Below are 40531 nucleotides of genomic sequence, written 5' to 3' on the forward strand. Positions count from 1 at the left end.
CTTCTTTTGTTACTTTGCCATTTGGCTTGTAGTCTATATCATAGTATTTTTCTATAGTCATTTTGTTATCTTTTATTGTGAAAGAATGACCAGGTAATATTTTTTTAATATCATTTATCATAGTGCTTTCATTGTTAGTTGACTGGAATGATAAGTATTGTTGTAAGCTTTCTTTATCTACTTTTCTTTCATCCAGTAATCCTACTAAAGACTTGTATTCTGATGCAAATGCTATGAATTCTTCAGTCTCAGTGTAGTATAAAGGCTTTATACCAAATATATCTCTAGCTCCGAATACACATTGCTTTTCTTCATCCCACACTAAAAATGCATACATTCCTCTTAACTTATTAACACATTTTTCTTTCATCTCTATGTAAGATGTTAAAAGAACTTCTGTATCAGAGTTAGTAGTAAACGTATGTCCTAGTTCTTCTAATTCTTTTCTTATTTCTTCGTGGTTGTATATTTCTCCATTGAATATCATTACTTTGTCTTGCTTTTCAAATGGTTGGTGACCACTTTCTATGTCAATTATGCTTAGTCTTCTAAAACCAAAACTTACTCTTTCATTGTGATAGTATCCCACATCATCTGGCCCTCTGTGGTATATTTCTTTGTTTGCGTTTTCTATCGCTCTTTCTCTGTCTAATTGAGATTTTGCCGTCTTATAGTATATCGATACGTGTCCGCACATAATATATTCCCTCCTACTTTAAAGCTTAATTATTAAAAATACCACTAAATTTCTTTATGGTATTTAAATATTCAAAACATATTTAAATCTTTAACTATTTTATTATAGCATGAAATTTAGATTTTCTACACCTTGTTATAAAATTGTAATCTTTTCGATATTTTTTGCAATTTCTTGTCGATATTAACAAAAATACCAACCCGTATTAGAGTTGGTATTTTTGTATTATTTACTTACTATACTTATTCTATTTTCTTCTTTAGCTTTTACTGCACCTGTTTTAATATTAACAGCTTCATGTTCACCTAAGTTAGTGAATATTACCGGACTTATTGTTGATGTAGCATTTTTTTCAATATAATTTATATCCATATCAACTAACTTATCTCCAGCTTTAACTTTTTGTCCAACTTCTACAAACATATCAAATCCATTACCATCTAACTTAACAGTTTCTATACCTAAATGTATAAGTACCTCTCTACCGTCTGTAGATTCTATTATTATAGCATGCTTAGTTGGGAATATTACTCCTATAGTACCATCTACTGGAGAATATATTCTCCCATCATGAGATTTTATCGCAAATCCATCTCCCATTAATTTACTTGAAAAAACTTCATCCGGCACTTGGGATAAGTCTAATATCTCACCATTAGTTAATGAAATTATCTTGTCATCAGTAAATGTAGATGTTTCTTGTTTTGAATCAGCCTTTATTTCAGATTTAATTTCTTCTTTAATTACTTTTTTAGCTACAACTTTACCTGCTATAATTTCATTTATTTCAGATTTCAGAGTATCAGATTTAGGTCCAAATATAGCTTGTATATTATTTCCTACAACCATCACACCTGCTGCTCCTAATGCTTTTAATTCATTTTTATCTACCTTATCTATGTCTTCAACTTGTACTCTAAGTCTAGTTATACAAGCATCCAGACTCTTTAAGTTTTCTTTATTTCCTAAGGCCTCAAGTATTCCAAATGCTAGCTCACTATTTCCTAATACTGAGTTAGTAATTTCACTACCCTCTTCTTCATCTTCTCTACCAGGAGTCTTTAGGTTGAACTTTCTTATCATAAATCTAAATCCGAAGTAGTAGATTGCTGCAAATACAAGTCCAACAACTATTGCTAGATACCATGGTGTTCTATTTGGTATTACTCCAAATAGTATGAAATCTATCAGTCCTCCAGAGAATGTAAGACCTATTTTAACATTTAATATCTGCATCATCATAAATGATAAACCTGCAAATACACAGTGTACAGCAAATAATACTGGTGCCACAAATAAAAATGCAAATTCTATTGGCTCAGTTATACCTGTTAAGAATGATGTTAATGCTGCTGATGCCATTATACCTGCAACATACTTTTTCTTCTCAGGCTTTGATTCGTGTACCATAGCAAGTGCCGCTGCCGGAAGACCAAACATCATGAATGGGAATTTACCAGTCATAAATGTACCAGCTGTAAATGCTACACCATCTTTAAGTTGTGCAAACCATATACTTTGATCACCCATTACAAGGTCTCCAGCATTATTTACATATTCACCAAATTGATACCAGAATGGATTATAAAATGCATGATGTAAACCAAATGGTATTAGCGCTCTTTCTATTAATCCAAACAAGAATGCTGCAACTGTTAAGTTAGCATCTATAACTACTTTAGAGAAATCAAATAAAGCCTGTTGTATAGGAGGCCATATAAACGTTAATAAAATACCTAGTAATAATGCCACGGTTGCTGTTGCTATTGGCACAAATCTCTTACCTGCAAAGAATCCTAAGTACTGAGGTAGCTCAATTTTATAGAATTTCTTATAAAGATTTGCTGCTATTATACCTATGATAATCCCACCAAATACTCCAGTTTGAATCGATGGTATCCCAACTACACTTGCATACATTGGGCTGTTTGTCATCTCAGGTGTTACTCCACCCATAATCCCCATAGCCTTATTCATTACAAGGAAACCAACTATAGCTGCAAGACCTGCAACACCTTCACCTTCAGTTAAACCAACTGCTACACCAACTGCAAATAATAACGGTAAGTTATCAAATATAATTTGACCACAACCTTCCATTATACTAGCAATTAATGGCAGTATTCCACTTGCTAGACCTGGAAGTTGAGCTAGAAGTGCCTCACTTCCTAATGCATTACCTATCCCTAAAAGTAAACCCGCTGCTGGAAGTATAGCAACTGGTAACATTAGTGATTTTCCTATTTTTTGTAAAACACCAAATAGTTTTTTCATACCTTTTTCTCCTTTTAAATTTAATTTTATAATTTCTTTATATGAAAAAAGACTCAAATCTATAAAATAATATACTAAATAAAGGTTTTGCAAAAATTACAGATATTATTAATATAACTGCAATTATTATCAATCCTATTTAATATATTTTTATAGATCTAAGTCTCGCCTGCATAACCAGTAACAATCTTATCTCTAAAAACTTACTATGAGCATTTAGAATGCATATTCGTTTTAAATTGTTAATATGTAATTTTATTTAAAGTTTATAACCGATATTACCCTGTTAATATGCAATGTAAGATATAGTAATTCATCTTCTGTAACATGGTAATTATATGTTTTTTCTATAAATTGCTTAATCTTACATGAGCATTTATAGTGATCTTCATATTTTATTTTTACTATTTCTATTAAATCATTTTTCTTATCCTCTGCTTCTTCTTTTTTTACAAGTCTTTTAGCAAAGAACTTTAAATGAGTAATTAACCTATCGTAGTTGATATCATCTTGCTTAAAATTCACTGAAAAATAATATCTAATTATATCTAACACTTCTTTAACTATCTTTGTCATTAAAAATGAATCTTTAGTATCTTCTCGATAATTAGCATTTACTATATGCATAGCTATAAATCCAGCTTCATCTTCAGGAAAATCAATATCAAATTCATCATTTATATAATCCAGCGCCCATTTTCCAATCTCAAATTCTTTCTTGTGAATTCTTCTTATTTCATAAAGTAGATCATTTTTTATGCTTATATTTTCTTTTTGCCTTTTAAGTGCAAATGCTATATGGTCTGTTAAAGATACATATATATATTCATAAAGCTCAGTTCCTAATTTTTTTTCAGCATACTCTATAATATGAGAACTCGCATTAAATATACTTTCATCTATTTGACTTGCTAATTTTCCAATTTTATTTCTGAAACCTTCATCTTGAGTAACAAACTTCTTTTCTATCTTACTTTCATCTACTTGTTGACCTGGTTTTTTCTTAAATCCAATTCCACATCCAGTGAGTATTAATTCTTTCTGACTATCCTCATCTAAAGCTAGTACAACATTATTATTATAAATTCTTTCAATGATCATAGCTAATGCTCACCCCCCCATGATATACTTTAGCAAATAAAAAACACCTAAATCAAGATACAACGCTTCCGTCTATCTCAACTTAGGTATTGCCTGCATTATCAGTAACAATCCGATCTATTAAACTATATACTTAATTTTATTATAATCTTTTACGTGTGTCAAGGAGATTTTGAAAGCTTTTTCCCAGAAAATTCTTATTAATAAAAAACTAGGTAAAATAATAAAAATATTATCTTACCTAGACATTTTAGTTTATTATTTATTTTTTATCATATGCTCAAACTCCAAGCTATCTACAGGCCTTGCAAAAACAAATCCTTGTATAATATCACACTTCGTATGCTTTAATATTTGTACTTGTTCAAGATTCTCTACACCCTCACATACAACTTCTAATCCAAGTTTTTTTGATAGCTCAATTATAGTAGCTACCATTTCTTTACTCTTCAAATCATTTTCTATATCTGATACAAGAGTTCTATCTATTTTTAAAATATCAATGTCTACTAACTTTAAATTACTAAGAGTAGAATTACCCGTTCCAAAATCATCCATAGATATTGCTATGCCTAGGGATTTTATATCTTTAATCTTTCTATTTATAAAATCTACATCATTAAGTGCAGTAGTTTCCGTGATTTCAATTTCTATTAATTTAGAATCTACACCATACTTCTCAACTGTGTTTTGTAAAAACTGTCTTAAATCAGGTTGATATAGTTCTACTCTGGATAAGTTTATAGATATCGGAACTAAATCATAACTATTATGCTTCCACTCACTTAATTTCTTACAGACATGTTCAAATACCCATCTTCCAATTAAGTTAATATCTCCGCTCTTTTCAGCTATAGGTATAAACTTACATGGGCTTATCATTCCCATATCAGTGTGATTCCACCTAATTAGAGCTTCTGCTCCAACTATTTTACTTCCATCAATATTAAACTTTGCCTGATAATACACTGAGAACTCATTGTTTTTAATACCTGTAGCTATATCCTGTTCTATCTTTATTAGGCTATGATGACATTGCTTTAGCTCCGTATCAAAAACATAGTAATTTTGATTTTGAATTATTTTTGCTTTTGTCCTTGCTAAGTTTGCATTATCAATAAATCTTTTAATATCTATATTTTCATCTTCAATAAAATAAATACCTATAGATGCTTTTATATTAATTTTCTTATCCTCAAACTCAACATTAGCTATCTCATTATTAATAAGCTTTACTATCCTTAATATATCTTTTTCATCATTATCTAAGCATAGCATTATTCCAAATAAGTCATTTGAAAACTTTCCATAGACTGTATTTTCTCCCATATGATTCCTTATATTATCTGCTATTGCCTTTAATATTTCATCTCCAGTATGGTATCCATGTACATCATTGATTATTTTAAATCTATCTATATCAAAACTTATAATTGCATATTTAGATATATTACTTCTTATAATAAAATCTTTAGCTTCTATTAAAAATCGCTTATAGTTATTTATTCCCGTTAAATGGTCTTCAAATGCCAATTTTTCTAGCTTTCTTTGGTTAATTTTTTTTATCCTAGATATGTATAAATGTATAATTACTCCTATCGATATAACCAGTATTATTGATATTTTAATAATCTTATCTATATTATTTGCATTGTATAAAAAATCTTTAGCGGGAATAGATGTGACAACATACCATCCCTTGCTTGTTTTTATTCTACTGTAACCTACATATCTATACTCATTATCAATGTAGATTTTTTCTAATCCATGATCTGCATATCTTTTTATATCATCTTTTATTCTTTTATTGCTAGGATCACCTGATGATGTTACTTTTAATAAATTTTTATTCATAATGTCTTCGTCATAAGATAGAATTACATTACCCTCATTATCAATTATAACTAAATTTCCTCTATCACTATATATTTCTAAGTTAATTTTATTAGTTATATCTTCTATAGTGTTACTTCCAAATACCATACCTATAATATTTTCTTCTTGGTATAATGGTTTCGAGTATGTTATATAATGTAATCCATCTACATCACTTTTTACAGGTTTTGATACATATGTTTTTCCTAAGATAGCATTTTTAAAGTACTCTTCATTTGATACATTATTAGTACTATTTTTAGATAATACTTGCCCCTGCTTATTTACAAAATGTATATTCTTAACCAAACTATTTTTATTGTCTAACTGTTTTTCTATTATACTATGTATTTTTTCTTTATTTCTATTATTGTACACGCTTATATAGTTTGATAATATTTCTATTTCGCCTAAGCTATTTTCAATACTTTTATCTATGTTTTCAGATATATATGACGTTATTTGAGTAATATTTTGCATTGTTTGCTGAGATAAAGTCCCCTTTATCTCTATAAAAAATATTGCTCCTATTAAACTCAGAATAAAAACTATCACTGTTGCCTGTACTACTAGTTTATATTTAAATACATGTTTTGATGTCATTTAACTCTCCCCTACTAGTTTACTAATTATGTTCTAACATCTATATATAAAACCTTAATTTGATAACTTAGTATTACATTTCAGTTTAAATTATCTACCTATATCCTCAGATGTTATAGTTTATTACCTATTAATAATATATCACAATTTTTACCAAAATACTTTTCATTTATAAGCATTTGTTAAGATTCAATAAACATTTGTTAAGATTCAATAAACATTTGTTAAGTTTTTTAATTAAGTAACTTATCGTCAAATCATTCAAACTAGCCATTTCAAAACAATATTTACCTTATATCAAAAAAAGGGATGCTTATGCATCCCTTTTCATATATATCTATTTAATATTATTGTAATACTAAAGTATCTACTTCAGCTAATCTCTTATAGCTTAGGTATCTATCATTAGCATCTTCCTCAGCCTTAGTGAATAACTCTTCAGCTACGTCTGGGAATTGCTTAGCTATTGCAGAGTATCTTACTTGTTTAGTTAAGAATTCTCTGAAGCTTTGAGTTGGTGCTTTAGAATCTAATGTAAATGGATTCTTACCTTGAGCTTTTAACTCTGGGTTGTGTCTATATAAATGCCAGTATCCAGCTTTAACAGCTTGATCTTCATTAGCTACACTACGTCCCATACCTTCTTTTAATCCGTGAGATATACATGGAGAGTAAGCTATTATTAATGATGGTCCATCAAACTTTTCAGCTTCTACTACAGCCTTCATGAATTGGTTCTTATCAGCACCCATAGCAACTTGAGCTACGTATACATTTCCATAAGACATAGCCATCATACCTAAATCTTTCTTTCTAGTTCTCTTACCTGCAGCAGCGAACTTAGCCATTGCAGCAACTGGAGTAGATTTAGATGCTTGACCTCCTGTATTTGAGTAGATCTCAGTATCAAATACAAGTACGTTTACATTTTCTCCTGATCCTAAAACGTGGTCTAATCCACCGTAACCGATGTCATATGCCCAACCGTCTCCACCAAGGATCCATTGAGATCTATTAACTAGATAATCTTTTCTTTCATCTATTTCAGCTACTAATGTTTTTATAGCTTCATCTTCTATATTGTGAGCGTTAGCTAATACAACTTCAACTTTAGCACTTGCAACTTTAGAAGCATCTCCACCTTCTTTAGCATCTAACCAAGCAGTAAATGCTTCTCTAGATTCATCACAAATGTTCATAGTTAATAACTCTTCCATATTTTGAGCTATTTTTGCTCTTAATTGCTTAACAGCTATATACATACCATATCCGAATTCAGCATTGTCTTCGAATAATGAGTTTGCCCAAGCTGGACCTTTACCTTCATGGTTAGTTGTGTATGGAGCTGATGGATAAGAACCACCCCAGATTGAAGAACATCCAGTAGCATTCGCTATCATCATTCTATCTCCGAATAATTGAGTAATATTTTTGATATATGCAGTTTCACCACATCCAGCACAAGCACCTGAGAACTCATGTAATGGTTGTCTAAATTGACTTCCTTTAACTGTTGTAGGAGCCATAACATCTCCTTTAGGAGCAACCTTCTCTGTATCTGCTGCGAATGCCCAGTTATCAACTTCTACATCTTGAGTACCAAGAGGCTTCATAACTAAAGCTTTTTCTTTAGCTGGACATATGTCAGCACAGTTTCCACATCCTGTACAGTCAAGTGGACTTACTTGTATTCTATATTGTAATCCTTCTAATCCTTTACCCATAGCTTTCTTAGTGTTGAATGCTTCTGGTGCATTGTTTGCTTCTTCTTCACTAACAAGTACTGGTCTTATACAAGAATGAGGACATATGAATGAACATTGGTTACATTGGATACAGTTTTCTAATACCCATTCTGGAACATTTACTGCTATACCACGTTTTTCGTAAGCAGCTGTACCATGAGGCATAGTACCATCTTCTAATCCCATAAATGTACTTATTGGTAAGCTATTACCTTCTTGTGCAGTTATTGGTCTTAGTATGTTTTTGATGAAGTCTGGTTCATCAGTTTGGTGTTCATGTTCTGTAGTTGCTCCTGACCAAGATGCTGGAACTTCTACTGATACTAATGAGTCTATTCCCTTTTCAACAGCTTGATAGTTCATATTTACTATCTTTTCACCTTTTTTACCGTAAGCTTTGTTTATAGAATCTTTTAAGTATTCTACAGCTTGCTCTACTGGTATTATGTTAGCTAACTTAAAGAATGCAGATTGCATTATCATGTTTATTCTGTTTCCAAGTCCTATTTCAGAAGCTATCTTAGTAGCATTTACAGTGTAGAACTTAACATCATTGTTAGCTATAAATTGCTTTAACTTAGGAGGTAAGTTTTCCTCTAAACCTTGAGCATCCCATATAGTATTAAGTACGAATGTACCACCTTTCTTAAGTCCTTTTAATAAATCATATTGATGAACATAAGATTGGTTGTGACAAGCTATATAGTCAGCTTCATCTATTAAGTAAGTAGCTCTTATTGGCTCGTCTCCGAATCTTAAGTGAGACATAGTTACCCCACCAGATTTCTTAGAGTCATAGTCAAAGTAAGCTTGAACATATTTCTCTGTATGATCTCCTATGATTTTAACAGCTTGCTTGTTAGCTCCAACTGTACCGTCAGATCCTAATCCCCAGAACTTACATCTTACTGTTCCTGGTGCAGATACTTTTAATGTATCATTGTATTTTAATGAAGTATGAGTTACGTCATCTTCTATACCAACTGTAAATCTGTTTTTAGGATTTTCAGAAACTAAGTTGTCAAGTACAGCTTTTATTTCTGTTGGAGTAGTATCTTTTGATCCTAATCCGTATCTTCCACCTATTATCATTGGTGTTTTTTCTTCATCATAGAATGCAGAACGTACATCTAAGTATAATGGCTCACCATTAGCACCTGGTTCTTTTGTTCTATCAAGTACGCATATTCTTTCAGCTGTTGCTGGTATTGCTTTTAATAAATGTTCATTTGAGAATGGTCTGTATAAGTGAACTTTAACTAAACCATATTTCTCTCCTTTAGCATTTAAAGCATCTATTGTTTCTTCTATAGTCTCAGTTACAGATCCCATAGCTATTAATACATACTTAGCATCTTCTGCTCCGTAGTAATCAAATAATCCATGGTGTCTTCCTGTTAATTCTCCCATTTTGTTCATGTATTTTTCAACTATTCCTACGATATCATCATAGTATTTGTTTGAAGCTTCTCTAGTTTGGAAGTATACATCTGGGTTTTGTGCAGTACCTCTAGTTACTGGGTGGTTTGGAGATAATGCTCTATTTCTGAATTCTTTTACAGCATCCATGTTTAATAGACTTGCATAATCTTCATTTTCTAATAATTCAACTTTTTGTATTTCGTGAGATGTTCTAAATCCATCGAAGAAGTTTATAAATGGTAATCTACCTTCTATTGCAGCTAAATGCGCAACAGGAGATATATCAGCAACTTCTTGAACAGATCCTGATGCTAACATTACACATCCAGTTTGTCTAGCTGCCATAACGTCTTGGTGATCTCCGAATATTGATAAAGCTTGTGCAGCTAAAGCACGCGCACTTACGTGGAATACTCCTGGTAATAATTCACCTGCTGTTTTGTACATGTTTGGTATCATTAATAATAAACCTTGTGATGCAGTGAATGTAGTAGTTAAAGCTCCTGCTTGTAAAGAACCGTGGAATGTTCCTGCCGCTCCTGCTTCTGATTGCATTTCTACAACACTAACTTGTTGTCCAAATATGTTTTTTCTTCCTTGAGCAGCCCATTCATCCACTACTTCAGCCATTGTTGAAGATGGAGTTATTGGGAATATAGCAGCTACGTCTGTAAATGCATACGAAACGTGTGCAGCAGCTGTATTTCCGTCAAGTGTTTTCATAAATTTAGCCATAATTATGTATCCTCCTTATATATTGCTCCAATCATACTGATTATCTAAAGTGCAATAAATATTTGTGTGTACAAAAGACACACTATCTTTACAACACTTCTACAGTAATAGGAAAAAAACCTTCTTATATTTTGAAATTAATAATATATTTAAGTTTTTTGTTGAAAGAACTAAAATATATTAAATATTTTTTCTATCCTTAACATAATATATACCCATTAATTCTCATTCTAAACTGAAATGTCGAATTATACACTTTTATGAGTATGATTATTTCTTAATATCCGCTACCAGCTTCATCTGAACCATTAGCTATAGCTATTGATGCACTTGCACCTATTCTACTTGCTCCAGCTTCGATAACAGCTATTGCATCTTTTTCACATCTTACTCCACCAGAAGCTTTAACTCCTATTTCACTTCCTACAGTATCTCTCATAATCTTTATGTCAGCTGGAGTTGATCCACCTGTACCAAATCCTGTAGAAGTTTTTACATAATCAGTTCCCGCTTTTACTGCTACTTCACATGCTTTTATTTTTTCTTCATCAGTTAAATAACAAGTTTCTATTATTACTTTAACTAAAGCTTTTTTATCTGCTGCATCTACTACAGCTTTTATATCTTCAAATACTAAATCATAGTTTTTATCTTTTAAAGCACCTATATTTATTACCATATCTACTTCATCTGCACCTTTAGCTATAGCATCTTTAGTTTCAAATGCCTTCACTTCTGGCGTATTAGCTCCTAGAGGGAATCCTATAACTGTACAAACTTTTACATCTGATCCTTCTAATTCTTTTTTTGCTAATTGTATATGAGTTGGGTTTATACATACTGAAAAAAATCCGTGTTCTTTTGCTTCACTACATATCTTCACAACTTCTTCTTTAGTTGTAAATGCCTTTAATATAGTATGGTCGATCATGTTAGCTATCTTGTTGTTCATAATTGTTCTCCTTTAATTGTCATAGTTACATTTTATTCCATGAATATCTTATCACATAGAAGAAACTATTTAAATGCCTAATTAGAGCTAATTAAATAGTAATAATATTTATATTATTTCTAACATAATTTAATTATCCGGTTTATTTTTTCCTTGATAGCATTTAAAATTCATAGTTTGGGCATTTTTTATTTTCTTATTGTTGAATCTTGTATACACCCTTATAATATATAATGTCTTTTTTTTTAACAAGTAGGCACTTTTTATATATATAGTATCAAAAAAGATACTGTATATTTTTATATTTAAAGCAAATATTTATTATACTTAACTTTCTTAAGACAACGTATTCCTATATATATATATTTATCCAATAATTACTTTTATGGTATAATAAAAAAAGTCGATTTAAGTATATTTTTATAATTTAGTGGTCCTTTAATGTGAGGTGTGTACAATGGATAAAGTTATGATATCCCATAATAAATGTCATATGAACGAGCGATGTGTTAAGTATAGAACTTGCCCCATGGTTTTAGTACATAAATTAGTTTCTGGAAAGTGGAAGATATTAATACTATGGTATTTAAGTGGTGGTTGTTTAAGATTTAGTGAAATTAAAAGAAAGTTACCAGATGTTACTCAAAAAATGTTAACAAATCAATTAAGAAGTCTTGAAGAAGATGGCCTAATAAATAGAAAAGTATATCCTGTAGTTCCTCCTAAGGTGGAATATAGTCTAAGTGAAATGGGCGAAAAAATGTTACCTCTACTAGAGCAGATGTACAGCTACGGAATTGACTATTTAAGTCCAAAAGAAAAAAGATAAACATAAAATGCTTTATAATATAATTTTTTTAAAAATTATATTATAAAGCATTTTTTACTTACAAAAATACGAAAAAGGCATGTGCAATGCACATACCTTTTAATATATTAAGGTTTTGAAATTATAATTAATATTAAAATTAGATACACTAATTATTTTATTAATTCAACTTCTTCTCCATTTTTAACTCCTGCAGCGTTTCCTTCTTCAACATCAACGTGCATTTCTAAAGCGAAAGCTTCGTTAGCTCTTACTAATACGTTTTCGAACACAACAGCTCTTGGTCCAAAAGTTCTAACGCTTACTATTTGCTTATCTTCTACACCGAAGTTAGCAGCATCTTCTAAGCTCATATGTATGTGTCTAGAAGCAACTATAACACCTTCTGCTAATTCAACTTCACCAGCTGGTCCTACTAATTTAACGCCAGGACTTCCTGCTACGTCACCAGATTGTCTTACTGGAGCTTTTACTCCTAATGCAAATCCATCAGCTAAAGATATTTCTACTTGTGTAGATGGTCTTGCTGGTCCTAAAACTCTAACACCTTTTATAGTTCCTTTAGGTCCTACTAAGTCAATTTTTTCATCACATGCAAATTGACCAGGTTGAGATAATGGCTTAAAGTGAGTTAACTCATGTCCAGCACCGAATAAAGCTTCTATGTCTGCTTGGCTTAAGTGAACGTGTCTGTTAGATAACGCTATTGGTAATTTCATTAAAATTTCCTCCTATTATTAACTTTGTATACAAAATACAAAATTTAGTTACTTTTCAATACAATTATACATAATTTTCATGCTAAAATCAAATAGTATTGTTTATTTTAATAATTGTTTCAATAAATCAAAGTATCCTGGAAAAGAAATATCAATACATTTTGTATCATCTAATTTAACTTTATTCTCACAAATTAAATTAGCTATTGAGAATGCCATAGCTATTCTGTGATCTTTAAATGTTTCAATATAAGCACCATCTAACTTACTTTTACCAGTAATGACCATACCATCTTCTAGTTCTTCTATATTAGCTCCCATCTTCTTTAGATTGTCTACTACAGATTTAATTCGATTGCTTTCTTTTACTTTTAACTCTTTTGCATCTTTTATAATAGTAGTTCCTTCTGCTTGAGTAGCTAGTACAGCTATTATAGGTATCTCATCTATTAGTCTTGGTATTATTTCTTTGTCTATTGTAGTTGCAGTTAAATTTGCGCTATATTTTACTAATAAATCTCCTACTTTCTCTCCACTTACTAGTCTTTGATTTATTATTTCAATATTTCCATTCATGCTCTTTACTACATCTAGTATTCCTGTTCTCGTTTCATTTAATCCAACATTTTTTATAATTACTTCTGAACCTTTAGTAATAAGCGCTCCAACAATTATAAATGCTGCTGAAGATATATCTCCTGGAACATATATATCTTGACTAAATAACTCTTCTACAGGATTTATTTTTATTTTTAAATCATCAACTTGTATATCTGCTCCAAAAGACTTAAGCATTATCTCTGTGTGATTTCTACTTTTTACCTTTTCATTAATTATTGATTTTCCATCTGCATATAAGCTAGCTAGTATTAATGCTGATTTTACTTGAGCCGAAGCTACTTGCATCTTGTAATCTATATTGTGTAAATTCCCCCCATAGATTTTTATTGGAGTATAGTTTCCATCATCATTACCTTCTATTTTGCACCCCATAAGTCTAAGCGGATCTACTACTCTTTTCATAGGTCTTTTTCCTATTGATTCATCTCCTATCAATGTTGCATCAAAGTTGTTACCTGCAAGTATACCCATTATAAGCCTTATAGTTGTACCTGAGTTTCCAACATCAAGTATATCTGTCGGAGCTTTTAGCCCCCTAAGTCCATTACCTTTTACAAAAACATCTTTTCCTACTATATCTATATCTACACCCATTTTTCTAAAACAAGAAATCGTACTTAAGCAATCTTCTCCCATTAAAAAGTTACTTATTTTATTGTTTCCCTTTGCTATTGACGAAAACATAATGGATCTATGTGATATTGATTTATCCCCTATAAGTTCAAAGCTCCCTCTAAGCATATTTACACCTCTTTACTATATCTAATATTATTTCTTCATCTATATTATTTACTACTTCAACCTTACCTTGTCCTACAGGTAAAACTAAGTGTATCTTTCCAAAGCTATTTTTCTTATCACTCTTCATAATCTCTAGCACTTCTTTTTCATCTGCATCTTCAAATTCTATTGGAAGATTATATTTTTCACACACAGTTATAAATTTATCGTAATATCCCTGTTCAATTATATTTTGCTGTAGAGATAACCTAAACGCCATATTCATACCAATACTTACTGCATGACCATGACTTATTTTACATAACTTTTCTACTCCATGACCAAATGTATGTCCAAAGTTTAGTATCTTTCTAAGCCCACCTTCTTTTTCATCTTCATCTACAACATAAGCTTTTATGCTTGCGCACTTCTTAACTATATAGTATAAGCTTTCTGTTTTTCTTTCCATTATATCTTCACTATTTTCTATTAGATAGTCTAAAAATTCATAGTCATATATTAGGCTATACTTTATTACTTCACTCATACCTGTTTCAAATTCTTCTATAGGTAAACTCTCTAAAGCTCCTACATTTATATATACAAGCTTTGGCTGATAAAAACTTCCTACTATATTTTTAAAATTCCCTATGCTTATCCCTGTTTTTCCACCTATTGACGAATCTACTTGTGCTAAAAGAGTAGTTGGAACTTGCACTATATCAACACCTCTCATGTATGTAGACGCTACAAATCCTGCTAAATCTCCTACTACCCCTCCACCAAGAGCTATTATCACAGACTTTCTAGATAAATTTATTCTTATACAATAATTAATTATTTCTTCATATACTCCTAGAGATTTCGAATCTTCTCCTGCAGGAATAATGTATTCATATATGGTTTTTACTTTTAATTTATCAATAAATTTATTAAGTTGATGGTTATATACATTTTGATCTGTTATTACCAGAACCGAATCGTATATTGAGTTAACATCTTTATCTTGTGTAGTATTTTCATTAGATTTACAATTTGCTAATATCATTGCTTCTTCAAAAAATTTGTAACTTCGGTCTATAGCTATATTGCAAACTTTATTTTCTATCTTTTCCATCCACGATCACCTAGCCTTTTTAGATAAGATTCATAATTTGATTTTAAATCTTGTAAGTTATCTCCACCTATTTTTTCTAAGAAATATTTACAAATAACAAATGCTACTACATTTTCACAGACTACACTACATGCTGGTACAGCACAGCAGTCAGATCTTTCTATACTTGCTTGATAAGGCTTTAGTGTATTTACATCTATTGAATTTAAAGGTTTATAAAGTGTTGGTATCGGCTTCATAGCACACCTTATTATTATTTCTTCCCCAGTAGTCATTCCACCTTCTATACCACCTAAGCGATTTGTAACTCTACGTATTCCTTTCTCATCATCATAACTTATCTCATCCATTACAGATGATCCACTAGTTTTTGCTACATCAAATCCAATTCCAATCTCTACACCTTTTATGGCCTGAGTACCCATAAGGTGCATTGCAAGCTGTCCATCTATTTTTTTATCAAAGTGAGTGTATGAACCAAGCCCTGGTATAACATTTTTTACTCTTACTTCTACTACTCCACCTATAGTGTCTCCATTAGCCCTAGTCTTATCTATTGTAGCTATTATTTGTTCTTCTAGGGTTTTATCTACACACCTTACTTCACTGCTATCCACATTGCTTTTTATGTAGTCAAAGTCATAATAATTAGTTTCTTTATGTTCTCCTATTTGAACTACATGAGATGTTAAGTCAATTTCAAAGTTTTTTAAGATTTGCTTACATATAGCACCTACTGCAACTCTACTTGCAGTTTCTCTTGCACTAGATCTCTCAAGTACATTTCTAGCATCTTCGAAATCGTACTTTAAGCACCCAACTAAATCAGCATGTCCTGGTCTAACATTACTAACCTTTCTAGTTTCAAAGTCAGCATCTTCCATAGGGTTCATATATTTAGTCCAATTCTCATAATCTTTATTTACTATTTCAATAGAAATAGGTGCTCCTAAGGTCTTTTTACCTCTTACCCCTCCTAATATATTTATCTTATCTTGCTCTATTTTCATTCTTCCACCACGACCATATCCACTTTGGCGCTTTTTTAATTCCAAATTTATTTCCTCTATATTTAGTTCTATATTAGCTGGTACTCCGTCTAATATGGATATAAGACTTTTTCCATGCGATTCTCCACTTGTTAAATATCTAAGCATGATTACCTCCTAATTTGTTATCTATTTCTACTCAAAATCTATATACATGTTATTATAGCCAATTTTCTTTGTTTATGGGAAATTTAAACAAAAGAAACGTTATTAACAACTAAAATAAATTTTATCTAACTATCAATACCTAAATAAGTAAAAAAGGAACCACCAAGTATTATACTTTAGTAATTCCTTTTCATATCATTATATTAAATTGATTTTATATCTTTTATATAATTATCTATATTTTCATCAAGCATCTCTTTAAATTCATTATTTTCATTGTATGATAAACTATCCGTGCTATTTAGCCTTAGATTATACTTTAATTTACTATTTATACTCTTAAAAAAGAAGTCCATAACAATATCTCCACCCATGAACTGGCTTTCATATTGCGTACTACCACCAACAGCAATGTACATTCCGATTCGTTTCTTACTTCTATCTATAGATGATTTATTGAGAATATATTTACTCGCATAAATCGCTTGCGTTCTATCTACAACGGTCTTCATCTTTGCTGAGATACAATCAAAGTGAACAGGGCTTATAACTATGCACCCCTTTGACTTATCAAACATATCATACATAGGCTTCATATCATCATTATATTTACAGTATCCTGTTTTATCACAGAAGCCACATGCTATACAATACTCTATTTCCATATCATAAATGTTAAATACTTTATTGGATATATTGTTTAAATCCAATGCATCTGATATATTGTTAGCGATGTTAAAACAACTCTGTCCTTTTCTAGGGCTTGCATTTATTATTAAAACTTCCGGATTTTCTGATTTCATATATGCTCCTTACTTATCCTTTAACATAACCACAAGTATATCATCATCGTAACTATCTATATTTGCAAACTTCTTTAAGTTATCCTTTAGATTTTCTACTATCTTCTCTCTATCATATTCAAAGTTATTTTGTAAGAACTCTTGTAACCTTGAGATTCCATACTCTTCTTTTTGTACATTTTTTATTTCTAATACTCCATCAGTATACATACAAACCATAGGATAGTCAGCTATATCATGTATATTATTTACGTACTCTGCATCTTCTAGTATTCCTAAGGGTATTCCTTTTACACATTTTAGATCTTGAACTGCTGAGCCATCTTTTCTAATCATTATAGGACTATAGTGACCTGCATTTGATACTGTAATAGTGTTATTTTTAGTATTTACCACACTTATTAAACAAGTTGTAAACACTCCCATTTTATCAAACTCATCATAAAGCATCTTATTTAAGTTTGTCATTATTTCTTCAGATGTTTTATATTGATGAGCAAGCACCTTAAATGCACCTTTTATCATGGCAACAACATAATTTGAAACTATACCATGTCCCATTACGTCAGCTACTATATACACTATATTTTCTTCATCAACTCTCATAGCATAGTAGAAGTCCCCCCCTACTACTCTTGCTGGTCTATGGTAGAAGTACAATTCTTTTTGCTCATTACAATCCATCTTACTTTCATCCATAATAAGCTTTTGCTGTTTATTTAAAATATTTAATTCATTTGCTAGTAATCTATGTTTTACCTCAACAGAGTTATATTCATACAGTTGCATACCTACAGAAACTTGTTTGGCTAATATGCTTAATATATTCAAATCATCCTCTGTGTAGTTTTCTCCGTTAACACATACAATAATTCCTATTATCTTATTCTTATCTTTAAGCTTATAGTAAATATAGCTATCTATATTTACCCCTGCTTCTATGTGGGCATTTATATTATTTTCATATCCACCCATATCTTCCTTCTCTATGATTTTACTCATGGCAGTATATGTATTGATATAATTTTTTTCACCATGATTATAAGAACTAAACATTCTATTACTATTATCATTCTCATTTATCATTATTACAGCTTCTTTACTACTTGTAATACTGCAAGCTTGTTCACTTAGATGATCTAAGAATTCATTAATATTTTTATTCATATAAAGTTTTTTTGTTGCTTCATTTATAGAACTTATTGATCCTCTTAATTTGTGTACTAATAAATTCATATTGTTATTTTTGGTTGTTATATCTATCGATAAACTTATAAGAGATGCTACTGACGATATAAAATCTATGTCTGTTTCTGTTAGCTTATCCGTCTCCGTTAAAAAACAAGTCATAAATCCAACCACTGTATTGTTAGTTATTAGTGGATATACAATACGTCCAACATATCCTTCTTCTGCTGCTAATTCACGCTCATCATCAGCTCTTTCATCTTCAAATATATTATCTACATAAATTATTTTTTTTTCTTTAACCGCTTCATGTATATATTTGGGATATGTATTGAAGTCAATCTTAACCCCTCTAGGTTGCATTATAGGGAATAACTGTGGTATAGCTTCTAAAGTCTCAGAACATACTAAATAGGCATATTGATAATTATTCTTATAAAATAAATTTACGCATGCCTTAGTTGGGTGAACTACTTCAAGCATTTTTTCTATTATTTTATCTTTTATGCTGAAAAAGTCCGAGGACTCAGTTACCATGGTAGATATCTCTACTAAGTTACTCATTTTGTAGCTAGTATTGCCCATATGTCATCTTCTCCCCCCGTTAAAAATTATCTAGTTATTATTTTATATTACTATATATGTCTTTTATAGTAAATATAAAAACCACTATAAAGCTTACTATTATTATTACGTTAAATCGAGTTAAAATACCGATTATAAGCAATGATATTAGGGCATTTATTTTTGTTTTGTCACTTTCACTAACAAAATTATCCGTAGTTATTTCTATATTGTTCTTTATATCATCAATCTTTTCTTTAATTTCTGATTCTAAATTTTTCTTATAAATTAAATATGTGAATTCTACTAAAAAAGTGCCTATACCTAGTATTATATTTATATTAAAAGCTATAATAAGTAACGAAAATCCAATAAATAATTTTAATACTTTAAAAAATAAACTATCTATTTTTAATGTTATATTTCTGATTTCTTTTCCACCATTTCTTAAATCATAACCTCCAGATGACATTGATTTCATCTTAGTTTTTACCACTTCGCTATAGAACAATTTAATAATTCCATTTATCATTTCATCAACTCCAAATATATTTTACATTTATTTGTAATTTTTACAATTATAATATTTTTTATACTTGTCAATACTAAAAATGATGAAATTTTCTTATATTATCATAAAAGGAGTGTTTTACATTGCTAATTGAACAACTTGACCTAGAAACACGCAGTAAAATTTACAGCTACACTAAAAAGGTTCTAAGAAAATACCAAAAAGGAATCACTACAGGAAAGTTAACGGCAGATAAATTCGCAGATAACATCTTATCTGATGACTCTATTAGTGATATCTTAGATAATAAGCTTCTAGCTGATGAGGACTTTAAAGTGTCTTATATAAGTTATATAGATACCTTAATAGGAATTCAAAATGAAAGCCTGTCAAAATCAAAGAAAAAAAGAATTGATACTACTACTAATAATAAGCCAACAATACCACAAAAAATTCAGTTTAAAAATTTACTTGAGTCCAGTGGATATAATTTATTAATACCTTATCAATATCTTACAGCTATAGACGTAGATAATATTACTCAGTATATAACTACAGGTTCTATAGACCTTGGTAACGAAAGAGTATATAACTACGTACACAAAAATACATTACAGTAAAATTACATAACTATAAAATTTTTTACAAAAAAAAGAAGTCAATTGACTTCTTTTTTTATTATTTCTATCCAAGTGCCTTTTCTAACTTTGATAAATATTGTATAGGGTAATATTTTAATAGTTCTCTAAATTGTTCAACTGATAACCCTTCTGTACTTGTATAGATTCTTATTTTTTCATCTAAATCACTGTTTATAAATTTAGTTTTTATTTCTTCAAAATTTACTGTAGACATAATAGTCCTCCTTTTATGTACTTATCTTCATTGTCTATTTTGTCCATTAATAAAAATTTTATTATCACTAACTTATAAAATGTAAAAAGCCTATCTAATTAAAGATAGGCCTTTCACTGTATCTACTGTTATAAACATCTAATTATTATTTATTATTGTTGTTTTCCTGACATTTGTTGCTCAGCCATTTCAACTAGTTTCTTAGTCATGTATCCACCTACATAACCATTTTCTCTAGCTGTAAGATTACCTTTGTCAGCTTGTTGGTAATTGCTCATTCCAAGTTCATTAGCTATTTCTAATTTCATTTGGTTTAAAGCTTGTTTTGCTCCAGGTACTACTGTTTTGTTGTTATTGTTGTTTGCCATGTCGATTACCATCCTTTATAAGTAATTGTGTTGCTGATTATAGTATATGAACTTATATTTTTTTAATCCTAGGTAATTTATTCCACATGGTTCCTTTTAAATCAATATTCTATTTAACAGTTTTCACCAGCTAAATATGCAGTAGAAAATGCTATTTGAAGATTGAACCCTCCAGTATATGCATCTACATCTATTACTTCTCCAGCAAAAAATAATCCTTCTACTAACTTAGATTCCATTGTACTTGCATTTATTTCACTTACCTTAATTCCTCCAGAAGTAATTATCGCTTCTTCAATAGGTCTATATCTTTTCACTGTGAACGTAAAGTTCTTAAGCAAATTAACTAAATTCTTTCTTTGCTCTCTAGATATTTGATGAACTAAAGTCTCTCTTGGTATTTCGCTTAAATCTAAAATAACAGGTATAAGCTTTTGAGGTAATAAATCATCTAGTGCTTTTTCAAACTTCTTATTTGTATATTTTTGAAAATCTTTTTGAACTCTTTTATCTAGTTTTTCTTCATCTAAAGCAGGTTTTAAATCTACTACAATCTTATAATTCTCCTTTGTAGTATCCTTCATTCTACAACTTGCAGATTTAATTATTGGACCATCTAATCCATACTTAGTAAATTCCATTTCACCAAAATCATCATAGACTTTTTTGTTTTTACTGTTTAATACAGATATAGAAACATTTCTTAGTGATAGTTTTTCTAAGTCCCTAACAAAGTCTTCTTGCACTTCTATACCTATTAGAGATGGTTTTATATCTGTTACTGTATGTCCAAGCTCTTTTGCAAACTTGTATCCATCTCCTGTAGAACCCGTAAGAGGATAGCTAAGCCCTCCCGTTGCTACTATTACAGAGTCACATTTTATTTCCTTTTTATCTGATAAAATTACTTTTTCTATTTTATTATTTTTAGCCACTATTTTTTCTACTTTTGTGTTTAACATTATCTTTACTTTTTTATTCTTAATTTGTTTCTCTAATGCATTTGCAATATCATGCGCCTTATCACTTTCAGGGAAAACTCTCTTCCCTCTTTCTGTCTTGGTTTTTACACCTAATTTATTAAACATATCTATAACATCAGTATTTGTAAAAGTATAAAATGCGCTATATAAGAATTTACCATTCTTAGGTACATTTTCTATTAATTCCTCTATTTCACAGTCGCTAGTAATGTTACATCTACCTTTTCCAGTTATTAAGATTTTTCTTCCTACTCTGTGTTGCTTCTCAAGAAGAGTTACATCAAAACCTCTATCTGCTGCTACAGATGCAGCCATCATGCCTGCTGCTCCTGCTCCTATTATTACTACTTTTTTCAAATAATCACCCTTCCAAGTAAATCTATTTTTATTAATAATTAATTTAATCTAAGTATTTTAAATAATGCAGGTGCTCCTGCCACTCCATAAAATACTACTAATGCATATCTAATATAATCCATAATCATATTTACTAAATTCATATTATCAAGTACTATATATGGCATAATAGCCTCTTTTAAATATTTTAGTCCTATATATACTAATCCTAAGGTAATAATTCCAACTATAAATCTGTATATATTTATAGCCATTCTATTGCTTCTCTTAGTAGTCCTACTACCAAAGTTAATTCTACCTTTAGTCTTATCTTCTGTGGAAAAATCAACAAATTTATCTTCAACTATATATCCTAATACAAATCCTGTGAAAAGCCCAAACATTTTCATGTAATCAATACTATTTAAAAAGAATGCAATAACTCCAAATAGAATTAAAATAAACAGTAAAATCGAATAATTTTTTTCTTTATCTACGTAATCAAAAACCTTGCCAAGTAAAAGAGTAAATATTATCCCAAAGATCCATCCAAATAGTACATCTATTGGCCAGTGAACAACTAGGTATAGTCTAGATATTCCCACACCTAAAATCATTATTGTACCTAATATGTAAAGCCAATTAACCTTAAAAATACTCATTAAACTCACCCAGAAACTTGTCCCAGTCTGAGTGTGACCACTAGGGAATGAGTATCCAGTTGCAGTAGAAACCCTTAGAGACTCCAAATCTTTTGTACCAATAGGTCTAGGTGCTTTTACAAATTCTTTTATTCCTGTATTTAAAGTTATGTTTCCAACTAATGCAAACAAAATTCTCTGACCATATTTTTTATTTATACACCAATACATCATAACCGTAAATAAGACTACTACTGGTGTCTCTGTACTTATAGTAAAAACTAAAAACATTACATTTAGTAGCGGCGATCTCATACTTTGAAAAAACTGTAATATACTAAGTTGAATATCCATCATATACCCTCCTTTTTTAGCCTATATATAATAATCTCTTATGCAATTATACCTAAATTTTCTGTATAAATATATAGAATTATTCAATATATAGATATTTTGGTATTTCAGTATTTTCTTAACTTTTCTAAGTATTTTATTAAATACTACTATTTTTAAAATATAATTAGAAATCTAATGCATAAAAATAGATTATCAGTATTTATATGATAATCTATTTTATATTTTTATATATTTATCTCATAATCTCTTACTAATGTTTTTACTAATTCAATCTTTTTATCTAATTTAATCTTTTCAGACTCTTTAAGCTTTGCCTTTTGACAAATTAGTACACTGTCTTTGTACATTCCACCGCCATCTGGATAGTCATGTTCCTCCCATTCTGTGTATACTTCTAACACCTTTAATCCCGCAAATTTAGCAAGCGCTCTAAATCCATCTGGATAATAACGCCAGCAATCTACTGGATACCTATGCTCTGGTCCACTAGATGGAGCTATTATACAGCACAAACCATCTTCTTTTAATATCCTACTTATTTCCATAATTGTAACCCAGAAGTACTCAATATGTTCAAATGCCTGACCTGATATAACTACATCTGCAAAATTTGACTCTAGTTCCTTCCAATCGTAAACATCTTCTAAAACTACATCTACATTTTTGCCCGCTACCATGTCGCAACCGATATATTCCCACTTTGTATTTACCATCATAGGCTTATATGTTCCATAGTAATTTTGAACATCTTGACTTCCTATGTCTACAACCTTTAGCTCTTCATTCATTCTATTTATTAAGTAATCACTCATAAACTTATACATCTTTTGATACGAGCTTATATGCATAATAAAACCACCTTTAATTTTATTTGTTGATTAATAAACTTGATTATATCTCTAATATCTAATATATAATCCACTATCTTAAATGTGATATTTTTAAATTGTATATTTAAGCTTATTCATAAAATTAAATATAATTCCTATTGCTAAATTCTTATGGCTTATTACAAAAAAATAAAAGCTACCTTGAAAATTCAAAGTAGCTTTTAAAAATAATTACTCTCCAACTACACCTATATAAGGTAAGTTTCTATATTTTTCAGCCCAGTCTATACCGTATCCAACTATGAACTTATCTTCTATAACGAATCCTACATAGTCAACATGCATATCAGCTGTTCTTCTTTGTGGCTTATCTAGTAAAGTACATAATGTTAATGACTTAGGATTTCTAGTTTGTAACGCTGCAACTAGGTTGCTTAAAGTTAATCCTGAATCTATTATATCTTCAACTATTAAAACATTTTTACCTTCTATATCAACATCTAAATCTTTTATTATTCTTACAGTCCCTGAAGATTCAGTTGAGTTTCCATAACTTGAAACACTCATAAAGTCTATATTTACATCTAAGTCTATATTTCTTATTAAATCTGCAACAAATACACTAGCACCTTTTAGTATACCTACTACTAATAATTCTTCACCTTGAAAATCTTTTTCTATTTGCTTAGCTAATTCATATACCTTAGCTTTTATTTGCTCTTCTGATAACAATACTTCTGTAACTTTGAACATTTTAGCTCCTCCAATTTTCCCGTATATTATACTCATACATTATATCATATTCTGTATATAAATAGGAATATTTTTGTTGTTTTTTATTTTATAATTCGTAATTTGAATTATATATTTCTTTGTATTATAATTTACTTGTATGTATGATAATTATACTTTAATTTTTCGGAGGTGCTTTTATGAGTATTAATCATGGAGCTAATTTATACGGGTTATCTAGCAAATATGGATTTTCAAAAGATGAATTTATGGACTTTAGCTCTAATATAAACCCTTTTGGAACTTCTAACCTTGCAAAGGAATACGTTATAAACAATATTGACATGGTGTCTATGTATCCAGACCCAGATTACATAAATTTAAAGAAGTCTATATCTAACTATTGTAAGTGTTTGGCAGAAAATATAGTACTTGGAAGTGGTGCTACTGAGCTTATTTCATCATTTATCAAAACTATAAATCCCTCAAAAACATTACTTCTTTCTCCTGCTTATTCTGAGTATGAAAAAGAACTAAAAAAAATAAATTGTAGCATTACTAAGTATTTTGCACGAAGTGAAGATGATTTTATAATAGAGCCTAATGAACTTATATCTACAATAAATAAAGATAACTATGACTTAATAATTATTTGTAATCCTAGTAATCCAACTGGATTTACCTTTTCTAAGACTCAAATAGAAGATATCTTAAAAAACACTACAGGTTTTGTAATGATAGATGAAACCTATATAGAGTTTACAGATACGGATATTTATTCTTCTACTAATTTAGTCGATAGCCATAAAAACTTATTCGTGATTAGAGGAACTTCTAAGTTTTTCTCTACGCCAGGTATTAGGCTTGGATATGGTCTTATTGGAAATGAAGATATTAGGGAAAGTATAAATTCTAATTTAGACTTATGGAATATAAATACTATCGCAGCTTCTATGGGAGAAATCATGTTTAGTGATAAAAGCTTCATCTCTCACAGTGTAGATGTTATTCTATCTGAAAGAGATTTTTTAATCAATGAGCTTAGTACATTAAATGGTGTTAAAGTATATCAAAGTAATGGAAACTTCATACTTTGCGAAATAAAATCTAAAAAAATAACAGCTAAAGAACTTCGTGAAAATCTAATCCCTAATAAAATTATTATCAGGGATTGTGCTTCTTTTGATGGACTTGATGAATATTTCTTTAGAGTATGTATTTTAAAACCATCAGAAAATAGGCTACTGCTTAAGCACTTAAAAGAAATATTATAGTAATACATAAAAAATCCTATGAAACTTAGAATTATTTTCTAAGATTTCATAGGATTATTATATTTAAATCAACTTAAACCTAAGCTGCTTTTTTATTTTCTTTTTTACTCCATTTTTTGTTTAAATGATCTACAACTAAAGCTATTGCATTGTCACCAGATACGTTTGCAGCTGTACCGAAACTATCTTGAGTTAAGTATAGAGCTATCATTAAACTTGCAAGACCACCATCAGATGGTATACCTACCATTGGTAAGAATGGAAGTGCACTCATTATTGCTCCACCAGGTGCTCCTGGTGCTGCTACCATTGCTATTCCTAGCATTAATATGAATGGTAATATAGTTCCTATGCTATAATCCATACCGTTCATCATAAGTACTGCTACAGCAAAAGATGTAACTGATATTATACTTCCAGATAAGTGAATAGTCGCACATAAAGGTACACAGAATTCTCTTATTTGCTTACTTACACCATTGTTTTTAGCACATTCAACGTTAACTGGTATAGTAGCTGCTGAAGATTGAGTACCTACAGCTGTTAAGTAACCTGGTATTTGGTTCTTTAATAATTTAAGTGGATTTTTACCTGTAACTGCTCCTGCAGCTGTAAATTGAACTGCTATGAATATTAAGTGTAGAGGTATTACTACTAAGTAAACTCTCCAAAATACATTTAATATCTCCCATACTTGTCCCGCATACGTTATGTTAGCAAATGTTCCCGCTATGTAAACAGGTAGTAAAGGTATTATTATTGTTGACAACGTTTTCGTAACTATTTCTTGGAATTCTTGGAATATGCTGAATAATGTTTCCCCTTTTCCATTGTTTCTTAATGCTGATATACCAAGACCCATTGTAAATGCAAATACGATTGCAGCTGTTACGTCAACCATTGGACTTAATGGTATTGTAAATATTGCTGATAACATCCCCGCTTCTGGATCTCCTATGCTATTTGCAACACTTGGATCTATAAAAGATGGGAATATTGTTGATGCAACTGTAAACGCAATAAGTCCAGCTACAACTGTAGAACCGTAAGCTATTCCTGTTGTTACCCCTAATAATTTTCCAGCTCCTGTAGCTAAATCAGCTATACCTGCAGTTACAAATCCTATGATTATAAATGGTATAACGAATTTTAAGAAAGCTGAGAATAAAGTACTTGCTGTTACTAAAACTTCTACTAAAAGCTTTGGTGCGAAACTCCCGATTAATATACCGGCTATGATACCCATAATAAGTTTTGGAACTAATCCAATTTTCTTTTTCATAAATATTCTCCCTTTGCTGTAAGTTTTTGTGTCAGATTTTTAACACTCTCTAAGTGTAATAAATTTCCATTATTTTTGCAATGCTTTTCCTGTTTTTCATATTTTTCAATTAATTGACATAAAAATTAAAAAGAAGAGCATTTTTACATTACTCTTCTTTATCATCATTAATTTTAAAGTTTACATTTTCTATAATATTTGGGTCTTCATTTTCTCTTACCATCTTTTTATATTTTTCTATTTCTTCATTTACAATACCCAAACTCCACAGTATTATAAATATATCATCTATAAATCCAAATACTCCAGTTATCATTTCTGGTATAAAATCAATACCAGACATTGTGTAAATCAAAGCTACAGCTAGAGAAAATATTAACTTAAACTTACTAAGTATATTTACTCTTTTATCTGTTATAAAATCAGGTATTTTAAATATATTTATGATAAAAAGCAATCCAAACTTAGCATCTTTAAATCTTACCAAGACTCTCTTAAGTAAGTCCAAAAGTATATCTATTATCTTCATTAGATTCTTCATATTTATCCCCCTAATCATATTTATTTATAAGTGGTTAGCATATATTATAACTCATATGATTGATTTGATAAACATGTTTGAAGTTAATTTCTTATAATAAGTGTACTCCAGCTGTCTTACACTCATTTATCATTTCTTCAGGCCATATTCCTACTTGTACCTCTCCTATATGAGCTTTATTTAAGAAGTACATACATATTCTAGATTGACCAATTCCTCCACCTATAGTGTATGGTAACTCTCCATTTAATAAGGCTTTATGATATTCTAACTCTTTTCTATCTTCACAGTGAGCTAACTTTAATTGTCTCTCTAAACTTTCTTCATCTACTCTTATTCCCATTGAAGATAATTCTATAGCGCTATCTAGTACTGGATTATAGAATAATATATCTCCATTTAACTCCCAGTCATCATAATCAGGGCTTCTTCCATCATGCTTTTCTCCAGTACTTAAGTCTTTACCTATTTGCATTAAAAATACTGCACCTTTTTCTCTAGTTATCTCATCTTCTCTCTCTTTTGGAGTTAAACCTGGATATCTATCTAGCAATTCTTGAGAAGTTATAAAAGTTATTTCCTCCGGTAAAAAACATTTTATCTCTGGGTAAATTTCATGTACATGTTCTTCGGTTTCTTTGAACACTTTATATAAAGCTTTTACAGTTTTTTTCAATGTGTCGATAGTTCTATCTTCCTTATTTAATATAAGCTCCCAGTCCCATTGATCTACATATATTGAATGAATATTATCTAATTCTTCGTCTTTCCTTATGGCATTCATATCTGTGTATATACCTCTTCCTACTGAGAAATCATACTTCTTAAGTGCCATTCTCTTCCACTTAGCCAGAGAGTGAACTATTTCTGCATTTTTTCTCATATATGGTATTTCAAAACTTACAGGTGACTCAACACCATTTAGGTTATCATTCATTCCTGTCTCTGGTAGTACAAATAAAGGTGATGATACTCTAGTAAGTTTTAATATATCTCCTAATCTATTTTCAAAAAAGTCCTTTAAATCTTTTATCGCTTGTTGAGTTTCTATTATCCCTAGACTACTTTCATATTGTTTCGGTATTACTAAACACATTTAAACCACTCCTCTTTGTATTAATTTTCACTTAAATATTATCCTAAAATATAAAAAAGCCCTTCATCCCTACAATAGGGACGAAAGGCTATTCTTCCGCGGTACCACCCAAATTAGTTTGATTAACTCAAACTCAACTCTTAGTATACGTATATATACTTCCAATTTGATAACGGATTGGCTCCGACTAAGTCTACTCTCCTTAGGATTTCGGTTAGTAACTCTGGGATGTTTTTCAATATAGATCTCACACTGGACTTTCACCACCACCAGCTCGCTATAGCTACCTTCTATACTTACTCTTCCCTTCACAGTCTTTGTTTTCTGTAAATTCTTAATAGTAATAATAAACCATCAATTAAAATACGTCAACTAACATATATCATATTCATATTTAATCAAGTTTAATTTATTATTGCAGTTTATAGAAATTATATTCATCTAATTGTTTTTTTGTGACTATTACTTTAATTTTATTTGAGGAAAATATTTCCTTACTATTTTTATTAAAAACTTTTGTTTTTTATTCAAATATTATTCTATTTCGTTTAATCTATATTCATTAAAATCTAGTTAACCTTAATATTTATTATAATCTACTATTGCAAATGGACTTGTTGAGTGTAAATTTTCTCTTTCTTTTCGTTATGTATGTTTATCATTAACGAAAAAACTATTGTTGAGTAAGCAATAAAACTTCTAAAATACTCTCCTATAGCTGCATTTTCAAATAGAGCCTTTCCTGCCAAAGGAGATACTATAAATAATGTATGAAACAATACTACACCAACAAATACATTTTTCAGATTAGCCTTATTTAAAGTTGCTCCACCTGCTAAAAGAGCTGCACAGGCAAATACATCTACATTTAAGTGTCCTGTATAAACATTTAGACTACCTATATCAAATATAAACATCAAGTGACCTACTGATGCTATCATTGTAGAAATTATAATTGCTTGCTTTCTAGATTTATCTACATCTATTCCAAGTGAGTATGCATTTTGCATATTACTTCCTACTGCTTTTAGTTTAGAGCCTAACTTAGTTCCCACAATATACTTTATAATCAAAGTTACTAGTATAATAAATACTATAGGTATAAGTGGATACTCTAGTATAATAGCCTTCATAGGTTTTAAATCAATCATACTCTGAACTCCAATTCCAGAAGACAACATTATTTTATCATTATTTGGAGTTATTATAGTTCCATACCCTGCCATGAATATTAAATTATAAATACTAGTTCCAAGTAATCCAATCACTAAACTAGTTATCATTTCTCTTCCTTTTGATCTATTTAATATATAGCCTATTATATTTCCGCATATATATGCCATAATTAAACTAATGATTATAACAGCTATAAATCCAGTAATACCTTCAATCTTCCTATCAATTATTATAACTGTTGCAAACTGTGAGCAAAGCGCTCCTATAACTATAGAGAAATTTATCCCCATACCAGCCATAATTGGTACTAATAATGCTAACATCATAATTGTATTTCTCATTACCCTTTTATAAAGCTCTGCACCTAAAAAATTAACACTTACGTTTGATAACATTATTCCTAACAAGCATAATACTAAGAAGGTTATTGGTACAAAGTTCTTTACGATAAACTTTTTTGCTTTTTCCATAGTCCCATTTCTCCTCCTTCGCATACAAATGCATAAAGTATTATTCCATTAGTTATTATCATTCTTAGAGTTTCTGAAAGCTCTGGCATTAAAAGAGCATTGGCTATAGGTACAGATAGTAAGTATGTAGTTTGGAATAAATAAGTCCCTAGCACTGCATTTAATATACTAGTTTCCTTGCGAGTAGCTCCACCTATTAAAATTGCTGACACTGCTGGGAACGAAAATCCTAATGGTGAGTCATAAAGTTGAACAAATCCATAACTCTGACTATATACACAAATACCTACTGCTGCAATTACAGTAGAAAAAATAATAGCTATAGTTCTATATTTATTTATATTTACCCCAGACAAATAAGCAAATTTTTCATTCTCTGCAATTACCTTCATAGTAAAACCTGTTTTTGTATTAAAATATATCTTAATTAATATACAAATTATAGCTACAAACAATAATAATCCCATAGGTATTACTATATTACCTACTTTGATTTGCATCATATCATCTAGTATTTTTCCATAAGCCTCGTTAATACCTATCTTGGGTCTTAACCCTTGTCCTCCAATTGGGTATAGCATCTGTCTATTTTTGAAAGGTGCTATACTCCAAAATATATTCATTATAAACACAAACCCATAACCACAAAACATTCCTATTATTTCTTCTTTACCTTTTAACTTGTTTAGTATCAACGAATATAAATATCCAAATAAACAACCTACTACTATTGCTACTATTATTGCTACTACAAACCCACTTATTCCACTCATTTTATACTCTAAAGATACACACATACCAACTAATCCTGCACAGACTCCAATAGACATACCAAAGTTCATACCAACTCCGCATCTAAGCATAGGAATTAATGATAGTACTAGTACTGAATTCATACCGAATTTAATCAATGATTCATTTAATATAGAAGTCATAGATATATTTAGCTTAGTTATAAAAACTAGCATAATTGCTAGATATATCATGACTATAATTTGAGGTGCTTTAATTTTTCTCATTGTAATTCCTCCTTTTACCCGAAATTGCCAAACTGAATACTTCATTACTTTCATAAGGAGATAAAATATCAAATATCGAACCTTCGTACATTACAATTATCCTATCACAAACCCTTTTTAGTTCATCTATTTCACTAGATGCTAATATTATTGTTGTTTCATTTGCTTTGTTTATTTTAAGAAGCGAGTCTAAGATTATCTCTTTTGAGTAAATATCAATCCCTCTAGTAGGCTCATTTATAAATAGAATATCTGGATAAGTTAATACCGCTCTTGCTATACAAATCTTTTGTTGATTGCCTCCACTAAGTTCTCTTAGTTTTTGCTTAGGTGAACTACACTTTATGTTAAACTCTTTTATACTATAATTTACCTGATTCTTTATCTTCGCAAAGTCCAATAAAGATAACCCCTTAAGTCTTTTAATTTTTAAAAAGTTATTTTTACTATAGCAAGATGTAAATATAATATTTTCTCTAACACTACTATCTAATAGTATTCCCCTTTCTTTTCTCTCATCCGGGATCATAACTATCCCTTGTTCTATAGTCTTATCTGGTCTTTTTATATTTAATTTCTTATTTCTATAAATTATATCTCCATTAGTTTCTAATAACCCCATTATGGAGTAGGATAAAGATGTATGTCCATGACCAGCTAAACTTGTTATACCAAGTATCTCCCCTCTCTTTATAGACAGGTTAATATCTTTTATATTGTGATTTCCATCTAATATAGCGACGTTATCAAATCTTAATATATCTTCTTGATTAGTATTTTTATTATCTCTATGTATATTTAAAGCTTTATTTACTTTTTTACCTATCATATCAATAGCTATTTGCTCCACGTCAAATTCTTCTTTTGAATATTTTGCTACTATCTCACCATCTCTAAATACACTTACTCTATCACAAAGATGCGTTATTTCATCAAGTCTATGAGATATAAATATTATGGATACTCCATTCTTTTTTAGCTTCTCAATAATATTAATAAAAATATCAACATCTTCTTTGTTTAAAGAGGCTGTTGGCTCATCTAATAATAGTACCTTTAAGTTTTTATTACTTACTTCTCTAGCAATCTCTATAAATTGCTTAGTATTTACCATAAGTCCTTCCACATAAGTCTTTGCATCTATATTTAACCTAAACTCTGATATTATATCTTGAGCTTCTTTTTCATTTTCTTTTTTATTTATGTAAGAAAGATTATCCCCTAAAACTGAAGTAGTACTGATTATATTTGGACTATTTATCTTTATATTAGAGGCTATATCCATACTATTAATAAGCGCAAATTCTTGATATACCTTACCAATACCCAGTTCCATAGCTTCTCTTGTATTATTTATTTTTAACTTAGTCCCCTCATAAATAATATCGCCTTCATAACCACCAGTCTTATGTATATTTAAATCTTGAAATAAAATATTTAAAAAAGTACTTTTTCCAGAACCATTTGCTCCTACTATGCCATGAACCTCCCCTTTCCTAAGATGAAAATTTATATCTTTAAGTGCATATATGCCAGAAAACTTTTTGCTCAAGTTTATTGTCTTTATCATATCTATCTCCCCCATATATTTCAAAATAACCCCAGCTAAATAGACTGGGGTTACTTAATTATTTAATATACTTTTCTTAGTATACTATTTGTTCCATTATCATAAGTTGGTAGTTATCTGTTTCATCTTTTAACTTTTCAAATTCTACAGCTATACCATATTTATCTTGAGCAAATTTTTGTAAATACTCAGAAGTACATACATCCTCTTTATTTAAATCCTTGCTCACCATCTCCATTGCAAGTTCTACAGCAAACTCTGGTAAGAACACTGTCATAGGCATTGGCCATCCACCTAGTCTTCCTGACATATCAGCTTCCTTAGCTTTTTCGCTTATCATTTCATTTATTTTATCAAAGTTTTGAGAATCTTCTTCGTCTATTTCTAAATTCATCACTGTAGGATAAGCTTGAGTTGGAGTTGGGCAACATTGCTCTGCAACTGTATATTTTAATTCTAGCGCCTTACTTAATATTACCTCATACATTCCACAGTTTGATCCAAATATGTTAGTTTCTGGTCCATACTTTTCTATTTGTCTCGGAATATCTTCTGATAAGAATTGTTGCATAGCCGCTGGCCCCTGACCTGTTTGAGGATCTGGAGTTATTACTTCAACAAACTCTATCCCCTCTTTTTCACATGTTTCCTTCATCATATCTCTTCTTTTTGCAACACTTTCTTTAGATAAATGCGTTGGGAAAGAGTAATGAATGAAAGTCTTTGATCCCATTTTTTTTGCAAGCTTTACTATAGTTTCCCCTCTTTTTGCCCAGTTTGCATCTAAATTAACATCTATATACTCGCTCATCATATCTGGATCATCCCATATTGGAGCAGTCATAGTTATAATATCTGATCTTTTTTCTTTTACTTGTTGAAGTGCTGGTAAAAGTCCAGATTGACCTGATACTACTACTATAGCTTTCATATCTTCATCATCTGCTAAGCTTACTATTTGGCTTATTGCAGTTTCTATTTCTGTATTAAAGTTTTCTGGAAGAGTTACATGAACAACATTGTCTGGGTATTTATCTACCATATTTGTTGCTCCTCTAAACTCATCTTCACTAACTGACAGTGTAGGTGTTACTATACCTACCTTAAATTTTTCTGTGTTTTCCGAATCAGTTCCCCCTGATTCTGAATTTCCTGTTGATGAACACCCTACTGTTCCAACAAGTAAGCATAAAGCTAACATTAATGCTGTAATTTTTTTCATAATCCCTCTTAAGTCCCCTTCTTGTTACAATATTCGTTTTCCTTGATTATTTTACCATTAATTTACATATAATTAAAATTCAAAAAATATATATCTGATTGGTTGTATATAGATTTTATCTATAAATCTAAAATAAAATCAAAAAGCCTGATTCGATAGATTAATTTCTACCAAATCAGACTTTTTAAAATATATTACTATGCTAATACTAACTCTTCTTCTTTAACATTTTCTAAAACTAATTCTTCTCTAGCTACGGCTAAATCAGATATTTCTTTATTATTGTAAATGCTAAATTTAAATCCTAAATTAAACTCTTCAAACTTACATCTGTATTTATCTAACTGCCATTGTCCACAAGAGTTCGTTCCAACTCCATTTTGCTTGTAGTCTATATTAAATACTATATAATCTCTCTTAACTAAGTCTACAGTATGCTTTGCATATTCTAAATCTGTATCTTCATAATAAGATGCACTAAAGTCTAGTTTATCATTAGCTACTGCCATTATTGACATACCTCTATCATCACTAAGTCTAACCCATGAGCAATCACTTCTATTACCGTTTTCTTGAGGTTTTACATAGTTAGTAAATAATCCATCTATGTTGTTTTCAAATACTCCAAATAAATTAGCTTCTTTAGTATCTGCATAAGATTCTCCTGGACCTCTACCTTTATACTTTACATTCTCAAGATCTTTATTTACTTTAAGTGTTAGTCCTATTCTAGGTAACATTTCTGGTGCAGTATCTATTCTTCCTGATGGAATACCAGATACATTTACTAATATATCTCCTGAACCTAATACCTTATATTCATAAGTTGATTTGTAGTGCCATGCAGAGTTTGTAGTTCCATTTACTGTTTCTACCTTAAATGTAAGCATATTTTCAGCTACTTCATACGAAATATTTTGTACTACTTCATGCATTAAGTGCATAAAATACTTTTTCTTATAGTCTTCTACTACATACATATCATTGTCTATAGGAGCTCTCCAGAAGTTTAACCTCGGACCTTCTTCTACTAACTTATAGTCATCTCTAGTTATTTCTACTATATTTCCTCTTACTAAGTCAAATACTACATTGAAATTTTCACCTTTAGCAGTTAACTTACAGTGTTCTTTTATTACTTCTAAGTTTACTTTTGGAGTTACTTTTATTTTTTCAGTAACTACTGGTAACTCAAATTGTGCAGTAGCTAATTCATGTCCTGCCTCTGCCCAATCACAAGCTTCTTTTAATACATAAGAAATATTTAAATAGTAGTCAGCACCTGGAGTAGTTGTAAAGTCTAGAGAATATGGTAATTGTATCTCTGCCTCTCCTCTTCCTGGTATTGAAGGCATAGCAACTCTTCCACTTGCTACTATCTTTTCATCTTCTTTTATATTATAAACTAACTCTAATGTATTTAAGTTCTTAAAATCATATCTGTTTATTACTTTTATTATACCTTTATCTAAGTCAACAACACTAGTTTCAGCTGGTTCTATTACCTTTTTATATTCTAAAAGTCCTGGTGAAACACTTCTATCTGGCATTATAAGTCCATCTATACAGAAGTTGATATTACTTGGATCATCTCCAAAGTCTCCACCATATTTGTAGTATACTTCTTCATTTTCACCCTTTGCTTCTATACCGTGATCAAACCATTCCCATATAAATCCACCTTGTAATTTATCATAAGCATAGAATAAATCTTGATACTCTCTTAAATTTCCTGGTCCATTACCCATAGCATGACAGTATTCACATAATATATGAGGCTTCTTAATATCATTTATAACCGTATCCATTAATAACTTGCTATCATGCTCTAGCCAAGTGTACATAGTACTATATACTTCAGATACTGGCCCTTCAGATTCATCTACATTGAAGTCTCCTTCGTAATGAACTAGTCTTGTTGGATCCATTTCTTTAGATTTTTTTGCCATAGCCTTGAAGTTGCATCCAAATGCCGATTCATTTCCTAATGACCACATTAATATTGATGGATGATTTTTATCTCTTTGTATCATTCTTTCTAATCTATTTACATAAGCAGTTTCCCACGCTGGGTCATCACTTATCCACTTATAATCTCCTGTAAGCTCAAATCCATGACACTCAAGATCTGTTTCATCTATTACATACATACCATACTCATCACATAAGTCATAGATGTAGTGAGAGTTTGGATAGTGAGCAGTTCTTATTGCATTTATATTATGTTGTTTCATTAGAAGTATATCTTTTATCATTTCTTCTCTAGCAACAACTCTTCCGTTTTTCGGATTGTAATCATGTCTGTTTACTCCTTTAAACTTGATTGCAACTCCGTTAACTGTAAATACTTCTCCTTTAAGCTCTATTTTTCTAAATCCAACTCTTTGAGGTACTACTTGTACTAGTTCACCATCTTTATATACAGATATTAATAATGTATATAGATTTGGTTCTTCTGCACTCCACTTTAATGGACTATTAACTTCTTTAGCAAGTTTTAATTCTCCATCATTTACAGTAGCGCATTCTTCAAATACAACCTTTTTCTTTGAATCTAATAATTCAAATTTAACTTCTTGTGATTCATTAGCTCTGAATTTTAAATCAACATGTAAAGTTCCATCTTTGTAGTTTTCGTCTAAATCAGTAACTATTGTTATATCTTCTACTCCACAAACTGGTTCAGTATATAATTCTACATCTCTAAATATTCCACTTAACCACCACATATCTTGATCTTCTAAGTATGTACCATCAGACCATTGATAAACTCTTACTGTAACCTCATTTTGACCCACTCTAACTAAATCAGTTATGTCAAACTCAGCCTGTATTCTTGCTCCTTTGCTGTATCCTACTTCTACTCCATTTATCCATACATTGTAAGATGAATCAATACCATTAAATTTAAGTATTATTTTTTCACCTAACCAAGAATTATCTATAGTAAAGTTTCTCTTATATATTCCAGTTGGATTTTCTGTTGGAACATATGGCGGATTTATTGGGAAGTTGTACCATAGATCTGAGTAGTGCATCTTTCCATAACCTTGTAATTGCCAATTTCCAGGAACTACTATGTTATCCCATGATTCTGTATTAAACTCTTCTTTGAAGAAATCCTCTGGTGAGTATTCTGGAGCATCTAAAAATAAGAATTTCCAGCTACCATTTAAGTTTTTAAAATTATGAGTATATTTATTTTCCCCAAGCAAAGCTAATTCTCTAGATGGAAAACTCAAGAAATGAGTTCTCGCATCTAATCTATTTATTCCATCAACAGCTATATTTTCCCATAGTTTCATAATTCAATCTCTCCTTAAAAGTATTATTAATATATATTATTCAGTAACTAAGTTAGCTTTTATATTTGTTTCTTGGCTATTAGCTACTTCATTTGCTACATCTTTACCTACTTTTTTCTCATATCTCTTCCAGCATATTAATGCAAATCCTAAAAATATAACTAGTCCTAATACGTTATATACAAGTACAAATATCGGATTAGCTGAGCCTTCTGCTAAAGTTCCATTTAAGTATGCAGATATATCTGCTGGTGACGGTACTGAAGATATTATAAATACGAATGTAAATAGTGCAAGTAATAATACTCCTATACCTATCCCAAAACCTCTCGATCCTACCTTGAAACTTCTTTCTACTTGAGTATCTTTTTTAGCTCTTAGTACTATATATCCCACTAAGAAAAATAATACTGGTATTAAAGAAGTTGATGCAGTCATGTTTATTAGTATTTCTAATAGTGTATCTACTGAACCTATTCCTAAAGCTGGTATTATTAAAAGTACTGTTACTATCATAGCTTGAAGATATAATGCATTAACTGGATTTCCTTGAGAATCAGTCTTAGCAACCTTACCTCCAAATATTCCCTCTGGTATTTCAGAGAACAGAACCTTAACTGGTGCTGCAGTCCATAATACTAAAGAACCTAAACTTGCAAGTAACATTATGAATCCAACTATATTTGTGATTATATTTCCAATTCCATAATGAGACCCTAATATTAAGAATGAATCAAATAAACCATTTGAGAAGTTCCCTTGTAAAGTAGCTTCTGGAACAACTATACCAACAGCTGCTGCTCCTAGTGCATATAATGCTCCAACTAATATCGTTGAAAATAACATTGTTTTTATAAATGCCTTGTTTCCACCTTTAACATCTTTTATGTAAACCCCAATACTTTCAGCTCCACCAACTGCTTGTAATACCCAAGCTAAAACCATAAAATATTTCCAGTCAAACTTTGGTGACATTGTTTGTGCTGTAAATTCTTGAGCTGGTTCTTTACCTAAAGCAAATATTACTCCAAAAGATAAAATTATAAATCCTATACCTAATACCATTCTTGCTGCCCCTGATAAACTAGTTATTTTAGATATCCAGCTAACACCTTTAGTCGATATAATTGTTACACCCCAGAATAATATTATTGATATTATTGAAATTAAAACTGTCTTCCCATCAAATACATTACGTCCTACAAAAGCATACGATGCATATATTAATGTTTTTGGTAATAATGACGTAAAGAAAAATAAATTAACAAAGAAATAAGACCACGAACCTAAAAATGCCCATTTTGCTCCCAATGAAGTTTTTATCCAACTGTTAATCCCAGACTCTGAGTTTGAATTTGCAGATGCAAACTCCCCTATCATCAGTGCAAATGGGAAGAAATAAAATATTGTTCCAAATAAATATGATGGTACTGTAGCTAGACCAATATTTACACTACTATCGATTATGTTTCCAAATGAAAATACTGCTGTAAATGTCATTAACATCAATGCGCTCGAACTAAGACTTCCCCTTTTTTCGCTCATTTTTAATCTCCTCATTTTTTATTGTAGTTTTGTTACATATAATTCCCTAGCAATATATTTTTTTGCATAACATAAAGTAAATAACTTTAGTTATATAACTTTAATAAATTCCTTATTTTATATTGCATTTATAAAGTTAAACGTTTTCTTTATATTCATATAATATACTTTTATAATAAGTTAATCAATATAGTCATGTTGCAACTATTTGTACTATTGTTGCATTTATATTATTTGACTTCATAATTTTATTTGCTTATAATCTTTATTACAAAGGTTATTGGGGGTAATTTACATGGATAAGTTTGGCATATTTTCTACAGATTTAAAACCTAGCAGTGAACTATATATATATGAGTGCGGTTTTGAACATTGCGCTCCTCGTGATCCTTATCAATACGAGCAAATAGATTATTATTTACTTCATTATATTTTAGATGGAGAAGGACTTTTCTTTATGAATGATGAAGTCTATCATTTGAAAAAAGGAGACGGGTTTTTTATACCTCCTAACACAGATAATAACTACTATCCTTTAGAAGGTAATCCTTGGATTTATAGATGGGTAGGAATAAATGGCACACAAGCTAAAGAGTTGTTAAGTAGGTGTGGGCTCTCAGAAGATAATTATGTGTTTAATTATACAAAAGATAATAAAATAGATGATTATTTTAGAAATATTTATGAGAGTTGTTCTTCTAATCGTTTATTAGAAGGATTAGGATATTTGTATCAATTTCTATCAGCATTGATGAATGATCATTCTAGTGAATTTACTAGCTCTTCTCCACCTTCTAAGGTTTATATTTCTAAGTCAATAGAATTTATAAAAGAAAATTATACTAAAAATATATCTGTGTCTGACATATCAGACTACTTAAATATTGATAGAAGTCATTTTTTTAAAATTTTTAAAAAAGATATGATGATTAGTCCTCAAGATTACATAATAAATTATAAAATAAAGCAAGCTTGTGATTTACTTAGAAAGAGTAGTTATTCTATATCTGAGATAAGCAATTCGGTTGGATTTTCTTCTCCATCTTACTTTTCAAAGATATTTAAGAAAAATATGGACACTACTCCACTTAAGTATAAAGAGCTCTTTATTAAGAATAGGTAGATTTTACTAAATTAAAAAGGATATAATAATTAGATTTAATCTAACTACTATATCCTAATAATTTTTATTAACCTACCTTACTTAATACGCTATTTCTATTCTTGCTTTTTATTAATCCACCTAATACTGCTCCTATTATAGCTGGAACAACCCAGTTAAATCCTAATGATGCA

At 30.1% G+C, this 40531-nt stretch carries 32 protein-coding genes and 1 other annotated feature (1 of these 33 running past the window's edge); of the genes, 4 read left to right on the forward strand and 28 right to left on the reverse strand.

Going from position 1 to position 40531, the window contains the following annotated elements; genetic code table 11:
- The 6 genes from asnB to deoC form a co-directional block, all read right to left on the reverse strand.
- Positions 1 to 697, reverse strand: partial view of an asparagine synthase (glutamine-hydrolyzing) gene (gene asnB, locus CHL78_RS05090; protein ID WP_094366294.1) — the 5' end (the start) only. The gene continues 1175 nt to the left of window position 1, outside the view; only the first 697 of its 1872 coding nucleotides appear in the window; its start codon is at positions 695 to 697; its stop codon lies off the left edge, out of view.
- A 225-nt stretch (positions 698 to 922) separates the two neighbouring features.
- Positions 923 to 2971, reverse strand: coding sequence for a glucose-specific PTS transporter subunit IIBC (gene ptsG / locus CHL78_RS05095; RefSeq protein WP_094366292.1), 2049 nt, complete (start codon positions 2969 to 2971; stop codon positions 923 to 925).
- A 255-nt stretch (positions 2972 to 3226) separates the two neighbouring features.
- Positions 3227 to 4072: a BglG family transcription antiterminator LicT gene (licT, locus tag CHL78_RS05100; RefSeq protein ID WP_094366290.1), complete on the reverse strand. Its 846-nt coding sequence runs from the start codon at positions 4070 to 4072 to the stop codon at positions 3227 to 3229.
- Between the two features lie 258 nt (positions 4073 to 4330).
- Complete coding sequence (locus CHL78_RS05105) at positions 4331 to 6550, reverse strand: bifunctional diguanylate cyclase/phosphodiesterase (protein WP_094366287.1); 2220 nt, start codon at positions 6548 to 6550, stop codon at positions 4331 to 4333.
- A gap of 347 nt (positions 6551 to 6897) precedes the next feature.
- The gene (gene nifJ, locus CHL78_RS05110) at positions 6898 to 10452 is read right to left on the reverse strand and encodes a pyruvate:ferredoxin (flavodoxin) oxidoreductase (RefSeq protein ID WP_094366285.1); all 3555 of its coding nucleotides are present in this window, start codon (positions 10450 to 10452) and stop codon (positions 6898 to 6900) included.
- Between the two features lie 277 nt (positions 10453 to 10729).
- Positions 10730 to 11404: a deoxyribose-phosphate aldolase gene (deoC, locus tag CHL78_RS05115; protein WP_094366283.1), complete on the reverse strand. Its 675-nt coding sequence runs from the start codon at positions 11402 to 11404 to the stop codon at positions 10730 to 10732.
- A 457-nt stretch (positions 11405 to 11861) separates the two neighbouring features.
- On the opposite strand from deoC, the gene CHL78_RS05120 reads away from it, so the two are divergent.
- Complete coding sequence (locus tag CHL78_RS05120; RefSeq protein ID WP_094366281.1) at positions 11862 to 12233, forward strand: winged helix-turn-helix transcriptional regulator; 372 nt, start codon at positions 11862 to 11864, stop codon at positions 12231 to 12233.
- Positions 12234 to 12385: 152 nt separating this feature from the next.
- On the opposite strand, the gene pduL is transcribed toward CHL78_RS05120, so the two are convergent.
- From pduL to CHL78_RS05155, 7 genes are all read right to left on the reverse strand, one after another.
- Positions 12386 to 12952 (reverse strand): phosphate propanoyltransferase, encoded by a 567-nt coding sequence (gene pduL / locus CHL78_RS05125; protein WP_094366279.1) that lies wholly within the window; start codon positions 12950 to 12952, stop codon positions 12386 to 12388.
- Positions 12953 to 13054: 102 nt separating this feature from the next.
- Positions 13055 to 14314: a 3-phosphoshikimate 1-carboxyvinyltransferase gene (gene aroA, locus CHL78_RS05130; RefSeq protein ID WP_094366277.1), complete on the reverse strand. Its 1260-nt coding sequence runs from the start codon at positions 14312 to 14314 to the stop codon at positions 13055 to 13057.
- The gene (aroB, locus tag CHL78_RS05135) at positions 14307 to 15410 is read right to left on the reverse strand and encodes a 3-dehydroquinate synthase (protein WP_094366275.1); all 1104 of its coding nucleotides are present in this window, start codon (positions 15408 to 15410) and stop codon (positions 14307 to 14309) included. The genes aroA and aroB overlap by 8 nt, the downstream gene beginning before the upstream one ends.
- Positions 15398 to 16567, reverse strand: coding sequence for a chorismate synthase (gene aroC / locus CHL78_RS05140; protein WP_094366273.1), 1170 nt, complete (start codon positions 16565 to 16567; stop codon positions 15398 to 15400). Before aroC ends, aroB begins: the two co-directional genes overlap by 13 nt.
- A gap of 203 nt (positions 16568 to 16770) precedes the next feature.
- The gene (locus CHL78_RS05145; RefSeq protein ID WP_094366271.1) at positions 16771 to 17370 is read right to left on the reverse strand and encodes a flavodoxin family protein; all 600 of its coding nucleotides are present in this window, start codon (positions 17368 to 17370) and stop codon (positions 16771 to 16773) included.
- A gap of 9 nt (positions 17371 to 17379) precedes the next feature.
- Positions 17380 to 19143, reverse strand: coding sequence for a GAF domain-containing SpoIIE family protein phosphatase (locus CHL78_RS05150; RefSeq protein ID WP_094366269.1), 1764 nt, complete (start codon positions 19141 to 19143; stop codon positions 17380 to 17382).
- Between the two features lie 37 nt (positions 19144 to 19180).
- Complete coding sequence (locus CHL78_RS05155) at positions 19181 to 19654, reverse strand: hypothetical protein (RefSeq protein WP_094366267.1); 474 nt, start codon at positions 19652 to 19654, stop codon at positions 19181 to 19183.
- Positions 19655 to 19776: 122 nt separating this feature from the next.
- Here CHL78_RS05155 and CHL78_RS05160 point away from each other — a divergent pair, with 122 nt between their 5' ends.
- Positions 19777 to 20253: a hypothetical protein gene (locus CHL78_RS05160; RefSeq protein WP_094366265.1), complete on the forward strand. Its 477-nt coding sequence runs from the start codon at positions 19777 to 19779 to the stop codon at positions 20251 to 20253.
- Positions 20254 to 20317: 64 nt separating this feature from the next.
- On the opposite strand, the gene CHL78_RS05165 is transcribed toward CHL78_RS05160, so the two are convergent.
- The 6 genes from CHL78_RS05165 to hpt form a co-directional block, all read right to left on the reverse strand.
- Positions 20318 to 20488: a hypothetical protein gene (locus CHL78_RS05165; RefSeq protein ID WP_094366263.1), complete on the reverse strand. Its 171-nt coding sequence runs from the start codon at positions 20486 to 20488 to the stop codon at positions 20318 to 20320.
- Between the two features lie 152 nt (positions 20489 to 20640).
- On the reverse strand, positions 20641 to 20856 hold the full coding sequence (locus CHL78_RS05170) for an alpha/beta-type small acid-soluble spore protein (protein WP_094366261.1): 216 nt from the start codon (positions 20854 to 20856) through the stop codon (positions 20641 to 20643).
- A gap of 113 nt (positions 20857 to 20969) precedes the next feature.
- Positions 20970 to 22196, reverse strand: a complete 1227-nt coding sequence (locus tag CHL78_RS05175; protein ID WP_094366259.1) for a BaiN/RdsA family NAD(P)/FAD-dependent oxidoreductase — start codon at positions 22194 to 22196, stop codon at positions 20970 to 20972.
- A 38-nt stretch (positions 22197 to 22234) separates the two neighbouring features.
- Entirely contained in the window at positions 22235 to 23173 is a 939-nt protein-coding gene (locus tag CHL78_RS05180) for a phosphatase PAP2 family protein (protein ID WP_243446373.1), read from the reverse strand.
- A 224-nt stretch (positions 23174 to 23397) separates the two neighbouring features.
- Complete coding sequence (locus CHL78_RS05185; protein WP_094366255.1) at positions 23398 to 24021, reverse strand: class I SAM-dependent methyltransferase; 624 nt, start codon at positions 24019 to 24021, stop codon at positions 23398 to 23400.
- Positions 24022 to 24234: 213 nt separating this feature from the next.
- Positions 24235 to 24756 (reverse strand): hypoxanthine phosphoribosyltransferase, encoded by a 522-nt coding sequence (hpt, locus tag CHL78_RS05190; RefSeq protein WP_094366253.1) that lies wholly within the window; start codon positions 24754 to 24756, stop codon positions 24235 to 24237.
- Between the two features lie 179 nt (positions 24757 to 24935).
- On the opposite strand from hpt, the gene CHL78_RS05195 reads away from it, so the two are divergent.
- A complete protein-coding gene (locus CHL78_RS05195; protein WP_094366251.1) occupies positions 24936 to 26009 on the forward strand; it encodes a pyridoxal phosphate-dependent aminotransferase in 1074 nt (357 codons plus the stop codon).
- Between the two features lie 79 nt (positions 26010 to 26088).
- Here the strand turns inward: CHL78_RS05195 and CHL78_RS05200 are convergent, their stop codons facing one another.
- The 9 genes from CHL78_RS05200 to CHL78_RS05240 form a co-directional block, all read right to left on the reverse strand.
- Entirely contained in the window at positions 26089 to 27291 is a 1203-nt protein-coding gene (locus tag CHL78_RS05200; protein WP_094366249.1) for a dicarboxylate/amino acid:cation symporter, read from the reverse strand.
- Positions 27292 to 27439: 148 nt separating this feature from the next.
- Positions 27440 to 27832: a YkvA family protein gene (locus CHL78_RS05205; RefSeq protein WP_094366247.1), complete on the reverse strand. Its 393-nt coding sequence runs from the start codon at positions 27830 to 27832 to the stop codon at positions 27440 to 27442.
- A 91-nt stretch (positions 27833 to 27923) separates the two neighbouring features.
- Positions 27924 to 28928 carry an aspartate--ammonia ligase gene (gene asnA, locus CHL78_RS05210; RefSeq protein WP_094366245.1) on the reverse strand — a complete coding sequence of 335 codons (1005 nt, stop codon included), beginning with the start codon at positions 28926 to 28928 and terminating at the stop codon, positions 27924 to 27926.
- 73 nt (positions 28929 to 29001) lie between these two features.
- Positions 29002 to 29249, reverse strand: a binding site (T-box leader).
- A 278-nt stretch (positions 29250 to 29527) separates the two neighbouring features.
- A complete protein-coding gene (locus tag CHL78_RS05215) occupies positions 29528 to 30574 on the reverse strand; it encodes an ABC transporter permease subunit (protein WP_158540633.1) in 1047 nt (348 codons plus the stop codon).
- Positions 30547 to 31593 carry an ABC transporter permease subunit gene (locus CHL78_RS05220; RefSeq protein WP_094366242.1) on the reverse strand — a complete coding sequence of 349 codons (1047 nt, stop codon included), beginning with the start codon at positions 31591 to 31593 and terminating at the stop codon, positions 30547 to 30549. The genes CHL78_RS05215 and CHL78_RS05220 overlap by 28 nt, the downstream gene beginning before the upstream one ends.
- A complete protein-coding gene (locus CHL78_RS05225; RefSeq protein ID WP_158540634.1) occupies positions 31580 to 33163 on the reverse strand; it encodes a sugar ABC transporter ATP-binding protein in 1584 nt (527 codons plus the stop codon). The genes CHL78_RS05220 and CHL78_RS05225 overlap by 14 nt, the downstream gene beginning before the upstream one ends.
- 76 nt (positions 33164 to 33239) lie before the next feature.
- Entirely contained in the window at positions 33240 to 34385 is a 1146-nt protein-coding gene (locus CHL78_RS05230) for a DUF3798 domain-containing protein (RefSeq protein WP_094366238.1), read from the reverse strand.
- A 197-nt stretch (positions 34386 to 34582) separates the two neighbouring features.
- Positions 34583 to 37690 (reverse strand): beta-galactosidase subunit alpha, encoded by a 3108-nt coding sequence (ebgA, locus tag CHL78_RS05235; RefSeq protein ID WP_094366236.1) that lies wholly within the window; start codon positions 37688 to 37690, stop codon positions 34583 to 34585.
- A 36-nt stretch (positions 37691 to 37726) separates the two neighbouring features.
- Positions 37727 to 39235, reverse strand: coding sequence for an amino acid permease (locus CHL78_RS05240; protein WP_094366234.1), 1509 nt, complete (start codon positions 39233 to 39235; stop codon positions 37727 to 37729).
- Between the two features lie 295 nt (positions 39236 to 39530).
- Between CHL78_RS05240 and CHL78_RS05245 the strand changes: the two genes are divergently transcribed.
- Complete coding sequence (locus CHL78_RS05245; protein WP_094366232.1) at positions 39531 to 40358, forward strand: AraC family transcriptional regulator; 828 nt, start codon at positions 39531 to 39533, stop codon at positions 40356 to 40358.
- Positions 40359 to 40531 lie beyond the last annotated feature (173 nt).

The organism is Romboutsia weinsteinii, from assembly GCF_002250835.2.
GTDB lineage: Bacteria > Bacillota > Clostridia > Peptostreptococcales > Peptostreptococcaceae > Romboutsia_A > Romboutsia_A weinsteinii.

Coding starts and splice junctions, on each gene's coding strand:
- ptsG (WP_094366292.1), bottom strand. CDS start 2,971: ATGAAAAAACTATTTGGTGTTTTACAAAAAATAGGAAAATCACTAATG.
- licT (WP_094366290.1), bottom strand. CDS start 4,072: ATGATCATTGAAAGAATTTATAATAATAATGTTGTACTAGCTTTAGAT.
- CHL78_RS05105 (WP_094366287.1), bottom strand. CDS start 6,550: ATGACATCAAAACATGTATTTAAATATAAACTAGTAGTACAGGCAACA.
- nifJ (WP_094366285.1), bottom strand. CDS start 10,452: ATGGCTAAATTTATGAAAACACTTGACGGAAATACAGCTGCTGCACAC.
- deoC (WP_094366283.1), bottom strand. CDS start 11,404: ATGAACAACAAGATAGCTAACATGATCGACCATACTATATTAAAGGCA.
- CHL78_RS05120 (WP_094366281.1), top strand. CDS start 11,862: ATGGATAAAGTTATGATATCCCATAATAAATGTCATATGAACGAGCGA.
- pduL (WP_094366279.1), bottom strand. CDS start 12,952: ATGAAATTACCAATAGCGTTATCTAACAGACACGTTCACTTAAGCCAA.
- aroA (WP_094366277.1), bottom strand. CDS start 14,314: ATGCTTAGAGGGAGCTTTGAACTTATAGGGGATAAATCAATATCACAT.
- aroB (WP_094366275.1), bottom strand. CDS start 15,410: ATGGAAAAGATAGAAAATAAAGTTTGCAATATAGCTATAGACCGAAGT.
- aroC (WP_094366273.1), bottom strand. CDS start 16,567: ATGCTTAGATATTTAACAAGTGGAGAATCGCATGGAAAAAGTCTTATA.
- CHL78_RS05145 (WP_094366271.1), bottom strand. CDS start 17,370: ATGAAATCAGAAAATCCGGAAGTTTTAATAATAAATGCAAGCCCTAGA.
- CHL78_RS05150 (WP_094366269.1), bottom strand. CDS start 19,143: ATGGGCAATACTAGCTACAAAATGAGTAACTTAGTAGAGATATCTACC.
- CHL78_RS05155 (WP_094366267.1), bottom strand. CDS start 19,654: ATGATAAATGGAATTATTAAATTGTTCTATAGCGAAGTGGTAAAAACT.
- CHL78_RS05165 (WP_094366263.1), bottom strand. CDS start 20,488: ATGTCTACAGTAAATTTTGAAGAAATAAAAACTAAATTTATAAACAGT.
- CHL78_RS05170 (WP_094366261.1), bottom strand. CDS start 20,856: ATGGCAAACAACAATAACAACAAAACAGTAGTACCTGGAGCAAAACAA.
- CHL78_RS05180 (WP_243446373.1), bottom strand. CDS start 23,173: ATGATGGATATTCAACTTAGTATATTACAGTTTTTTCAAAGTATGAGA.
- CHL78_RS05185 (WP_094366255.1), bottom strand. CDS start 24,021: ATGCATATAAGCTCGTATCAAAAGATGTATAAGTTTATGAGTGATTAC.
- hpt (WP_094366253.1), bottom strand. CDS start 24,756: ATGTTCAAAGTTACAGAAGTATTGTTATCAGAAGAGCAAATAAAAGCT.
- CHL78_RS05195 (WP_094366251.1), top strand. CDS start 24,936: ATGAGTATTAATCATGGAGCTAATTTATACGGGTTATCTAGCAAATAT.
- CHL78_RS05200 (WP_094366249.1), bottom strand. CDS start 27,291: ATGAAAAAGAAAATTGGATTAGTTCCAAAACTTATTATGGGTATCATA.
- CHL78_RS05205 (WP_094366247.1), bottom strand. CDS start 27,832: ATGAAGAATCTAATGAAGATAATAGATATACTTTTGGACTTACTTAAG.
- asnA (WP_094366245.1), bottom strand. CDS start 28,928: ATGTGTTTAGTAATACCGAAACAATATGAAAGTAGTCTAGGGATAATA.
- CHL78_RS05215 (WP_158540633.1), bottom strand. CDS start 30,574: ATGGAAAAAGCAAAAAAGTTTATCGTAAAGAACTTTGTACCAATAACC.
- CHL78_RS05220 (WP_094366242.1), bottom strand. CDS start 31,593: ATGAGAAAAATTAAAGCACCTCAAATTATAGTCATGATATATCTAGCA.
- CHL78_RS05225 (WP_158540634.1), bottom strand. CDS start 33,163: ATGATAAAGACAATAAACTTGAGCAAAAAGTTTTCTGGCATATATGCA.
- CHL78_RS05230 (WP_094366238.1), bottom strand. CDS start 34,385: ATGAAAAAAATTACAGCATTAATGTTAGCTTTATGCTTACTTGTTGGA.
- ebgA (WP_094366236.1), bottom strand. CDS start 37,690: ATGAAACTATGGGAAAATATAGCTGTTGATGGAATAAATAGATTAGAT.
- CHL78_RS05240 (WP_094366234.1), bottom strand. CDS start 39,235: ATGAGCGAAAAAAGGGGAAGTCTTAGTTCGAGCGCATTGATGTTAATG.
- CHL78_RS05245 (WP_094366232.1), top strand. CDS start 39,531: ATGGATAAGTTTGGCATATTTTCTACAGATTTAAAACCTAGCAGTGAA.